This is a genomic window from Kitasatospora sp. NEAU-CNBT7 (assembly GCF_057220535.1).
Genome location: NZ_JBXQQB010000007.1, coordinates 115,343 through 171,089 on the forward strand (window position 1 = coordinate 115,343; position 55,747 = coordinate 171,089).

Sequence of the window (55,747 nt, forward strand, 5' to 3'; positions counted from 1 at the left end):
GGGCTTCCTGGTCGTACTGCGGGAGGCGCTCGGCGTGGCCGAGGGGGTCTCGGTCTCCGCCTCGGTGGCGCTCTCGGTGGGCGTCGGGGTGTCGGAGGCCGACGGGCTCGCGCCGGACGGCATCAGGCCGCTGGGCAGCACGTAGTCGTCGACCGAGTGGCCGGGGCCGCCGGAGCCGCCGCCCTGCTCGTCCGGTCCGGCGAGGCTCAGGCCGATCGCGGTGCCGAGCACGCCGAGCGCGAGGACCGCGGCCGATGCGCCGAGCACCGTGCGCCGCAGGTCGCGTCCGGTCCTGGGCGCCGTCCGGAAGCGGAACGGCGCCTGGGCGATGGCCCGGATCACCGGGCGGCGGCCGCCGGGCGACCCCTCGTCCTCGTCCTCGTCGTGCTCCGCCGCCAGGCTGGCCCGCAGCAGTTCGATCATCCGCCGGGCCGCCGCCCCGCCGCGCGGCTCGCCCAGGGCGGCGCGCAGGGCGACGGCCGCGTCCAGTTCGGCCGAGGCCCGCTGGGTGGTGCCCAGGCACAGCGCGAGCGCGCCGAGTTCCTGGTGGAACCAGGCCTCCTCGCCGGTCGCGCCGAGGCTGCGCGCGGCCTCCAGTCCCAGCTGCAGCGACCGCTCCCACGCACCCCAGCGCAGCGACATCGCCAGGGCCGGCGCGGCCGACCTGGCGAGCTGCAGGACGGCCTCGGGGCGGCCGGCGTCCCGGTCGGCGAGCAGTGCGCCGAGCACCACCTCGGCCTCGGCGGCGATCTGCCCGGTGCCCACCGAGCCGTGCGCGACCCACCAGGAGAAGTGCTCGGCGGCGCCGTACCCGATCTCGCCGGTCTCCCAGTGGGCGGCCAGGCTGTCCAGGACGCCCGCCGCCAGCCGGAGGTGGCCGCCGGCCGGGACGGCGAGTCCGGCGTCGACCAGTTCCTGCAGTGCGCTCTCGCCGTGGCCGACGTCGATCAGGGCGGGGAGGTGGGAGGCGGTGGGGCATTCGCCGCCGAGCGCCAGGGCGAGCCGGAGCACCTCGCGGGCGGCGTCGCCGAGCCCGTCGGCGAGGCGCAGCGCGGGTGCCGCGGTCTCCGCCACGGTCGGCAGCGGGACGGAGCGCCGCAGTTCGGCCTCCAGTTCGGCCGGGTCCTCGGGCTCCTCGATCTCCTCGACCGTCCCGAAGACGCTGCGGCGGTCCTCGCGGGCGGCGACCAGGGCGTCGACCGCGATGTCGCGCTGGCGCAGCAGTGCGGCCGCCTGGACGAAGCGCAGCGGCAGTCCCTCCGACTCGAACCACAGGTCGACCGCCCAGGCCCGTTCGGACTCGTCCAGCTGACGGCCCGCCAGCCGGACCACCAGGTTGAGGCAGGCGCCCCGCGACAGGCCGCCCACCGGGTGGTCCTGCAGTCGCGAGCCGGCCGGCAGCGGCCGCCCGCCCGAGGCCGCGGCCACCAGGAACGCGCAGTCGGGTGCCAGCTCCAGCAGCTGTTCCAGCTCCGCCTCGCCGAGTTCGACGTCGTCGATGGTGACCACCGCGCCCACCGCGCCGAGCCGTTCGGCGAGTTCCGGCCGGTCGGGGCGGACGCCGGGGGCGTGGTGGGTGGCGGCGAACAGGTCCTGCACCAGGTCGGCGTAGGTCCGCCGGTGGCCGCTGAGCCGGACCACCCCGTCGGGTGCCAGCGCGTCGGCCGCGTCCGCGACGGCGGCCAGCAGGGCGCTGCGGCCGGAGCCGGGCTGGCCGGTCAGCCGGACCGAGCGGCCCTCCGCCAGCAGGCCGAGCAGCTGGGCGGTGTCGGCCTCCCGGTCGAGCACCGGCAGGTCCGCGAGGCCGGTGCCGAGTGCCAGCGGGCCGACCGCGACCTCGGGGCCGAGCGCGGGGCCGTGGTGGGCCGGTCCGCGGGTGCGCCGGGGCTCGGGCCGCCAGCCGTCCGGGCAGGCGGTGACCTCGGAGCCGTCGGCGCCGCCCACGGTCAGCATCAGGTCGCCGGGGAACACCTCGCGGGTGCGGGGGCGCGGCCCGTCCTGCCGGAAATCGCCGGTTGGCTGTCCCACGTCCATGCTCCGCCCATGATCGACCGTCCGGCGCTGAACCCCCGGCGCCGCCGTACGGCCACGGGCCGGCTCCGCGTGGCCGTGGCTTCTGGCGCAGACTTTCCCACACCGGCTCCCCGGAGCACAGACCCGGTCCCGGTTTCCGGGCCGCCCCGGAAGGGCCGTGCACGACCGAAGCAGGTACCGGCGGGTAGGGCGCACGGACGGGCCGACCGGGGAAGGAAGTTGGCGGCGCGGAGCACGGGCGGCCGGACCGCACCGGACCGCACCGGGCCGGGAGGCGGGCGGGTCAGCCGGCCGGGGCCGCCAGCGGCGGGGCCGCGGCGCCGAGCGCCGGGACGGTGGCGCCGTAGGCGTCCGGGAGGGCGCCCTCGACGGCGAGGATGCGGTGCAGGCGGGTGGCGACCAGCAGCCGCTGCAGCTGCGCGGGGACGTCCCGCAGGACGAGGCGGCGGCCGAGCCGGCCGGCCCGGCGGTGGGTGCCCATGATGACGCCGAGACCGGTGGCGTCCCAGAACTCCAGGCGGCCGAGGTCCAGCACCAGGTCGCCCTGCCCGCCGTCGACGGCGGAGTGCAGGTGGGCCCGCGCGTCGGCGGCACTGCGGACGTCGAGCCGGCCTTCGATGGCCAGGCCGCGGTGGTCACCGGTGATGCGCACGCTCTCCTCCTCCGCCGTGCCGATGCGCCGTGTCGATGCGCCGTGTCGCTCCAGGGTGCCGATCCCGGGTACAGGTCCGGGATCCGCGCGGGTGCCGCCAGGGGTACGGGGCCGGGCCGGGCCGGCAGGCGCCGCGCCGGTCTCCCCCTCATCTGACGGTGAACCAACTCCGCAGGTTGCTCCCACCCGGCGGGATGGCGGTCAACTTCACCCGTCCGAGGGAATATACGCAGGAAGTCCCCATACTCATGCGCGATTCCCGCCCAAATCACCCGTCTGCGGCGCGGGCGTGAGCAAACTCACCCGGGTGGTGGGCCCGCTCACGGCGATCCGCCCACCACCCGGGTGACGCACTCCTAGGACTCGTAGCCGTAGAAGCCGCGGCCGCTCTTGCGGCCGAGGTCCCCGGCGGTCACCATCCGGGCCATGATCTCCGGGGCGGCGAACTTCTCGTCCTGGGTCTCGGCGTAGATGTTGTGCGCCGCGTGCAGCAGGATGTCGACACCGGTCAGGTCGGCGGTCTGCAGCGGGCCCATCGGGTGGCCGAAGCCCAGCCGGCAGGCGGTGTCGATGTCCTCGGCGCTGGCCACGCCCGACTCGTACAGCTTCGCCGCCTCCACCACCAGCGCGGTGATCAGCCGGGTGGTGACGAAGCCGGCCACGTCGCGGTTGACCACCACGACCTCCTTGCCGACGCCCTCGGCGTACGCCCGCACCCGGGCCAGCGTCTCGTCGCTGGTCTTGTAGCCGCGCACCAGCTCCACCAGGCGCATCAGCGGCACCGGCGAGAAGAAGTGCACGCCGACCACGCTCTCCGGGCGGGAGGTGGCGGCGGCGATCCGGGTGATCGGGATGGCGGAGGTGTTGGAGGCCAGCACCGCGCCCTCCTTGGCGATCTTGTCGAGCTCGCGGAAGACGCTCTCCTTGACCTCCAGCTGCTCGAACACCGCCTCGACCACGATGTCCGCCCCGGCGACCGCACCGAGGTCGGTGGTGGTGGTGATCCGGCCCAGCGCCGCCTCGGCGTCCTCCGCCGACATCCGGCCCTTCGCCACGAACTTCTCGTACGAGGCGCGGATCCCGGCGAGGCCCCGCTGCAGCGCCTCGTCCGTGACGTCGCGCAGCACCACCGGGTGGCCGGCCTGCGCCGACACCTGGGCGATGCCCGCGCCCATCAGGCCGGCACCGATCACGGCGATCTGCTGGGTGGCTGCGTTGCTCATGGCTGGGTCTCCCGAGTGACGATGTTCGCCCGTCGGACCCACCGGGAGCCGCGGGGCCGAGGCCCGTGCTCCGGCGGTTCCAGGGCGGTGCCTGAAGGCGGCTCAGGGCAGGGGTCTCCCCCCCCCCCCCCCGGAGCCGCGCCGCTCACGGCCCGGACTCTAACGCCCCGGCGGGCTCCGTGGTGAGATTGAGGAGTGTGATCTGTGCCGGACCGACGGGAGGTTGGCGCGTTGACCGCTGTGCATCCGCTGCTGGCACTGCTGCTCAGCCTGGTGGTGGTCGCCGTCCTGGTGCTGCTGCTGCGCTGGACGTACCGGCGCGGCGGTTCGCTGGTGGCCCGCCCCCCGCACCCCGGCAACCCCGACGAGTACGGCCTGCTGGTCACCGTCGCCGCACCCGCCGACCCCGCCGAGGCGGCCCGGCTCGGCGGCCTGCTGACCGCCGCCGGCGTGCGGCACACCCTCGTGCAGACCACCGCCGGGCCCCGGCTGATGGTCTGGGCGGGTGACGCCGAACGGGCGAGATCCGCACTGGACCGCAGCTGACGGTCACTCGGACGGCAGCACGCCCAGCTCCTGGGCGAGGATCGCGGCCTGCACCCGGCTGCGCAGCCCGAGCTTGGCGAGGATCCGGCTGACATGGGTCTTGGTGGTCGCCTCGGCCATCTCCAGCCGGGCCGCGATCTCCCCGTTGGACAGCCCGGCACCGAGACAGCCCAGCACCTCGCGTTCGCGCGGCGTCAGCGAGGACAGCGCCGCCCACCCGTCGGCGGCCGCCGGCCCGCCCGCCGGGCCAGGACGGGCGAAGGTCCTGATCAGCCGCCGGGTGACGGAGGGCGCCAGCATGCCGTCCCCGCGCGCCACCGCCCGGACCCCCTCCACCAGGTCGTCCGCCTCGACGTCCTTGAGCAGGAAGCCCGCGGCCCCGGCCCGCAGGGCGCCCCACACGTACTCGTCCAGGTCGAAGGTGGTCAGCACCAGCACCTGGGCCGACCCGGCGGCGACCACCTGCCGGGTCGCCGAGACCCCGTCCAGCCGGGGCATCTGGACGTCCATCAGCACCACGTCCGGGCGCAGCCCGGCGGCCAGCCGGACGGCCTCCTCCCCGTCGGCCGCCTCCCCGACCACCTCGATCCCCGGCTCCGCGCGCAGGATCATCACCAGCGCGGCCCGGACCGCCGCCTGGTCCTCCGCCACCAGCACCCGGACCACCGTCATCGGGTCCCTCCCCTCTCCCCGGCCTCCCCGGCCCCCGCACCGTCCCCGCCGGCCGCGGCTCCCGCGGCAGCACTGCCCGCACCCGCCACCACCCCTGGTCCGGCCCCGCCTCCAGGACCCCGCCGAGCAGCTGCGCCCGCTCCCCCATGCCGACCAGCCCGGCCCGCGCCCCGAGCGGCGCCCGGCCCTCGCCGGGCCGGTACGGGCTCTCCGTGACGATCTCCAACTCCTGCGCCCGGTAGCCGATCCGCAGCCGTACCGTACCCGCCGCCGCGTGCTTGAGCGCGTTGGTCAGCGACTCCTGGACGATCCGGTAGGCCGCCAGCTCCACCGGCGCCGCCAGCTCGCCGCGCTCACCGCTCTCCTCGGCCTCGAAGGCCAGCCCGGCACCCCGCCCGGCCGCCCTGGCCTGGGCGAGCAGGGCATCCACGGCGTCCAGCCTGGGCGCCGCGTACGACTCCTCCGGGTGCTCCTCGCGCAGCAGTCCGATCATCCGGCGCATCTCCGCCAGGCCCTGGACGCTGTTCTGCCGGATCACCGCCAGCGCCTCCACCAGCGGCTCGTCCTCGGCCCTGGACTGCCGGCGGGCCAGCGACTGCGCGCCGGTCGCGTGGATGGCGATGGCCGAGAGGTGGTTGGCGATCACGTCGTGCAGCTCACGGGCCATCCGGGCGCGCTCCGCGGTCACCGCGCTGCGGCGGTCCAGCTCGGCCAGCAGCGCGGTCTGCTCGGCCCGCAGCCGGGCGCTCTCGGTCTGCTCCCGCTGGCGCCGCATCAGGTCCCCGGTCCACACCGGGGCGATGAACACCAGCCCGCACAGGCCCACCACCAGCAGCGCGTCCGAGACCTCCCCGTAGGTCGCCGTCAGGCCGCTGAGCACCACCGTGGTCGCCGCGCCGGTCAGGTGCAGCACCCGGGACATCCGGGGCGGCCCGTACAGGGTGGCCGCGTACAGCAGGTCGGTGTACATCACCACGGTGGCCAGCACCGACCCGGCGACCAGGTTCACCGCCAGGACCGGCCCGCCCAGCGACACCGCCCAGATCGGCCGGGTCCGCCGCAGCAGCTCCAGCGCCGCCATCGCCACCAGCGGCAGCACCAGCAGCCAGGGCGGCACCTGCCCGCGGTTGTCGTACGCGCCGAAGCCGATCAGCAGCAGGCCGGCGGCCAGGCCCGCGACGGCGACCGCCTGGTCCTGCCGGCGGGGGGAGAGTCTCACACCGGCCATCCCATCATCCGCCAGGCCCGGCCGGCACCGACCGCACGGACGAGACGCCGTACATCGAAGGTCGCACCCGGTGCGGCACCCCGCGACGATGACCCGGCGACGGCCGCCGGGGCAGGCTGGAGCCATGTTCCCGATCATCGTCGCCGGTGAGATCGGCTTCTGGGTGCTGCTCGTCCTGGCGCTGGCCGCCCGCTACCTGCTGCGGTGGCGGACGGCGAGCACCGTGCTGCTGATCGGCCTGCCGCTGACCGACCTGGTGATCCTCGCGGCGACCGTCCACGACCTGCGCTCCGGCGCGGTCGCCGACTGGTCCCACGGCCTGGCCGCCGCCTACGCGGGCTTCTCGGTCGGCTACGGCCACGCGCTGGTGCGCCGGGCCGACGCCCACGCCGCACACCGCTTCGCGGGCGGCGAGCGGCCGGCGAAGCCGCCGAAGTACGGCCGCGAGCGGGCCGCCCACGAGTGGCGGATCTTCGGCCGGACACTGGTGGCCGCCGTCGTCACGGTGGCCCTGATCGCCGGCGTCCAGTGGCTGACCGGGGACGCCGCCCGGACCGCCGGCCTCGACCAGTGGTACCTGCGGATGGCTGCCGTCACCGGCATCAGCCTGCTGATCGCCGCCAGCTACACGCTCTTCCCGAAGCGGGAGCGGCACTGACGGTCCGGGGGCCGGGGGTCCGGCGGTCCGGCGGGTCAGTGCATCTAGCGGTTCTCCCCGGGGACCCACAGCACGTCACCGCGCTCCTTGTTGGCCACCCGGGCCAGGATGAACAGCAGGTCGGAGAGGCGGTTCAGGTACTTGGCGGTGAGCGGGTTGACGGTCTCCCCGTGCAGCTCGATCGCCGCCCAGGTGGCCCGCTCGGCCCGCCGCACCACGGTGCACGCCAGGTGCAGGTACGCGGCGCCGGGGGTGCCGCCGGGGAGGATGAAGCTGCGCAGCTTCTCCACCTGCTCCAGGTAGTGGTCGCAGTCCCCCTCCAGGCGGTCCACGTAGCTCTGCAGCACCCGCAGCGGCGGGTACTTCGGGTCCTCCACCACCGGGGTCGCCAGGTCCGCGCCGACGTCGAAGAGGTCGTTCTGAACCCGCGTCAGCACCGCCACCACGTCCTCGGACAGCGCCCCCGCGGCGAGCGCCACCCCCAGAGCGGCATTGGCCTCGTTGGTGTCCGCGTACGCGATCAGCCGGGGGTCGGTCTTGGTGGTGCGGCTCATGTCCCCGAGAGCCGTCGTGCCGTCGTCACCGGTGCGGGTGTAGATCCGCGTCAGATTCACCATGGCGGCCAGCCTAGTCAGGCCCCGCGCGGCCCACCCGTGATTGCGACGCCGATCACAAAGCCCTTGGCCGGGCCCTCGGGGATCGTGACCTCCGTGCCGTACGGCATCCGCACCTCGGCCTCGTAGGTGGCCTTCTCCGGATCGGGCGCGGTCAGCACCGTGACGTGCCCAGGGCCGTCCAGCTCGTCGATCACCAGGTAGACGGGAATGCCCGCCCGTGCGTAGGCCCGCCGCTTGCGCACCAGATCCCGGGTACGGGACTCGTGCCCCGGCGAGACGACCTCGGCGACCAGCAGAACGCGCTCGGCCACCGCCCCCAGCCCCTCGGGGTCCAGGACCTCGGTGAGGTCTTCCGGTGCGATCAGGACGTCCGGGATCCAGACCTTCCGCCCGAAGATGACGTTCGTGTCCTGGTGGGCCGCCTGGTCACCGCCGGCCAGAAACGTGTCCAGTGCGCGCCGCAGCCTGTTGGCAGCCAACGAGTGGCTGCCGCGTCCGGTAGGTGACACCTCGATGAACCCCTCTACGATCTCCGCCCGATAGCCCTCGGGGAGTTCGAGAGACCTCCACGCCTGCCAGAGCACCTCGTCCAGGTCCGGAACAAGGCCGAAGTCAAGATCGGGCTCGTGCGCCATAGCGGTCATTGAGAGCACACCTCCTCCGTACAGTGTGAGCGGGCCGAGTGCCGTGGCACAACCAACGCTCCGACGCTAGGGCGCCGACAGGTCGTACGGAAAGGGATCCCAGGGAAGCCACCGGGAAGGGTTAACCCCCGCTACGCGACTCCCCCACCCTCCGGGCGGGAGGTGCCCCCAATCTCCGTCGCTACGCGACGTTGACCCTCTGCCCCGGGGGGGCCGCCTCGAGCCAGGCGAGGAAGCCGGTGAGGGCGTCGTCGCTCATGGCGAGTTCCAGCGGGGCGCCGTTGTGCAGGCAGCGCAGGACGACCGAGCCGGACAGCAGGGCGAGTTCCTCCTGGCCCTCCGGGTAGCGGCGGCCCAGCACCTCGATCTCGGTCCGGGGCAGCACCCGCCGCGGGCGGGGCGCGTAGGAGAACACCCGGAACCACTCGATGGAGTCGCCGCTGTACCGGCCGATACCAAAAACCCACCCCTTGCCGTCGGTCACCGGGACCGGGGCGGAGGTGGGCTGTCCGTTCTCGTCGAGATCGGGCCGCGTGGAGGCGTCGGCGGGCATTTTCAGCCGGAAGCTGCAGTCGAACGTGCCGCCGACCCGCTGGATCACCCGGCGGCGTACCGCGAAGGCGACCAGGCCGGCCACTCCGAGGGCCACCACCGTCGCACACACCACAAGGGCGAGGACCATGCTCACCGACCTCCTCGCTACCTGCGTCCCCGTTGCGGTCGTATCAACGACCGCCCTGTCCTACCAACTGATACGACAGTCCCGGGGTCACGCAATCGCGTCCCCGGGACCGTCGGTTCGACTTCCGCTCAGGCGGCCTTGAGACCGCGGGCCGCCACCAGGCGGACCTCGGCCCGGCGCTCGGCGTGCGCGTCGAGCTCGCTCTGGGCGCTCTCCAGCGCGCGCTGGGCACGGGCGACGTCGATCTCGTCCGCCAGCTCGGCCACCTCGGCGAGGATGGAGAGCTTGTTGTCGGCGAAGGAGATGAAGCCACCGTGGACGGCGGCGACGACGGTGCCGTCGTTCACCGTGCGGATGGTGACCGGACCGGTCTCCAGCACGCTCAGCACCGGGGTGTGGCCCGGCATGATGCCGGTGTCACCGGAGGCCGTACGGGCGACAACGATGGTGGCCGCACCGGACCACACCTTGCGGTCGGCTGCGACCAGCTCGACGTGCAGCTCAGCCAACGTGGGCTCCTAGGCTCTCGCCGGGGAATCGGAACAGCCCGATTACCCGGCAGTTTCGGTAAGAATAACGGGCCCGCGCCCCCGGCATGAAACCAAGGGCCCGGAGATGACCGGGATCACAGCCGCCGTGTGCCGTGAGGGGTGGCCCCCGGGAGCCCGGGGACCACCCCTCACGTACGGTCGGCCATCATGCCGGCCGGTTACAGCTGGTTACTTCTTCGCCAGGTCGGCGGCGTTCTTCTCGAGGTCCTCGATGCCACCGCACATGAAGAAGGCCTGCTCCGGGACGGAGTCGTACTTGCCGTCCGCGATCGCGTTGAAGGCCTCGATGGTCTCCGACAGCGGCACGGTCGAACCCTCGACGCCGGTGAACTGCTTGGCGACGTAGGTGTTCTGCGACAGGAAGCGCTCGATACGACGGGCCCGGTGGACCGTGATCTTGTCGTCCTCGGACAGCTCGTCGATACCGAGGATCGCGATGATGTCCTGGAGGTCCTTGTACTTCTGCAGGATCCCCTTGATGCGCACCGCGGTGTCGTAGTGGTCCTGCGCGATGTAGCGCGGGTCCAGGATGCGGGACGTGGAGTCCAGCGGGTCGACGGCCGGGTAGATGCCCTTCTCCGAGATCGGACGGGAGAGAACCGTCGTCGCGTCGAGGTGGGCGAAGGTGGTGGCCGGGGCCGGGTCGGTCAGGTCGTCCGCGGGGACGTAGATCGCCTGCATCGAGGTGATCGAGTGACCGCGGGTCGAGGTGATGCGCTCCTGGAGGAGGCCCATCTCGTCGGCCAGGTTCGGCTGGTAACCCACCGCGGAGGGCATCCGGCCGAGCAGGGTCGACACCTCGGAACCGGCCTGGGTGAACCGGAAGATGTTGTCGATGAAGAGCAGAACGTCCTGCTGCTCCACGTCACGGAAGTACTCCGCCATGGTCAGCGCGGACAGCGCGACCCGCAGACGGGTGCCCGGCGGCTCGTCCATCTGGCCGAAGACCAGCGCGGTCTTGTCCAGAACGCCCGAGTCGACCATCTCGTGGATGAGGTCGTTGCCCTCACGGGTGCGCTCGCCGACACCGGCGAACACCGACACACCACCGAAGTTCTCGGCGACGCGGTAGATCATCTCCTGGATCAGAACGGTCTTGCCGACACCGGCACCACCGAACAGACCGATCTTGCCACCCTGGACGTACGGGGTGAGGAGGTCGATGACCTTGATGCCGGTCTCGAACATCTCGGTCTTGGACTCGAGGTCCTTGAACTCCGGGGCCTTGCGGTGGATCGGCCAGCGGACCTCGACCTGGGACTCGAACTCGGCCTTGTCGACGTTCAGCACCTCACCGAGGGCGTTGAAGACCTTGCCCTTGGTGATCTGGCCGACCGGCACGGAGATGGCCGCACCGGTGTCGGAGACCTGCGCGCCACGGACCAGGCCGTCGGTCGGCTGCATCGAGATGCCGCGGACCAGGCCGTCGCCGAGGTGCTGGGCGACCTCGAGGGTCAGGGTCTTCTTGCCCGAGCCGTCGGGGTTGTCCACCTCGACGTGCAGGGCGTTGAACATGTCCGGAATCGCGTCGACGGGGAACTCCACGTCGACGACCGGGCCGATGACCCGCGCGACGCGGCCCGTCGCCGTGGTCGGCTCAACAGTGGTGGTCATTCTCATTCGCTCCCCGCGCTAGCGTCGGCCAGCGCGTTGGCGCCACCGACGATCTCGCTGATTTCCTGGGTGATCTCGGCCTGACGGGCCGAGTTGGCAAGCCGCGTGAGCGACTTGATGAGCTCGCCCGCGTTGTCGGTCGCGCTCTTCATCGCACGCCGGCGGGCGGCGTGCTCCGAGGCGGCCGACTGCAGCAGCGCGTTGTAGATCCGGCTCTCGACGTACCGCGGCAGCAGCGCGTCCAGGACGCCCTCCGCCGACGGCTCGAAGTCGTACAGCGGAAAGATCTCCGACTTGGCCGGCTGGTCGTCGCTGAGCTTGACCTCGTCGAGCTTGAGCGGCAGCAGCCGCGCGTCGACCGGGGTCTGGGTCAGCATCGACTCGAACTTGGTGGACACCAGGTGGAGCTCGTCCACGCCGCCCGTCTCGGCCGTGAAGGCCTCGATCAGGTCGACCGCCACGGCCTTCGCGTCGCCGTAGGTCGGCTTGTCGGAGAAGCCCGTCCACGACCCCGCGACCGTGAGGTCGCGGAAGTTGTAGTACGAGACACCCTTACGGCCGACGATGTAGGTCACCACGTCCTTGCCCTCGGCACGCAGCCGCGCGGAGAGCGCGAGCGCCTGCTTGATGGCGTTGGTCGAGTAGCCGCCGGCCAGACCGCGGTCCGCCGTGATCAGCAGCACCGCAGCGGTCTTGGCCTGCGGGTTCTCGGTGGTGAGCGGGTGCTTGGCGTTGGACCGGGTGGCCACCGCCGTCACCGCCCGGGTGAGCTCATCGGCGTACGGAGTGGAGGCGGCCACCGCGCGCTGCGCCTTGACGATGCGCGACGCGGAGATCATCTCCATCGCCTTGGTGATCTTCTTCGTCGCGGTGACAGAGCGGATCCGGCGCTTGTAGACCCGAAGCTGTGCTCCCATGGGTCGTTACGTCCTTTCCCTCGTTACCGGACTCAGGCCTGCTCGGACAGGAGCTTGCCGTCAGCCGTGGTGAAGCCCTGCTTGAAGGCGTTGATCGCCTCGGTCAGCGCGTCGATCGTGCCGTCCTCGAGCTTCGAGGTCTCGACGATGCCCGCCAGCAGGTCCTTCTTCTCGATCCGCAGGTGGTCCAGGAACTCGCGCTCGAAGCGGCGGATGTCCGCGACCGGGACGTCGTCCAGCTTGCCGGTGGTGCCGGCCCAGATGGAGACGACCTGCTCCTCGACCGGGAACGGCTGGTACTGGCCCTGCTTGAGCAGCTCGACCATGCGCGCACCGCGCTCCAGCTGGGCCTTGGAGGCCGGGTCCAGGTCGGAACCGAAGGCGGCGAACGCCTCCAGCTCGCGGTACTGGGCCAGGTCCAGGCGCAGGCGGCCGGCGACCGACTTCATGGCCTTGATCTGGGCCGAGCCACCGACGCGGGAGACCGAGATACCGACGTTCACGGCCGGGCGGATGCCGGCGTTGAACAGGTCGGACTCCAGGAAGCACTGGCCGTCGGTGATGGAGATGACGTTGGTCGGGATGTACGCCGAGACGTCGTTGGCCTTGGTCTCGATGATCGGCAGACCGGTCATCGAGCCCGCGCCCAGCTCGTCGGAGAGCTTCGCGCAGCGCTCCAGCAGGCGGGAGTGCAGGTAGAAGACGTCACCCGGGTAGGCCTCGCGGCCCGGCGGGCGGCGCAGCAGCAGCGAGACGGAGCGGTAGGCCTCGGCCTGCTTCGACAGGTCGTCGAAGATGATGAGGACGTGCTTGCCGTCGTACATCCACTCCTGGCCGATGGCCGAGCCGGTGTACGGGGCGAGGTACTTGAAGCCGGCCGGGTCGGAGGCGGGAGCAGCCACGATGGTGGTGTACTCCAGCGCGCCGGCGTCCTCCAGGGCGCCGCGCACGGACGCGATGGTGGAGCCCTTCTGGCCGACGGCGACGTAGATGCAGCGGACCTGCTTCTTCGGGTCGCCGGAGCGCCAGTTGTCGCGCTGGTTGATGATCGTGTCGATCGCCACCGCGGTCTTGCCGGTCTGGCGGTCGCCGATGATCAGCTGACGCTGGCCGCGGCCGATCGGGGTCATCGCGTCGATGGCCTTGATGCCGGTCTGCATCGGCTCGTGCACCGACTTGCGGACCATGACGCCCGGGGCCTGCAGCTCCAGGGCGCGGCGGCCGCTGGAGGCGATGTCACCCAGACCGTCGATCGGGTTGCCCAGCGGGTCCACGACGCGGCCGAGGTAGCCCTCGCCGACCGGCACGGAGAGGACCTCGCCGGTGCGGTGCACCGTCTGGCCCTCCTCGATGCCCGAGAACTCACCGAGGACGACGACACCGATCTCGCGGGTGTCGAGGTTCAGCGCGAGGCCGAGGGTGCCGTCCTCGAACTTCAGCAGCTCGTTGGCCATGACCGAGGGCAGGCCCTCGACCTTGGCAATACCGTCCATGGCCTCGGTGACCGTGCCGACCTCTTCACGCGAGGCCGCGTCCGGCTGGTACGACTGGACAAAGTCGGCCAGCGCGTCCCGGATCTCCTCCGGACGGATCGTAAGCTCCGCCATCAGGCTTCCCTGCTCTCCTAGTTTGCGATCCTCGGCCCGCCATTGAGGGCCGCAAGTACTCGACTCTCGGCCGGGTCAGGTGAACCGGCCGTACGTTTTGCCGGCCCACCCTGAGTGGAACCGACGCCCGACCGAGGGTCGGATGATGCTTGGTGTGATCAGCCTTCGAGGACCTGGCGAGCGCCTTCGAGGCGGCTCGACACGGTGCCGTCGATGATCTCGTCACCGATCTGCACCCGGACTCCGCCGCGGACCTCGGGGTCGACGGCGATGTTCAGGTGCACCTGGCGGCCGTACAGCCCGGCCAGGGCAGCGGCGAGCCGCTCCTTCTGGACGTCCGACAGCGGGACCGCGGCGGTGACCAGGGCCACCACCCGTCCGCGACGGGCCGCGGCGAGCTTGGAGTAGGACTCCAGGCCCTGCTCAAGGCTACGTCCACGCGGGTTGGTGACCAGGGCGGTGACCAGGCGGACGGTGCCCGCGTTGGCCTTGCCGCCGAGCAGCTTCTTGATCAGCTCCGCCTTGGCGGCGGTGCCGGCCTTCGGCTCGGTCAGCGCGGAGCGCAGCTCGTGCGAGCCGCTCACCACCCGGCCGAACCGGAACAGCTCGTCCTCGACGTCGTCCAGCGCACCGGCCTTGTCGGCGGCGGTGATCTCGGCGAGTGCCGAGAGCTCCTCCACCGAGTCGACCAGGTCGCGGGCGCCCGACCAGCGGGAGCGGACCAGGCCGGAGACCAGGTCGACGGTCTCGCCGGAGACCTGCCCGGACAGCAGCGAGGAGACCAGCTGGGCCTTGTCCTGGCCGGACCGCGAGGGGTCGGTCAGGACGCGGCGCAGCGAGACCTCGCGGTCCAGCAGGGCGGTGACGGCGGTGAGCTCCTCGGCGAGCTTGGCCGAGTCCACCGAGGTGTTGTCGGTCAGGCTCTGCAGGTTCTCCCGGCCGGCGGCCAGGGCCTCGCGGCTGGCGCCGATCACTTGGCGCCCGCCGAGGAAGCGGCCTTGCTCTCCAGGTCGTCCAGGAAGCGGTCGATGACACCGCTCTGGCGGGCGCTGTCCTCCAGGGACTCGCCGACGATGCGGGAGGCCAGCTGGGAGGCGAGCGAACCGACGTCCTGACGCAGGGCGGCAGTCGCCTGCTTCTTGTCGGCCTCGATCTGGGCGTGACCGGCAGCGACGATGGCCTCGCGCTGACGCTGGCCCTCGGCGCGCATCTCGGTGATCAGGGCAGCGCCCTGCTCGCGGGCGTGCTCGGTGATCCGAGCGGCCTCGTGACGCGCCTCGGCGAGCTCGGCGCGGTACTGCTCCAGCAGGGCCTGGGCCTCGGCCTGCGCGGCCTCTGCGCGCTCCATGCCGCCCTCGATGGCGTCACGGCGCTCCGACAGCACCTTCTCGATGCTGGGGAGGAGCTTCTTGCCGAGGAGACCGAAGACGATGAAGAAGCAGAGCAGGCCGATGATGACCTCGGGCCACGCGGGGAGGAGCGGGTTCATCTGCTCCTCCGCCGCGAGGGCGAAACCGGGGTTCATATCAGAACCTTTCGTCGAAAAGGGCTACCGGTGTGCCGGACTTACTTGCCGTAGACGAACGGCATGACGATGCCGATGAGCGCGAGCGCCTCGGTCAGCGCGAAGCCGATGAACATGTTGGAGCGGATCAGGCCGGCAGCCTCGGGCTGGCGGGCCATGGCCTGCACACCGTTGCCGAAGATCAGACCGACACCGATGCCGGGGCCGATCGCGGCGAGGCCGTAGCCGATGGAAGCGACGGAACCGGAAACCTCAGCGAGAGCGGACATCTCTGCTAATCCTTTGCGGGATGGAGAACCGGTGGTGGTTGGCCACCGGGAGTTCAGGGGGTGCAGCCGTCGGGCTGCGGGGCTCAGTGCGCCTCTTCGAGGGCACCGGCGATGTAGCTGCTGGCCAGCATCACGAAGATGTAGGCCTGCAGGAACTGGACCAGCAGCTCGAAGGCGGTGAGGGCGACGGCGACCACGAAGGAGACCGAGCCGTAGAGCGCGCCGATGCTCGGGCTGAGCAGGTACCAGGAGGCGACCGAGAACACCACGATCAGCAGGTGGCCGGCGAACATGTTCGCGAAGGCTCGCACCGCGAGGGTGAAGGGACGCACGAAGATGTTGGAGAAGAACTCGATCGGCACCAGGATGAACATGACCCAGCCGGGGATGCCGGACGGCCAGCAGAGGTTCTTCAGACCGCCGACGAAGCCGTGCTTCTTGAAGGTCAGCGTCATGTAGGTGATCCACACGATCGCCGCGAGCCCGACCGGGAAGGCGATCTTCGACATCACCGGGAACTGGGCGAACGGGATGATGGACATGATGTTCATGATCCACACGAAGAAGAACATCGAGACCAGCATCGGGACGTACTTCTCGCCCTTTTTGCCGATGGTCTCCAGCACGATGCTGCGCTTGACGAAGTCGTAGCCGATCTCGCCGACCAGCTGCAGCTTGCCGGGGAGCAGCTTCGGCTTCGCGAAGGCCGCCCAGAAGAAGCCGACGACCAGCAGCGCGCAGATGATCGACAGCAGCATCGGCTTGTTGAAGTCGATGCCGCCGACGGTGAAGATCGGCTTGAAGTCGAACTCGTTCAGGCCGGGGGCGGGGAAGCCGCAGCCGGAGTTCAGGTGGCACCCGGCCTCAGAGGCAAGCTGCCTTACGTCAGCACCCACCACAGACTCCTTCGTCATGACGCATGGTTACGGCAACCTCGGTGTGTCGGCGTGGCCTGCGGCCACGGAGCGGCACTGGAACTTGATGGAAATCTCGCTGACCCCAGGCGGCCTCGTTCACAGCCGCGGAATCTTCGAAGACCAGTCGGAATCGGGGGGCGATGCGTCCGAGCGGTATGCGTTCACCGCTTGGAGGGACCAGGCCGCATCCCGTACTCCGTTGTTGCGACGGACGATAGCAGCCCGTCAGCAGGGCATAAACACCGCCCCCCTCGCGCGGGGGACAGCCGGCGCTCGTCACTGTTGACGCTCCGACGAGGAGTCCTTGCGCTCGGAAGCGTCGGGGTCGACGTAGAAGATCTTGGCCTTCATCGCACCGCGCACCTGGAAGCCCGTCCAGATCAGAGCGCAGCCGAGCAGCGTGAAACCGAAGACTTTGGTGTCGAAGAGTGAGGTGTGTTTGAACACTGCGAGAACAATGCCCACCAGCAGGATCTGCGTGGTGTACACCGCCAGCGCGGCGGGCATGAGGAGCTGCGCGTTGTTCCTGGTGAGCCGGTCGAGTGCGACCTGGCCGAAGCTGAAGAACGCCATCACCAGCAGCGTTGCGAAGACCGCGCCGAGCAGACCCTTGGTCCCCACGACTGCGGTGGAGATCGCGGCGGCGATCAATCCGGCGACCGCAGTGGGGATTGCGGCGCCGCGGATGATCCGGGCGTCGTGGGACGGCATGTCGGCAGCTCCGGCGGCATGTCGGTGTGGCGGGGACGGGCACGGGGGTGCGGCGGTGGCGCCGCGCCGAGAACCCCGACCGCGGGGCAACCGCTCGACGGTCGACCCGTCGAGGGAGACCGACCGGGGACGGAAGTCCTCCACCTGTCAGGTCTTTCGGCGTGTTCTCGGTACTCGTGAACGGTATCACAAACTATTTGATGAGAGCTTTACCATGAACGTGTGGCACCTGTCACACTGGCGGCCCAATCCTGCGGCCATATGGGCCAGGGGACTTGACGGATGATCAGCCCGGACGGACCGCCGTCCGGCCCCTGTCGGGCCAGACCCGCCGGACCCGCCGGATCAGCCGCGCCGCTCCGCGTGCGAGCCGACCGCGGTGGCCCCGGTGCCGAGCCGGCCCAGCAGCGCCTTGTCGTCGGCGGAGAGCTCCGACATGGCCGGCGCGGCCTGCTCCGCGGCCTTCCCCGCGGCCACCCCGGCGGGGGCCGGGGCGGCGGCCGCAGCGGCCGGGGCGGCGGCAGCGGCCGCCTCCTGCGGGCCCTTGCGGTAGCGCGGCGGGACGAAGGCCTGGACGGCGCGCGGCGCGTGCGGGCGGAAGCGCGGCATCAGCAGCACCACCAGGCCGACCAGGCAGAGCCCGGCCAGCGCCAGCACCACGGTCCGGCCGGTGTTGGTGACCGAGAAGGCCACCGTGCCGAAGGCGATCAGCGCGGCCCAGAAGTACATGATCAGCACGGCCCGGCTGTGCGAGTGGCCGACCTCGAGCAGGCGGTGGTGCAGGTGCTGCTTGTCCGCCGCGAACGGCGACTTCCCGGCCCAGGTGCGGCGCACCACGGCCAGCAGCAGGTCGGCCAGCGGCAGCGCGATCACGGTCAGCGGCAGCAGCAGCGGGATGTAGGTCGGCACCAGGGCGTGCACGGTGGCGGTCTGCGAACCGGTCTGGTCGGTGACCAGGTCCGGGTCGACCCGGCCGGTGATGGAGATCGCCGCGACCGCGAGCATCAGGCCCAGCATCATCGAGCCGGAGTCGCCCATGAAGATCCGCGCGGGGTGCAGGTTGTGCGGCAGGAAGCCCAGGCACATCCCGATCAGCACCGCGCTGAACAGCACCGCGGGGGCCGCGTCGTTGATCCCGTACCCGTACCAGAGCCGGTAGGAGTACAGGAAGAAGGCGCCCGCAGCGATGCAGACCATGCCGGCGGCCAGGCCGTCCAGGCCGTCGATGAAGTTCACCGCGTTGACCATGACGACCACCAGCGTGACCGAAATGATCATGCCCTGGGTGGGGGTGACGGCCACCGGGCCGACACCGGGCACCGGGATGGAGATCACCGTGATGCCCTGCCAGACCATCACACCGGCGGCGATCATCTGACCGCCCAGCTTCACCAGCGCGTCGACGCCCCACTTGTCGTCCAGCACGCCCAGCACCCACATGATCCCGGCGCCGGACAGCAGCGCCTTCACGTCGGCGCTCTGGATGAAGAGCCGGCCCAGGTGGGTCAGCTGGGAGGCGACCAGCAGGCCCGCGCACAGGCCGCCGAACATCGCGATGCCGCCCAGGCGGGGGGTCGGCTCCCGGTGCACGTCCCTGGCCCGGACCGGCGGCATGGCGCCCGCCAGGATGGCGAACTTCCGCACCGGGCTGGTCAGCAGGTAGGTCACGGCCGCCGTGACGAACAGCACCAGCAGATACTCACGCACCACTGGCCTCCTGGTTCACGATCCGACGGTCGAGTACGGAGCGTACTGCGCCGCGCGGCCGGGGCGGGCTGGTTCGGGGTTCGAGGTGCGTCGCCACGGTGCACACCTTATTGAGTCGGACGCTCCGGACGTGCATCGCGGTTCGCCCTGGCGGCCACCCGGCTCCCCCGCAACGCTACCGGCGGCCCGCGAAGGCCCGCGCCAGCGCCTGCACCCGGCCCCTGATCCGGGCGTCCGCGCCGGAGTCGAGCACCTGGGCGATCAGGGTGCCGACCTCGGCCAGTTCCGTCTCCCCCATGCCCTGGGCCGCCACCGTACCGGTGCCCAGCCGGATGCCCGAGGCCTCGGAGGGGGGCGCGGGGTCGAACGGCAGAGCGCACTTCCCGAGCATCAGGCCGGCGCCCGCGCAGCGCCGCTCGGCCTCGGCGCCGGACAGGCCGAAGCCGCTGATGTCGACGGTCACCAGGTGGGTGTCGGTCCCCCCGGTCAGCGGCCGGGCGCCGCCGGCCGCGAGCGCACCGGCCAGGGCGCGGGCGCCGGCCACCGCCCGCCCGATGTACGCGGCGTACTGCGGGGTACCGGCCTCCAGCAGCGCCACCGCCTTGCCGGCCACCTCGTTCATCGCCGCCCCGCCCTGGGTGAACGGGAAGACCGCCCGGTCGATCCGGTCGGCCAGCTCCGCGGTGCACAGCAGCAGCCCGCCGCGCGGCCCGCGCAGCAGCTTGTGGGTGGCGGCGACGGTGACGTCCGCGTACGGCACCGGGGAGGGCGCGGCGCCCGCGGCGACCAGGCCGATGGTCTGCGCGGCGGAGGCGACCAGGTAGGCGCCCACCTCGTCGGCGATCTCCCGGAAGGCCGCCCAGTCAAGGTGCCGGGGGTGCGAGATGCCGCCGGCGATGATCGCCTTCGGCCGGTGCGCCCTCGCCAGGTCGCGCACCTGGTCGAGGTCGACCGTCCCGTCGCCCGCGCGGACGCCGTAGCCGACGAAGTCGAACCAGCGGCCGGAGAAGTTGGCCCGCGAGCCGCAGCTCAGGTGGCCGCCGTGCTGCAGCGACATCGACAGCACCGCGTCGCCGGGCCGCAGCAGCGCCGCGTAGGCCGCCAGCATCGCCGAAGTGGCGGACCGGGGCTGGACGTTGGCGTGCGGGGCGCCGAACAGGGCGCGGGCCCGGTCGACCGCCAGCAGCTCGACCGTGTCGGCCGGCGCGCAGCCGGTGTGGTGGCGGTGGCCCGGGTAGCCCTCGGCGTACTTGTCGATCAGCGGGCCGCCGAGCGCGGCCAGCACCGCGGGGCTGGTGAGGTTCTCGCCGGCCAGCAGCTGGAGGGAGTCGGCCCGCCGTTCGCCCTCGGCCGCGAGCAGGTCGGCGACCAGCGGATCGGCCTGTCGCAGGGCGGCGGAGGCCGTCCAGGAGGCGGGGGTCTCGGTGGAGCCGTGCACGGTGTCGGTGACGGTCATGGCAGCGCTCCGGGGCAGCGGCGGGCGAGGTGCTTCCAGCGTAGGACGGCACCGCCGTCCGGGCCCGCCCGCGCGCGCCGGGGTACACCCGTCAGGGCGGGGGCACCTCCTGAGCACCCGACAGACACACTTCGATCACAGCACCCCCCGGAGTCCTCCCCATCCGGGGCGCGTCGGACCGCCGCGGGCAGCCCGGGAGCCCGATCAGTGGCCGGCCGGCACCCCGGTCAGCGCCGTCACCACCGGGTCGAGGGCGTCGAATATCTCCTCGCCGCAGTTGCGGAACATGCCGATCGGCGCCCCGTACGGATCGTCGACCTCGTCGAACTCCGGTGAGGACGCCAGCAGCCAGCCGCGCAGCGCGGCCGCCGAACGGACCAGCGCCCGGGCCCGGTCGGTGAGCCGGGAACCGTCGTCGGCGTACGGCAGCGTGCCCGGGTCCACCCGGCGCACCAGCCGGGTGAACTCCTTGAGCGTGAACGTCCGCAGCCCGGCCGAGTGCCCCATCGAGATCACCTGCGCCCGGTGGTCGAGCGTCGCGGTGAGCACCAGATCGGCCTCGATGACGTGTTCGTCCAGCAGCTCGCGCCCGGCGAAGCCGGCCGTGTCGGCGCCGTACTCACCGAGCACGGTGGCGGCGTGCGCCTCCATCGGCGCGCCCTCGTGGCCCCAGGTCCCGGCGCTCTCCACCACGATCCGCCCGGCGGTGGCCGGGGCGAGCCTGGTGTCGAGTTCGAGCCGGGTCAGCCGCTCGGCGATCGGCGAGCGGCAGACGTTACCGGTGCAGACGAAGAGGATCCGGAAGGTGTCGAGCGGACGGGGCACCACGGCCAGGGCGGAGGGTATGCCGGGGTCGGCGCCGTGCAGCGAGGCGGCGGCCGTCAACTGCCGGCCTCCAGGTCCGGAACGACCTCCCTCAGCTGCTCGACGCTGATCGCGCCCGCCCGCAGCACCACCGGGACCTTGCCGGTGACGTCGACGATGGTGGAGGCCGTCGCGTGGTCGGCCTGCCCGCCGTCCAGGTAGACCGAGATCGCGTCGCCCAGCTGGCCCTCGGCCTCGTCGCAGGTGGCCGGCGACGGGCCGCCCGTGCGGTTGGCGCTGGAGACCGCGAGCGGGCCGGTGGCGTTCAGCAGCTCGATCGCGACCGGGTGCAGCGGCATCCGGACCGCGACGGTGCCCCGGGTGTCCCCGAGGTCCCAGCGCAGCGAGGGCTGGTGCTTGGCGACCAGGGTCAGCCCGCCCGGCCAGAACGCGTCGACCAGCTCCCAGGCCTGCTCGGAGAAGTCCGTGACCAGCCCGTGCAGGGTGGTCGGCGAGCCGACCAGCACCGGCGAGGGCATGTTCCGCCCGCGCCCCTTGGCGGCGAGCAGCGCCGCCACGGCCTCCGGGGAGAACGCGTCCGCGCCGACCCCGTAGAGGGTGTCGGTCGGCAGCACCACGAGCTCGCCGCGGCGGATCGCGGAGGCGGCCTCACGCAGACCGGTGGCGCGGTCCCCGGCATCGGCGCAGTCGTAACGGCGGCTCATCGGTACGGTCCCCTTCCGAGATGGCTCAAGCTGATCTGCTGTGCGGGCGGCCCCGCGGCGACGCCGGGCCCGTTCACGACGACGCCCTGCGGGCGGCGGTACTGCGCACGGTGTCGTACGGCGCTGACTTCCTCACAACGACGCCCAGCGGGCGGTCGTACTGCGCCGGACTCTTCACAACGACGCCCTTCGGGCGGTTGTACTGCGCCGACTTCTTCACAACGACGCCCTTCGGGCTGTTGTGAAGCGCGGCCGGTGGTTCAGGTCGCGGTGGTCGGCGGCGTCGGTCCAGCCGCTCTCCTCCTTGAAGATCCACGGCACCTGCCCGCCCTGGGTGTCGGCGTGCTCGATCACCACCGCGCCGCCCGGCCGCAGCAGCCGGGCCGCGACGCGTTCGATGCCGCGGATGGTGTCCAGGCCGTCCTCGCCGGAGAACAGCGACATCTGCGGGTCGTGGTCGCGGGCCTCGGGTGCCACGTACTCCCACTCGGTGAGCGGGATGTACGGCGGGTTGCTGATCACCAGGTCGAAGCGGCCGTCCCAGGCGCGCTCCGACTCGAAGGCGCGGGTGGCGTCGCCCGCGTGCAGGGTGATCCGGGCCCGGTCCGGGCTGGCCGCGATGTTGCGCCGGGTGTACTGCAGGGCGCCCTCGTCGAGCTCGAAGGCGTGCACGGTGGAGCGCGGCAGTTCCTGGGCCAGCGCCAGCGCGATGGCGCCGGATCCGCTGCACAGGTCGACCACCAGCGGCTCGGCGACGTCCATGTCGCGCACCGCGTCTATCGCCCACTCGACCACGGTCTCGGTCTCCGGCCGGGGCACGAACACCCCGGGGCCGACCTCCAGCTCCAGGTAGCGGAAGAACGCCCGCCCGGTGATGTGCTGCAACGGTTCACGCGCCTCGCGCCGGGACACCGCCTCCCAGTAGCGCGCGTCGAAGTCGCCGTCGGGGACGGTGTGCAGCTGGCTGCGCTTGACGCCGTGGATGTACGCCGCCAGCTCCTCCGCGTCGAAGCGCGGCGACGGCACGCCGGCCGCGGCCAGCCGCTGGGTGGCCTGGGCCACCTCGGCGAGCAGCAGGTTCATCCGTACACACCCCTGGTCTGTGGGCTCGGGCTTCGGTGCTCAGTTCTCCTGCGCGGCAGCCAGTTTGGCCGCCGCGTCGGCGTCCACGCAGGACTGGATGATCGCGTTCAGGTCGCCGTCCAGGACCTGGTCCAGGTTGTACGACTTGAAGCCGGTCCGGTGGTCGGAGATGCGGTTCTCGGGGAAGTTGTAGGTCCGGATCCGCTCCGAGCGGTCCACCGTGCGGACCTGGCTGCGGCGCGCGTCGGAGGCCTCCTGCTCGGCGGCCTCCTGGGCGGCGGCGAGCAGCCGCGAGCGCAGGATGCGCATGGCCTGCTCCCTGTTCTGCAGCTGGCTCTTCTCGTTCTGGCAGGACGCCACGATACCGGTCGGCAGGTGAGTGATCCGGACCGCCGAGTCGGTGGTGTTCACCGACTGGCCGCCGGGGCCGGACGAGCGGTAGACGTCGATCCGCAGGTCGTTGGCGTGGATCTCGACCTCGACCTCCTCGGCCTCGGGGGTGACCAGCACGCCCGCCGCGGAGGTGTGGATGCGGCCCTGCGACTCGGTGGCCGGCACCCGCTGCACGCGGTGCACGCCGCCCTCGTACTTCAGCCGGGCCCAGACGCCCTGGCCGGGCTCGGTGGTGCCGCGGGTCTTCACGGCGACCGAGACGTCCTTGTAGCCGCCGAGGTCGGACTCGTTGGCGTCGATCAGCTCGGTCTTCCAGCCCAGCCGCTCGGCGTAGCGCAGGTACATCCGCAGCAGGTCGCCGGCGAACAGCGCGGACTCCTCGCCGCCCTCGCCGGCCTTGACCTCCAGGATGACGTCCTTGTCGTCATTGGGGTCGCGCGGCACCAGCAGCAGCCGCAGCTCCTCGGTCAGCTCGTCCCGGCGGGCCTCGGAGGACTTCACCTCGGCGATGAAGTCGGGGTCCTCGGCGGCCAGCTCGCGGGCGGCCTCGATGTCCTCGCCGGCCGCGCGCCAGGCACGGTAGGCGGCGGTGATCGGGGTGAGCTCGGCGTAGCGCTTGGCGAGCTTGCGGGCGTTGGCCTGGTCGGCGTGGACCGACGGATCGGCCAGCCGCGTCTCGAGGTCGGCGTGCTCGGTCAGGAGCTCTTCGACTGCCTCGAACATGGGGTGGGCCTACTTCCCGTGAGAGCTGGTGGGGCTGGGTGGCGAGGGGTGCGGGGAGACGCGAACGGCGCCGGCCCCAGCGTCCCCACCGTACGACGGGGACGCCGGAGACCGGCGCCGTGGAAGCGCTAGGCCTGGGGGGCGCTGTGCTTCTTGCCGAAGCGGGCCTCGAAGCGGGCCACGCGGCCACCGGTGTCGAGGATCTTCTGCTTGCCCGTGTAGAACGGGTGGCACTGCGAGCAGACCTCGGCGCGGATCTCGCCGCTGGTCTCGGTCGAGCGGGTGGTGAACTCGGCGCCGCAGGTGCAGGTCACCTTGGTGACCACGTACTCGGGGTGAACGTTGGGCTTCAAGGGGTTCTCCTAGGTTTCGGGAGGGCACCGGGTCGGCAGCGGGAGCTGCACGTGAACCGGGACCGACGGACCAGTGTGCCAGCACTGACCGCATCTTCCCAAACCGGGTACATTTCCCGGTTATTCCGCGGCTACCCGCCGGCCCGCCGCGCCGCGGTGCCCGCCCCCGCCCCCGGGGATCCCGCCGCGGGGGCGGCGGAGGCGCTGGCCGTCGCCCTGGCCGTCGCCCTGGCCGAGGGGCCCGCGGTGGGGCTCTGGGCCGGGTCGGCGGGCTGTCCGGCGGTCACGGCGGCGGGCACCGGCTGGTCGGCCCTGAGCGCGGCCCACAGCTGGTCCGCCAGCGGGCGGGCGGGTACCACGCGGTTGGCGTCCGAGGGTGCGGTGACGACCGGCAGCGTGACCATCGCCATCTGGTCCGGGCCGATCGACTTGAGGGTGTCGGCGAGTCCGACCAGCGAGTTGACCGAGCCCAGGTCGGAGTCGGTGGTGACGCTCTTGGTGAGCTTGTCGGCGGTGGCCCAGAGCTTGGCGGGGTTGGTGGTCAGCCCGACCTTGCCGACCTGGCTCATGATCGACCTGACCATCTGCTGCTGCAGCTCGATCCGGCCGAGGTCGCTGCCGTCGCCCACCCCGTGCCGGGTGCGGACGAAGGCGAGCGCCTGGTCGCCGTCCAGGTGGTGGGTGCCGGCCGGCAGCCTGAGACCGCTGTCCTGGTCGGTTATCGGGACGGCGGTGGTGACGGTGACGCCGCCGATGGTGTCGATCAGCTCGGCGAACCCGGCGAAGTCGATCTGCACGTAGTGGTCCATCCGCAGCCCGGTCAGCTGCTCGGTGGTCTTCACGGCGCAGGCGGGGCCGCCGACCTCGAAGGCGGTGTTGTACATCGCGCTGCGGGCGGCCGGGACGCTCTTGCCGTCCGGCGCGGTACAGGCCGGGCGGGCCACCAGGGTGTCCCTGGGGATGCTCACCACGCTGGCGTGGCTGTGGTCCTGGCTGACGTGCACCACCATCGCGGTGTCGGAGCGGGCCGTGCCGTCGGTGGCGCCGCCGGCCAGGGCCCCGTTGGCGCCGCCGCGCGAGTCCGAACCGAGCACCAGCAGGTTGAACGAGCCGTCGGTGGCGGCCGGCGGCCGGGCCTCGCCCAGCTGGCCGTCGATGTCGACGCTGGTGATGTTGCCGTTGAGCCGCAGGTACGCGTAGCCGGCCGCACCGGCGGTCAGCAGGACCAGGGCGCTCGCCGCGATGATCAGGTTGCGCCTCAGCCGCCGCCGTGGGCGCTTCCCGGCCGCGGGCGTCCCCTCGGGCGGCTCGGCGTCCGGCGCCGCGGCGGGGGGCCGCTGCGGGTCGTCCTCCTGCGCTCCGGCCATCTCGCCTCCCTCGTCACCCGGCGCGACCGTGGCCGCGTGAGCATCGTGCGCCCGACCCTTTCATCCGGTATGACCGTTATTTTGAGGATAAGCGCGCAGCGGGCCGCCAGCCGCCCCACCCCGCTTGACCCCGGACATGACAAGAGCCCCGGACCGCAGCGCGGTCCGGGGCCCTGTCGGCCGATCCTGCGTCAGTCGCCCGAACCGGGGGTGGTCTTGGCGATCTGCATCAGGAACTCGGCGTTGCTCTTGGTCTGCTTCATCTTGTCCAGGAGCAGCTCGATGGCCTGCTGCGAGTCGAGCGCGTGCAGCACCCGGCGGAGCTTCCAGGTGATCGCCAGCTCGTCGTTGCCGAGCAGGATCTCCTCCTTGCGGGTGCTGGACGCGTCGACGTCCACCGCGGGGAAGATCCGCTTGTCGGAGAGCTTGCGGTCGAGCTTGAGCTCCATGTTGCCGGTGCCCTTGAACTCCTCGAAGACGACCTCGTCGGCCCGGGAGCCGGTCTCCACCAGCGCGGTGGCGAGGATGGTCAGCGAGCCGCCGTTCTCGATGTTGCGCGCGGCACCGAAGAACTTCTTCGGCGGGTACAGCGCGGTCGAGTCGACACCACCGGACAGGATGCGGCCGGAGGCCGGCGCCGCCAGGTTGTAGGCGCGGCCCAGGCGGGTGATCGAGTCCAGCAGGATCACCACGTCGTGGCCCAGCTCCACCAGGCGCTTGGCACGCTCGATGGCCAGCTCCGCGACCACGGTGTGGTCCTCGGCCGGGCGGTCGAAGGTCGAGGAGATGACCTCGCCCTTCACCGACCGCTGCATGTCGGTGACCTCTTCCGGACGCTCGTCGACCAGGACGACCATCAGGTGGCACTCGGGGTTGTTGTGGGTGATCGCGTTGGCGATGGCCTGCATGATCATCGTCTTGCCGGTCTTCGGCGGGGCGACGATCAGACCGCGCTGGCCCTTACCGATCGGCGACACGAGGTCGATGATGCGGGTGGTCAGCACGCCCGGGTCGGTCTCCAGGCGCAGCCGCTCCTGCGGGTACAGCGGGGTGAGCTTGCCGAACTCGGGACGGCCGCGGCCGCTGTCCGGGTCCATGCCGTTGACGGAGTCCAGCCGCACCAGGGCGTTGAACTTCTCGCGGCGCTCGCCGTCGCGGGGCTGGCGCACCGCGCCGGTGATGGCGTCTCCCTTGCGCAGGCCGTGCTTGCGCACCTGGGCCAGCGAGACGTAGACGTCGTTGGAGCCCGGCAGGTAGCCCGAGGTCCGCACGAACGCGTAGTTGTCGAGGATGTCCAGGATGCCCGCGACCGGGATCAGGACGTCGTCGTCGCCGACCACCGGCTCCGGGGCACCGGTGCCCTCGAAGCCCTCGCGGCGGCGGCCGCGGCGGTCACGGTAGCGGCCACGGCGGCCGCGGCGGCCGTCGCCGAACTCGTCGTCGTCGTACCCGCCCGCCTGCTGCTGGCCGGCCGGCTGGCCCTGGCGCTGCGGCTGGCCGGCGTCCTGTGCGCCGCCCTGCTGCTGGCCGCCCTGGCGCTCGCCGCGCTCGGGCCGCTCGCGCTCGCGGCGGTTGCGGCGGTCACGGCGCGACTCGCGGGAGTCGCCGTCCTGGGCCTCGCCGCCCTCGGCGCGCTCGGCGCCGCCCTCGCGGCGGTCCCGGCGGTCCCGCCGGTCGCGGCGCTCGGTGCGGGCCTCGCCCTCGAAGCCGCGCTGCTCGGCGGTCCGGGTCTCGGCCTTGGCCTCGGCGACCACGGCGCCGGCCTGCTCGGCGGCGGCCTCGGCGACCGGGGCGCCGGCGGCCGAGGTGGCCCGGCGACGGGTGCGCTCGGTGCGGGCCGGCGCGGCGGTCTCGGCGGCGGCCTGGACCGGGATCTCGATCTGCGGCTGGGCCTCGGCGGCCGCGGCGGCGGCGCGGGTGCGGCGGGCCGGCTTCTCCTCGGCCGGGGCGGCCGGGGCGGCGCTCTCCTCGGCCGCGGGGGCGGCCTTGGCGGCGCGCTTGGCGGCCGGGGCCTGGGCCGGGGCGGCGGCGCCGGCGAGCAGCGGGTCACCGCCGCTCTTGTCCTTGATGGCCTCGATCAGCTGGCTCTTGCGCATGCGTCCGGTACCGCTGATTCCAAGAGTCGAGGCGAGCTTCTGAAGCTCGGCCAGGACCAGGCCGTCCAGGCCCGCGGCAGCGCTACGACGGCGCCGTGCCGGAGCCGCGGGGGCGGCGGCTGCGTCCGACGCGTCGGCGTCCGGGCGCGCGCCCATCAGATCGGTGGTGTCGCTCACTAAGGGTCCTTCCCTGGAGCGGACGTCGGCCTGTCTGGCTCGGCGACCGGTTGTGCTGTCCTGACCAACGTCTGTTCGCGCTGGTCCGAGGCGGGATTCCCCCGAAAGGCTGATCCGATCGGGAGAATTGCGAAGTGCGGTGCACTGTGGTGCGAAGTGGCGCGGATGGCCGGTACTCGTGCCGGCACCGCTGCGCCTGTGAAACCCGGGCCCCCGTCGCGTTCCGGTACCCAGGGCTCCGCCCGTCCGGGCCTCAGTCTGGAGGCTGCGGGTGGGAGTCAGGTGCCGTCACGGCTTCGGGATGCGCCCCAGTCGCGCAGGCAGGCTGCGTACGCGATGTGGTGGACTCCCGGAGAATCGTGGTCCCGCGCTTCCGCAGCTCACCCGGTACGGCTGTCGGGCCGTGCGGGCGGGATGTCGGGATCGGGACGCGTCGCACCGCGCCCCGGAGGGCACCTGGTGCAGCAATGAGGTTAACACTACCGACCCCCTGACACATTCCCCAGCCCCGTCCTCGTCAATCGTGTCCGTCCTGCCAATCCGTGCGCGGACGTTCCCGCTGCTCAGCCCGGCGTGCGCCCCGCGCACCGCTACATGTCGAGGGGCAGGACGCAGGCTCCGGCGCGGTCGAGCTCCAGCCGGTGCGCGGCGAAGCCGGGCGCGAAGGCGAGCACCTTCTCGGCCCCCGCCTCGTCGGTCAGCGCCAGGACGGTCGGGCCGGCCCCGGAGATGACGGCCGGGACGCCCTCGTTGCGCAGGGCGGCCACCAGCGCGGCGCTGTCCGGCATCGCGGAGGCCCGGTAGTCCTGGTGCAGGCGGTCCTCGGTGGCGGTCAGCAGCAGCTCGGGGCGGCGGGTGAGCGCCTCGACCAGCAGCGCGGCGCGGCCCGCGTTGACGGCGGCGTCGGCCAGCGGCACGGTCTTCGGCAGCAGACCGCGCGCGGTCTCGGTGAGCACCTCGGTGGAGGGGACGAAGACGACCGGGACGACCTGCGCGGACGGCTCCAGCACGATGGTCCTGGCGCCGTCGTCGTCGGTCCAGGCGACGGTGAAGTTGCCGCGCAGACAGGCGGCGACGTTGTCGGGGTGGCCCTCGATCTCGGAGGCGAGCGCGAGCAGCGCGTCGTCGTCGAGCAGGCCGGCGCCGCCGATGGTGACGGCGCGCGCGGCGACCAGGCCGGCGCAGATGGCGGCCGAGGAGGAACCGAGGCCGCGGCCGTGCGGTATCCGGTTGGCGCAGACCACTTCGAGGCCGCGCGGCTGGCCGCCGAGGCGGTCGAAGGCGGCACGCATCGAGCGGACCACCAGGTGGCGCTCGTCCCGGGCCAGGTTCTCCGCGCCCTCGCCGGCGATGTCGACGGTCAGCCCGGAGTCGGCGACCCGGACCACCACGTCGTCGTAGAGACCGAGGGCGAGTCCGAAGGCGTCGAAGCCCGGGCCGAGGTTGGCGCTGGTCGCGGGAACCCGGACCCTGACGGCGGCAGCGCGGAACGCGGGACCGGCCATGTGGTTGGTGTCTCCTGGGGAGTGGGACGGCCCGGTTGCGTACGGGCCAGTGGTACGGCGGCGGGGGCCCGGCCGGAAGGCTCCGGCGGAGCGGGCGACCGCAGGCCGAAGGCGCGGCCCGCCGGGAACCAGACTATCGAAGACAGGTTCCACAGCGGTACACCCCGCTCCCGTTCGATCCGCCGTGTTGCCGGTTGTGGCCGGAAACCGTGCGGAAAACGGCATGGAAAAAGACAGCGAACCGACACCGGACGTGTCATCCGGACAAGGCCGGTGGGCCGCCCCCGGGCGGGGACGGCCCACCGTTGACGCCCGGTCAGCACGGCCGGGCAGCGGGGGCTCCGGCCGGTCAGTCCAGCAGGCCCAGGCGCAGCGCCGCCGCCTCCGGGTCGATCGGGACGATCTGCGGCTGCGGGGCGCCGGCCACCGCCCAGTCCGGGTCCTTCAGGCCGTTGCCGGTGACGGTGCAGACGATCCGCTGGCCCGGGTCGACCAGGCCGGCCTCGGCCTTGGCCAGCAGGCCGGCCACCGAGGCGGCCGAGGCGGGCTCCACGAAGACACCCTCCTGCGACGCCAACAGCCGGTAGGCGGACAGGATCTGACGGTCGGTCACCTTGTCGATGAGGCCGCCCGACTCGTCCCGCGCGGCGAGCGCGAAGTCCCAGGAGGCGGGGTTGCCGATCCGGATCGCGGTGGCGATGGTCTGCGGCTTGAGCACCGGGGCGCCGTCGACGATCGGCGCCGAGCCGGAGGCCTGGAAGCCCCACATCCGCGGGGTGCGGGCGGCCAGGCCGTCCGCGGCGTACTCGCGGTAGCCCTTCCAGTAGGCGGTGATGTTGCCCGCGTTGCCGACCGGCAGGACGTGGATGTCGGGGGCGTCGCCGAGCATGTCGACGATCTCGAAGGCGGCGGTCTTCTGGCCCTCGATCCGGACCGGGTTCACCGAGTTCACCAGCGCGACCGGGTACTTCTCGGACAGCTCACGCGCGAGGGTGAGGCAGTCGTCGAAGTTCCCGTCCACCTGGAGGATCTTCGCGCCGTGCACCAGCGCCTGGCCCATCTTGCCGAGCGCGATCTTGCCCTGCGGCACCAGCACGGCGGAGACCATCCCGGCCCGCACCGCGTACGCCGCGGCCGAGGCGGAGGTGTTGCCGGTGGAGGCGCAGATGACGGCCTGGGCGCCGTCCTCCTTGGCCTTGGAGATGGCCATCGTCATGCCGCGGTCCTTGAAGGACCCGGTCGGGTTGGCGCCCTCGACCTTGAGGTAGACCTCGCAGCCGGTGCGCTCGGAGAGCACCTGGGCGGGGACGAGCGGCGTACCGCCCTCCAGCAGGGTGACCACGGGGGTGTCGGCGCTGACCGGCAGCCGGTCGCGGTACTCCTCGATGAGGCCGCGCCACTGGTGGGTGTGGCCACTGGCTCTGTCGATGACGGCGTTCATGGCTGTTCCTACTCCCCTTCGACCCGCATGATGCTGGCCACGTCGCGCACGCTGTCCAGCGCGCGCAGCTTGTCGACCGTCGCCGACAGCGCGGCGTCGGTGGCGCGGTGGGTGACCACCACGAGCGAGGCGTCGCCGTCCCGGCCCTGCTGGCGCACGGTGTCGATGGACACCCCGTGCTCGGCGAAGGTGGAGGCGACCTGGGCGAGCACGCCCGCCCGGTCGTCCACGTCGAGGCTGACGTGGTAGCGGGTGACGACCTCGTCCATCGGCTTGGCGGGCAGCCGGGTGTACACCGAGTCGCCGGGGCCGGTGGCGCCGTTCAGCCGGTTGCGGCAGACCGCGACCAGGTCGCCGAGGACCGCGGAGGCGGTCGGTGCGCCGCCGGCGCCCGGGCCGTAGAACATCAGCCGGCCGGCCGCCTCGGCCTCCACGAAGACCGCGTTGTACGCCTCGCGGACCGAGGCCAGCGGGTGGCTGAGCGGGATCATCGCGGGGTGCACCCGGGCGGTGACGGAGCCGCCGTCGGCGGCCCGCTCGCAGATCGCGAGGAGTTTGACCACGCAGCCCATCTGCTTGGCGGAGGCGATGTCCGCGGCGGTGACCTCGGTCAGGCCCTCGCGGTACACGTCCGCGGCGGTGACCTTGGTGTGGAAGGCGATGCCGGCCAGGATCGCGGCCTTGGCGGCGGCGTCGAAACCCTCCACGTCGGCGGTCGGGTCGGCCTCGGCGTATCCCAGCGCGGTGGCCTCCTCCAGCGCCTCGGAGTACCCGGCGCCGGTGGTGTCCATCTTGTCGAGGATGAAGTTGGTGGTGCCGTTGACGATGCCCAGCACCCGGTTGACCTTGTCGCCGGCCAGCGACTCGCGCAGCGGGCGGATCAGCGGGATCGCGCCGGCCACCGCGGCCTCGTAGTACAGGTCGACCCCGGCCCTGGCGGCCGCCTCGTGCAGTTCGGCGCCGTCCTGGGCGAGCAGCGCCTTGTTGGCGGAGACCACCGAGGCGCCCTTGCCGATGGCCGCGAGGATGAGGTGCTTGGACGGTTCGATGCCGCCCACCACCTCGATCACCACGTCGATGTCGCCCCGGGTGACCAGGGCCTCGGCATCGGTGGTGAGCAGGTGCTCGGGGACGCCCGGGCGGGCCCGGCCGGTCCGGCGGACGGCGATGCCCACGAGCTCCACGGGCGCGCCGATCCGCGCGGCGAGGTCGTCGGCCGTCGTCGTCATGATGCGCGCCACCTCGGAGCCCACCACACCACAGCCCAGCAACGCCACCTTCAGCGGGCGCGTACGCATCATCCGACTCCGCTCTGCATTCTCGGTCTCCGACGGCGTTCGGTCGACGTCCGTCGGTCTTGGGTCACTACCAGTCTCGGGGACTTTCCGCACAGATCTACGGTCGTTCCATGATCTGAGACAAGGATTTCGTCATCCGATATCCAGGCGCAGCAGATCCTCTTCCGTCTCGCGCCGGACGATCACCCGGGCCCGGCCGTCCAGGACGGCCACCACGGGAGGCTTCAGGGCGTGGTTGTAATTGCTCGCCATCGAGCGGCAGTACGCGCCGGTGGCCGGGACCGCCAGCAGGTCGCCGGGGGCCAGGTCGGACGGCAGGAAGGCGTCCTTGACCACGATGTCGCCGGACTCGCAGTGCTTGCCCACCACGCGGGACAGCATCGGGCCGGCGTCGCTGGTGCGGGAGGCCAGCGCGACCGAGTACTCGGCGTCGTAGAGGGCGGTGCGGATGTTGTCCGACATCCCGCCGTCCACGCTGACGTAGGTGCGCAGGCCCGCCAGCGGCTTCACGGTGCCCACCTCGTACAGGGTGAAGGCGGTCGGGCCGACGATCGCCCGGCCGGGCTCCACCGACAGCCGCGGCACGGCCAGCCGGGCGCCCTCGCACTCGCGGCCGACGATGGCGCGCAGCGCGGCGGCGATCGCGGCCGGCTCGCTCGGGTCGTCGTCGCTGGTGTAGGCGATGCCGAGGCCGCCGCCGAGGTCGATCTCGGGGAGTTCGACGCCGTGCTCGTCGCGGACCGCGGCGAGCAGGCCGACCACCCGGTGCGCGGCGACCTCGAAGCCGGCGGTGTCGAAGATCTGCGAGCCGATGTGCGAGTGGATGCCGCGCAGTTCCAGCGCGGGGTGGGCGAGCACCCGGCGGACGGCCTCCAGGGCGGCGCCGCCGGCCAGTGACAGGCCGAACTTCTGGTCCTCGTGGGCGGTCGCGATGAACTCGTGGGTGTGCGCCTCGACGCCGACGGTGACCCGGATCAGCACCGGCTGCCGGACGCCTTGGCGCTCGGCGGCGGCGGCCAGCAGCTCGATCTCCTGGTACGAGTCCAGGACGACGTGTCCGACCCCGGCCTTGACCGCCTGGTCCAGTTCGGCGGCCGACTTGTTGTTGCCGTGCAGCGCGATCCGCTCCCCGGGCATCCCGGCCGCCAGCGCCACCGCGAGCTCGCCGGAACTGCAGACGTCCAGGCGCAGCCCCTCCTCGTGCAGCCAGCGGACCACCGCCTTGGACAGGAACGCCTTGCCCGCGTAGTACACGTCGGCGTCCTCGCCGAAGGCGTCCCGCCAGGCGCGGGCGCGGGCCCGGAAGTCCGCCTCGTCCAGGATGTACGCCGGGGTGCCGAACTCGGCGGCGAGCGCGCGCACGTCCAGGCCGCCGACGGTGACCGCGCCGCGGGCGTCGCGGGCGACGGTGGCGGACCAGACCTTGGGGTCGAGCGCGTTGAGGTCGCTCGGCGGGGCCTGGTAGTGGCCCTCGGTCAGCACATCGCCGTGGCGGGGGCCTGCGGGGTGGGCGGAGCGGCTCATCTGGGGCCTCTTCCTGCGCTGTGCCGGGGTCGGGTGGGGCGGGGGGTTGCTTCGGGGCCTTGCGCGAAGGGGCGGCGACCGTCCTGACGGACCGTCACCGCCCCCGTTGGCGCCGGGAGTTGCTGCCCGCTACATCCGCTCGGGGGCGGATACGCCGAGCAGCGTGAGGCCGTTGGCGATGACCGTGCGCGTCGCGTCGGCCAGCCAGAGGCGGGCGTGCGTGAGGTCGGTGACCTCCTCGTCGCCCTTCGGCAGGATCTGGCAGTGGTCGTAGAACCGGTGGTACTTGGCCGCCAGTTTCTCCAGGTACGTCGCCACCCGGTGCGGCTCCCGCAGCTCGCCGGCCGAGGCCAGTACGCGCGGGAACTCGCCGAGGTGGCCGAGCAGGTCGGACTCCCACTCGGTGGCGAGCAGCTCGGGCTTGAAGTCCTCGGCGGCGCACCTGGCGATGCCGAGCTCGTTCGCCTTGCGCTGGACGCCGCACATCCGGGTGTGCGCGTACTGGACGTAGAAGACCGGGTTCTCGTTGGTCTGGCTGGTCAGCACGTTGATGTCGAGCGTGATGGTGGAGTCCGTGGAGGACCGCGCCAGGGTGTACCGGGCGGCGTCGACGCCGATCCAGTCGACCACGTCGTCGATGGTGATGATGTTGCCGGCCCGCTTCGACATCCGGACCTCTTCGCCGTCCCGGATCATCTTCACGAACTGGCCGATCTTCACCTCGATGTTCCGGTTCATGTCGTCGCCCGCGCAGGCGGCGATGGCCTTGAGCCGGTTGACGTAGCCGTGGTGGTCGGCGCCGAGCATGTAGACCGAGACCTCGCTGCCGCGGTCCCGCTTGCTCAGGTAGTAGGCGGCGTCGGCGGCGAAGTAGGTGGTCTCGCCGTCGGCCTTGATCAGGACCCGGTCCTTGTCGTCGCCGAAGTCGGTGGTGCGCAGCCAGATCGCGCCGTCCCGGTCGAAGACGTGGCCCTGCTCGCGCAGCCGCTCGATCGCCTGCTCGACGGCGCCCGAGTCGTGCAGCGTCTTCTCCGAGAACCACACGTCGAAGTGGGTGCCGAACTCGTCCATCGAGCGCTTGATCTCGGCGACCATGAGCTCCAGGCCCTTGGTCCGGAAGACCTGCAGCTGCTCGTCCTCGGGCAGGTCGAGCACGCCGGGGACGCCGTCCACGATGGCCTTGGCGATGTCGACGATGTACTCGCCGACGTAGCCGTCCTCCGGGACCGGCCGGCCGTTGGCGGCGGCCTGCAGCGAGATGGCGAACTTGCCGATCTGCACGCCGGCGTCGTTCAGGTAGTACTCGGTGGTGACGTCGGCGCCGGTGGCCCGCAGCACCCGGGCCAGCGAGTCGCCGACGGCCGCCCAGCGGACGCCGCCGATGTGAATCGGGCCGGTCGGGTTGGCCGACACGAACTCCAGGTTGATCTTCAGACCCTTGAGCGCCTCGTTGCGGCCGTACGCCTCGCCGGCCTCGACGATGGTGCGGGCCAGCTCGCCCTGGGTCGCGGCGTCCAGGGTGATGTTCATGAAGCCGGGCCCGGCGATGTCGACCTTGGCGACCCCGGGCAGGTCTCGCAGGCGCGCGGCGACCAGTTCGGCGACGGCTCGCGGCGGCCGGCCGGCCGGCTTCGCGAGCTGGAGGGCCACGTTGGTGGCGTAGTCGCCGTGGTCCCTGTTCTTGGGTCGCTCGACCGTCACGTGCTCGGGCACGGCGACGGTCAGGTCGCCCGCCTCAACGACGGCGCTCACTGCGGCCAGGACTGCCTGGGAAAGCTCTGCGGGTGTCACGACGCCAAGGGTAGGCGAGAGAGGGGAGGGGCCCGCCACCCGGTTTGCCCGCTGAGACGTCGGAGATCGTCGGGGATCAGGGGTAACTCGTACCCGGCGAGCCGTGTTCGCCGAGAGCGGAATCGGTCCGGGTGGGCGTGCCGACACCGAATCCGTACGCGAAACCGCCGGCCCGGCCGGCCGCGCCGAGCGCGCGCAGCCGGTGCACCAGTTCCAGCAGGTCCGCCGGGTCGAACGGCTTGGCCAGGTAGCCGTCCACCCCGACCGCCTCGCCGCGGCGCAGGTCGGCCGGGGTGCAGGCACTGACTATGGCGATCGGCAGCCGGGCGGTCTCGGGCGCGGCCCGCAGCCGGGCCGCGGTCCGCAGTCCGTCGAGCCGGGGCATCACCACGTCGAGGGTCACCACGTCCGGCGCCACCCGGCGGACGACCTCCAGGCACTCGGCGCCGTCGGCGGCCGTCACCACCTCGAAGCCGTCCAGCTCCAGGTTGACTCTGATCAGTTGGCGGATCACCTCGCTGTCATCCACCACGAGGACCCGCCCGGACGTTCCCGGCACATCACCGAGGGTAGCCGCGCCTCCACCCCCCCGTCCGGGCTTTGCCGAGAGCCGCCGCGCGGGGGCGTCCCGGGCCTGCCGCCGACCCGCTGCGGAAACCCGTGCACGGACCACGCTGCGGGCCTGGTAATGTTCTCCACGTCGCAAGAACACCGCGGCACACAGCAGGCCCCCGTAGCTCAGGGGATAGAGCACCGCCCTCCGGAGGCGGGTGCGCAGGTTCGAATCCTGCCGGGGGCACTTCGCAAGAAGTGCAACAAAGGCCCAGGTCAGCGGAGTCAATCCGCCAACCTGGGCCTTCGTCATGTGCGGTGCCGGGAACGGCCCGTGCCAGTTACGCGCCAGAAGGTTCCTGATCCTCAGCGGCCACCGGCGGGGGCTCGGGCTTTCTGGCGCGCTTCCGCCCCTTCCCCTGAGCCTTCCGGATCGCCGACTCCATGCCGCCGGCGATGAGCCGGTCCCGTTCCCCGCGCATGTGCTGGTACCTGAGCGCCGCGTCCATGGTCGAGTGGCCCATACGGTGCATCAGTTCCCGCGTGCTGGCGCCCGTGTCGGCCGCCAGGGTGTTCCCGGTGTGGCGAAGATCATGGAATCGGATGCTGTCGGCCCCGGACTCCGCCTTCGCCCGGCTCCAGTCGATCCCCGACCGGCCGAGCGCCGTTGTCCACACGTTGTGGAAATTACTTCGCCTCAGCTTCCCACCCCGGGGGCCGACGAAGACCAGGCCGGAAGGACCGTCCTCGCCGAACCAGCGCAGGTGCTCGGCCAGCTCGGCCGCGACGGAGCCGGGGAAGGCCACCGGGCGCACACCGGCCTCGCTCTTGGGCTTCTTGATCTTGAGAGTCCCGGTCTGGAGTTCGGCCTGAGCCCGGCGGACCCGCACGATGCCCTTCTCCAGGTCGATGTCACGCCGCTGGAGAGCAGCGAACTCACCGAACCGGAGCGTCGAGAAGGCCGCCATCAGCACCAGGGCCCGGTACCGCGGGTCGATCGCCTCGGCGACCGCGTAGACCTCCTGCACGGTGAGCACAGGGCGCTCCGCCGAGTCCTCGTCCGCCGCCCCCTTGATCCGGCAGGGATTCCGGGTGATCAGGCCGTCGTCCACGGCCGTGTAGAGGATCGCCCGGAGAACCCGGTACGACTTCGCCACCGTCGCCGAGCCCACCTCACCGTCCACCAGGCCGGTCCGCCACGACCGCACCCGCGCGGGGGTGATCGCCGCTACCGGCCCGGAGCCGAACGCGGGCTTGATGTAGAGCCGTAGGACTCCCTCGTAGCGCTCCAGGGTCCGGTCAGCCAGGCCCCGTTCCTTGAGCCAGGCATCGGCGAACTCGCCGAAGTTGACCTGCCCGGCGTCCGGGTCGACCCACTTGCCCCGTTTGATGTCGGCTTCGAGGAGCGTCAACGCCACCTCGGCGTCGGTCTTGGTCGGGTAGGTCTCCTCGCCGGGGCGGAGGAGTCCGGTCTCCGGGTCCGGGTACCGGATCTGCCACCGGCCGGAGCGGAGCTGCCGGACCGAACCGAAGCGGCGGCGGTTGCCCTTGCTGTTGGCCATCAGGCGGCCCTCCGGAGGTGGCCGCGGCGGATGGTGACCGGCTGGACCGTTCGGGCCGCGATGAACTCGGCGAGGACGGAGGCCCGGATCCGGATGTGGCGCCCGACCTTGACGAAGGCGATGCGGCGCTCGGCGACGAGCCGGCGGGGGAACCGCTCGGTGGTGCCGAGGAGGTCGGCGACCTGGGCGATGGTGAGGAGCGGGTCGGGCGGGGTCATGCTGCCTTCCTTTCGGGTGTGGTGATCGTTCCGGGCGTGCCCTCGGCGTTGGCGAGGGCTTGGTCGAGGGCTTGGCGCCAGCGGACGCGTTCGGCGACGGCGCGGAGGAGGCGGGTGGCGAGGGGTGTGGCGTCGGGGTCGCCGGGGCGGACGAGGGCCCAGAGGTAGCGGGTGGGGTCGGGGCGGGTGGTGGTGTCGCCCAGGACGTCGAGGACCCAGGCGCGGCGTTCGGCGCGGTGGTCGGTGAGGGTCTTGCCGGACCACTTGCGGGAGACGAGGACGCGGCGGCCGCCGTAGCCGAGGTGTTCGCGCTTGTGGGCGCGGGCGCGGCAGTTGCCGGCGTGGAGTCCGGGGTGGGCGCCGCGTGGCTGGATGCCGTAGAGGAGCCAGTTGGCGCAGGTCGGCGAGCAGGGTTCCCAGCGGAGTTCGGCGGCGAGGCGGTCGATGTGGTCGGCCTCGGTGGCGGTGGTGGCGCTGTGGCACTCGGCGACGGACTTGGTCAGGTACTTGGTGAGGTAGCGGATGCAGCGGCCGGCCTGGTCGGAGCCGACGAGGACGCCTTGGGCGTCGAGTTGGGGGCCGAAGCGGACGACGTGCAGCGGTTCGGCGTCCTGGTCCTGGTCGAGGTCGTCGAGGGCTTCCTCCCAGGTCGGGAGCGGTGTGCCGGTGGCCGGGTCGTTGAAGGCGCCGAGGTCCGGTGCCCACCTGGGGGCGCGGTCGGGGGTGTAGCGGGGCAGGTCGGCGGTCGGCCACCAGACCTGGTGGTAGGTGGCGGCGACGACCTGCCGCAGTTCGGTGCGCGAGATGGTGCCGCGCAGGGCGAGGTGCAGGTGCGGGGCGAGGCGGCGTTGCGGTTCGACGACGGCGAAGTACTGGACGTCGAAGCCGACGAAGCGGCGGAGGTTCTGGACGAACCGGTCGATCAGCTTGGGGAAGTGGAGCGCGTCCCGGGCGGAGCGGCGGTAGTCGTAGCTCGCCGGGTCGACCGGGGTGCCGTCGGCGCGGACCTTGCCGTACGAGGGCAGGGTGAGGGTGAGGAAGAGGGAGGGCCGGAAGGTCTTGCCGTCCGGGGTGGCGTAGGCCTTGCCGAGGGTGCGGGCCTCGACCGGGCGGCGCGGGAGGTCGGGGGTGTCCTGGCGGCGGCGGGTGGAGCGCACGCGCCGGGCGACGGTGGCCGGTTCGAGGGTGCCGCGGACGCCGGAGTCGGCGAGCTGTTCGTCGACCTCGGCGAGGACCGCGGCTAGGCCCTCGGTGTCCGGGTCGCCGGCCTCGGTGTGGGCCTTGGTCAGGTCGGCCCGGAGTTCGGTGAGGAAGAGCTGTTCGTCTGTGGCCGGGTCGGCGTCGAGGGCCGGTTCCTCGGTGAGGTGCCAGCCCTCGCGGCACTGGACGGCGCGCAGGCGGCGCTTGCGTTCGGCGCAGGTCGGGCACTGGCTGGCGCGGGTGGAGCCGCAGGGGATGTCGACGATCTCGGTCTGGCCGGTGAGGACGTCGGTGCGGCGGACGGCCACCGGGCGGACGCAGACGCCGTGTTCCTCGGCGACGGTGCGGAGCACGTCCCGGGCCAGTGGCATCCTGGCCCGTTCGGCGCGGGTGGTGCCGGTCATCGGGGCGCGTCCGAGTAGCAGAAGGCGTACAGGGCTTCCATGAGGCGGACGAGGTCGCGTCCGGCGCTGATCGGCGGGAATCCGGCGTCCTCGATCAGGCGGGCGACGTCGAAGATCAGGCGGCGGGTGAAGCGCGGGTCCTCGCCGGCCTCCGGCTCGGGGACGGGGTAGTTGGCCGCGCTGGGGAGGCCGTCGTCGGTCATGGCGGGTACCTCCGGTCGTGGGGTGGTTCAGGGGTGGACGGCGGCGAAGGACTTGGCCAGCCAGGCGAGCAGGGAGCGGATCAGGGCGGCGGCGCCGGTGTCGGCGAGGAGGAAGCCGAAGGCGCCGCAGAGGAGCAGGTCGGTGGCCTTGAGGGCCTTGTGCCGGAGCAGGACGGCGATCAGGGCGCCGAGGAGCAGGACGAGGGAGCCGGAGAGGATCACGGCCGGTCACCACCTTACGGAATGCTGTCGAGGGGGCTAGACACTGCGTAAATTGAGCGATCGGGGTCGTACTGCGCGACGAGCGCGCTGATCTCGGAGTCGGGAACATAGGCGGCGCGGACGCGGACCGGTTCCGGGTTGCCCTCGTTGCGGACGTAGCCGACGCCGGCCCCGGTGTGCGGGTCGGGCGAGATCAGGTCCGCGTACGCGCCGCGCTCACGGGCGCCGGAGCCGAGGACCATGTCGACCTGCGCTGCTTCGTCCATCCGCAGGGCGACGCGGTCGGGGAAGAGGTTGCGCAGGTTCATCACCTCCTTGCGCGGGTCCTGGAGGGCGCCGACGAGGCAGAAGCCGACCGAGCGGCCCTGGCTGGTCAGGGTGGCGATGGCCGCCTCGGCGCGACGCCGGAGGTCCCGGTCGGACTGATAGGCGGTGAGGAAGGCGAGTTCGTCGACCAGGAGCACGACGAACGGTGAGTCCGGGGTCGGGATGTGCGAGCGGACGAGGCCGGCGAAGGACCGGGCCCGTTCCTGCATCCGCTCGACGGCGTCCTCCAGGAGGTCGACCATGCGTTCCGGGTCGCAGGCGTACTTGGCGAAGAGGCCGACCCCGAAGGACAGTTCCATCCGCTTGGGGTCCAGCGCCCAGATCTGCACCAGCCCGGCCGCGACGGCGGGCAGCAGCCCCCGGACGACACCCCACAGGATCGAGCCCTTGCCGGCACCGGTGACCCCGGCCACCAGGACGTGCGTACCGTGCAGCCGTAACCGCCACGGGGAGCCGTCCTCGCGGGTGCCGATCTCTACCGACGCCCACCCGGCCGCCGCGCCCACCGGTTCGGACGGAGCGCCACCTCCTCCGCCAACTCGGCCACCAGGAGCGCCGCTTGCCGCGAGAGCCGAAGGGCGGCGACCAGGACCCGGAAGCTCCAGCGCCGAAGCTGCCCAGGCCGACGCGGCAGCCGTGCGAGTCCGGCGAGCAAGCGTCCGGAGGTGAAATCGGGCCCGGCGGGCGAGCGTCGCGAGCCGGTCCCACCAGGCGCGTAGCCGCTTCGCGAGGGGCGGACGGGTGAGGGTCGGTGCGGCGCGGCCGGTGGTGAAGGGTTCGGCGAGCGGGTCGACCGTCCAGGCCCGCAGCACCACGACACCGCGGCGCGGACTGGTGACCTCGACCCGGTGGACGCGCCAGGCGTGGGCGATGCCCTGCGCGTGCTGCGCGACCTGGTCCGGCACTTGGCCGGGCAGCAGGCCGATCAGGACGTCCAGCCCGCCCGGGTGGCGGCGGATGCGCGCTATCCGCGGCCAGACGTACTCGTACGGGGCGTCGAAGCGCGGCAGGGGCGCCTGCTGCCACAGCCCGAGGGCGTAGCTCAAGTCCGGCCAGCCACACCGGATCCGCGAGCGCAGCGACTTCGCCCGGTACACCAGCGCGGCGACCGGGCCGGCCACGCAGAGGGTTAGGACCAGGGCACCGCCGAGGGGGCCCAGGTGGGCGAGGGCGGTCGAGTAGGCGAGCCAGGCGGCGGCCAGCAGCAGGACGGCGGTCTTGAAGCGAGGGTGGATCGGCTTGGACATGGGGGTGGTTCACCTCTTTCTCGTTGCGGAGGGGGTGGGCACCGGCCCGGCGTACGGCCGTAGTGGCGGTCGGACGCCGGGCCCGGGTGGTGGGTCAGGCCGCGGACTTGGCCGCCGGGCGGGCAGCGGCGGGTGCGCGGAGGCCGGAGGCGCGGAACGAGTAGGCGACCCGGCCGCCGTTGTTCACGTACGCGGTGACGGTCAGGCCGTCGAACTCGACCGGGCGGAAGGGCAGTCCGGGCGCCGCGTCCGGCAGGACGGGCAGGACTGGGGCGGCGACCTTCACCCGGGCCGAGGTGTCGCGGGCCTCGGGGTCGGGGTCGACGACGGAGACCACCCAGAGCGGGTGACCGGTCGTCTTGTCTCGCGCCTGCACCTTGGCGCCGCTCTTGCTTGCCTCGAAGTCGGCGACCGGTTCGACGGAGACGGCGAAGGCACCGGCGGGGAAGACGTCCTCGAAGCGGACGGGGATCGCGCCACGGATGGCCATGAGAGCACTCCTTGTACACCCCCCTAGACAGTCGAGGATCGACTGTCCCCGAGACAGCTGTCGAGGGGGGTAGACAAGACGGTAAGCCGCAGGGGTGGTGAGTGTCTAGGGGTATATGCAAAGATCTTGACGGAGCGTCAGTCGACCGCCTGGGTTGCACTTCGGACTGATCCCGAGCCGGTGATGCGCAGGCGCGGGAAGGTGGCGTCAGTCGCGAGCGCTGTTCAGTAGCAGGCCCGAAGTCTCAGCCAAGTGACGCGGCGAACCTGCCCGCCTTTGCGTCGTCCGCCGAGACGGTCAGCTTCCCTCGGTGCGAGACCTCCACCTGGTAGAAGTTCGACGTCTCGGGCACGTGGCCGACATGTACGGGAAACTCGCACGCCGTGCCCTTGCGGATGCCGCCGCCAAGCTCTCCCTCTGCCACGACCTTGCCGCTGGCGTCGTACACCGTGACAGACGTCCCTTCCAGGATGTCGTCATAGCCACTTCGACCGGCGCAGCCGTCGGAGCCGACAAGACGATTGGACCCGGAGAGGGTCATCCTGCCGAGCAGGGTGAAGCCCGAGCTGTCCCTCTTCGTTCCGGCGGTCGGGCTTGCAGCAACCTTGCCGTCGGCCCCGGCTGCCGCCCAGGCGAGACCGACACCTCCAGCGCCGATGACGACGCCCGCCACCCCCGTCACCAGAGGCAACGTCCAGCGGCTCTTTGTCTTCGGCTCTTGGGGGACAAGGGGTGGGGACTCGGGGGCCGGCGGGATAGGTGGCAGATCCTCGGCATCAGACATGCCCGGCAGCCTCGCAGTCCTGGAGTAGCCCAGGTGCGCGAGTCTCCGAACCGTGACCTGCCTGGGCCTATTCGCCCAACTCGCCTTGATCAGGCGGAAGATCGATCGTATAGGTCAGTCGAGTACGGTCGGCGCCGAGCACGATGTCAGCTGTCTCGACCACGAGTTCGCCGGCCCAGTGGGTCCGCTCGATCGCAAGTACGGTTGCCCCGAGCTGGATCCCGAGCGGGCCGGACTCTGCTTCCAGGACCGGCCGGGCCGTGACCTCCTCGGTCACGCGGGTGACCGTGATGCCGATGTGCGCCATCCGCTCGACCACGCCGCGGCCGGCCAGCGGACCGAGCTCCGGGAGGACGACGACGCTGCCCTCGGTCACCGCCAGCGGCTCCCAGCTGGTGGACAGCTGGACAGGAGCGCCGTCCGCCAGGAACACGTACTGCGACTGGATCACGGGCGCGCCCTCGGCGATGCCCAGCCGGACGGCCAGCGCGCTGGTCGCGTAGGTCTTCTGCGAGTCGTTGGTCCAGGACGGCTCGACGCCCCGTTGCCGGCTCTCGGCTGCGAACGGGCTCCCGGCGGCCCGGTAGCGGCCCCGCGCGATCCGGGCCGGCACCGGCCGAGGACGGACGTAGGTGCCGGAGCCCGGTCGCCCCTCGGTCAACCCTTCCGCGGCCAGCACCCGGAGTGCCTGGCGGACCGGCTGCTCGGACAGGCCGTGATCGCGGCACAAGTCCGCGATGCTCGGCATCCGCGATCCAGGCTCACGCGTACCCGCCAGGATCTCGGCGCGCAGCGCGTCGGCGACCCGCAGGTAAGCCGGTCGATCCAACTCCCCCATTGCGGACCTCTTCTCACGTTTCGTCACAACAGCTTGACAACCTCGAACCCGAGCTTTCAAGCTCGGATTCGAGCTTCACTCAATGTAGTTGGCCGGACGCGTCGCGAGGCGAAGGGGATACAGCCATGACTTGGATCGTCCAGTTCCCGGGAGTGCCGGAGGCGGTCGGGTGCGCGCGGAAGCTGGTCCGCGACGCGCTCCACCGCCTTCCGCAGGTCGACGACGCCGAGCTGATCGTCTCCGAGCTGGTTACCAACGCCATCCTGCACAGCCGGTCCGGGGCCGGCGGCGTGCTCTGGGTGGAGATCCGGCGGCGGCGCGGCGTCATCCGCATCGCCGTCACGGACGAGGGGACTGCAGGGCCCGAGCCGTCCTACCGAAGCGCCGAGGAGGTCGACGACTTCGGCCGGGGATTGGCGATCATGGCCGGACTCGCCGACAGCTGGGGAGCCAGCAGCGACGTCGATGACTCCCAGACGGTCTGGGCCGAGCTAGCATCCCCCGCAGAGGCGACGCCTCGCATCCACACGAAGAAGTCCTCTTCACGGGGTGTATAGCCCCCTAGACAGTGACGGCTACGAACCGGCCGCCAGGAGAACCGCGATGACTGACCGCCCCCAGCACGCCAGGCTGCACCTGCGTTTGCTGATCTTGTCTATCCCCCTAGACTCTGCGCTGACAGGGCCGGACACAGGAGGAGACGTGGCGGGAGAGACGCAGCGGATCGCCGCCATCAAGGACCCGTTCGCGCTGTTGCGGGCGGCCACGGTGCGGCTGGCCGAGGCTCAGCAGGAGGTCACCGAGCTGTCGAGGCTCCGCCAGCGGGTGATCTCCGAGCTGCACGACCAGGGCATGTCGTACGCCCAGATCGCCGCCGAGGCCGGACTGACCCGCGGCCGGATTCACCAGCTCAAGCAGTCCGCCCCGGCCCCCGAGGGCGCGTTCCTCGGGAACGCCCGGCTGATCATCGCCACCCCGCTCAAGCAAGAGGCCGGCAACTCCCGTCCGGTACTCGCCGCCGAGGACTTCTCCGCAGCCCAGCGCCTCGGCGACCTCGCCCGCTCCTACAAGCTGGACCCCAGCTTCGAGCACGTGCCCATCGGCGGGGAGATCGACCTCAACCGTGAGGACATGATCGTCATCTGCGGCCCCCGGCTGTCCAGCCACGTCGCCGACGTCCTTGCGCAGGACCCGTCGATCAGCTTCGAGCGCGCCGAGGACGGCCCGTGGACGCTCCGTGACCACGAGACCGGCATCTCGTACCGCGCAGGCATGGACTCCACCCCGAAGACCAACTCGGACGTCGCCTACTTCGGCCGGCTCCCGCGCCCGGACGGCCAAGGCCTGATCATGGTCCTCACCGGGATCCACCCGCAGGGCAGCCTCGGCGTCGTCCACCTGATCGTCAACGACCTCGCCGACCTCTACCGCCAGGTCGGGACCGAGCGGTTCTCCGTTCTGGTGAACGTGGACTACGACCCGGCGAACAACGAGCCCGTCAACGTCCGGCTGCTGTCGCCGTTCTACCGTCACCAGGCAGACTGAGACCGTGCATCTGGAGATCGCCACCGAGCCCGCCCATCCGCAGCGTCCCAACGAGGACTTCACCGCCGCGAGCCCGACCGCCATCGTCCTCCTCGACGGCGCCGGCACCCCGGCCGGATCCGAGAGCGGCTGCAGCCACGGAGTCGCCTGGTACGTCTCCCGACTCGGCGTCAGCCTGCTCGGAGCCGTCACCAACCAGCCGGACCGCGCGCTCACCGACTGCCTCGCCGACGCCATCGCGCAGACCGCCGCAGTACACGCCGACACCTGCGACCTGACCCACCCCGGCACCCCGTCGGCCACGGTCGTCGCGGTGCGACTGGCGGACGAAGCCGTCGAGTACCTGGTCCTGGCCGACTCGACCCTCGTGCTGGAACACGCTGACGACCGGGGCCCGGTGGCGGTCACCGACGACCGAGAGGCCCTGGTCGGTGCGGCCCTGCGCGGTGCCATGGACGCAGAGACCGCGGGCACTGCCGAACACGCCACCGCCCTGCGCGACTACGTCGAAGCCATGCGGGCCCACCGCAACCAGCCCGAGGGCTTCTGGGTCGCAGCAGCCGACCCCGCAGCCGCGTACGCCTCACTCACCGGCAGTGTTCCCCGCGCCGACCTCACCGGGGTGACCCTGCTCAGTGACGGCGCGTCCCGCTTGGTCGACCGCTTCGAACTCGCCGACTGGGCTGAGGCGCTGAGGCTGATCCGCGAGCAGGGCCCCGCCGCGCTGATCCGCGAGGTCAGAGCCGCCGAGCTGAGCGACACCGAAGGCCGGCGATGGCCCCGCGGCAAGACCCACGACGACACCGCAGTCGTCCGCGTCACGCTGTAACCCGCGAGCCCCGAAGCCATATCGAAGTCACTGCCGAATTCCGCTTTACCAGGTCAAGGGCGCGCGCGAGCGCGCGCCGCTGCCCCGCCCGCGGAGGCCGACGCCGGGCGTGCGGGCTGGCGCCCGGTCCCGGCGTGACCGCCAGAACGGGGCCGCGTTTCCGGGTGCCTGGCTGAGGCCATCGGTAGGGCCGCCGAGCCCGCTGTTACGTGTTTCCCTACTTCCGCAGCGTTGGCCGCGCCAGCGGACGAACGGCAGAAGAGCGTTGATCCCAGAACAGCACCGGGGCTGGGGGCGGGCGGCTCCACGGTTTTACCCACCTGCCCGGACCGGGACCCGCACCGAGCAGGACCGGGGGGCCACTCGGCCAAATTGCGGTCAGGCCCAAAGAGCCCTGACCGAGTCGCAGCAGCTTACGGCCCCCCGATCATGCTCGGACCCAGACCAGACAGGACACCGGCCAAAACCGCTCCGCCACCCGCGGGACATCGTGCGGCCCGCGATGAGCTTGCGCCTTGGGGATTTTCATGTACCCTGCGTCACAAGGGCAAGACACGTACGCCCGCGCCGCTGCCATCGCGCCTATGCCGCAACGATGGCGCAGACGGCCAAGGTCTCTCGGGGCCCGTGCTGCTTAGCTCAACTCGCTTGGTGACGTCCACGATCCGGCGGGATGCATAGGACCCGCACGTGAGGAGCAGACGTGCCCAAGAATCAGAGCACTGCGCAGAAGAAAGCCCGCGCCCTGGCGAGGTCGGCGGCGAACATTCCATATTCTGTCGCGCTCACGAGGTTCACCTGCGGGCAAGACTACGTGCCACCCGGTCCCGTTGCGCTCTTCGCCGGGCTCGGGCTAGCCGAACAGCTCAAGCACCACGGCCCCTTCGCCGGGCTCGGGCTAGCCGAACAGCTCAAGCACCACGGCCCCTTCGCCGGGCTCGGGCTAGCCGAACAGCTCAAGCACCACGGCCCCTTCGCCGGGCTCGGGCTAGCCGAACAGCTCAAGCACCACGGCCCCTTCGCCGGGCTCGGGCTAGCCGAACGACTCAAGCACCACGTCGCCATCGAGGAACCGCTCGCCGAGATTGCCGTGCAAGGCATGCGCGTCCGGACATACAAAGATCCCGAGTGAGCGGCCTGCGCTCTTGGGCAAACGTGCCACAGGCATGCCAGATCGAGCGGCACGCCACGGTAAGCCGGGAGTGCCAGCATGCCAGGTAGCCGACTTCGGTCGAGATAGCGCCTGCGCAGGTCGTTCGGGCTGAGTACCTGCCACCCTCCGGAGGCGGGTGCGCAGGTTCGAATCCTGCCGGGGGCACTTCGCAAGAAGTGCTTGATCGAGGCCCAGCCCAGCGGATCATCCGCGAGGCTGGGCCTTCGTCATGTCCGGGGCCCGGTACGGGTGGTGGTGCCGGGCGCGGCCGCGGCCGGGGGCGGTGGCAGGATGCGGCCATGACCTCGGTACCGGGTGAATCCCCTGTCGCCACCGTCCGGATGACCGTACGGGCCGACGGTGTGCCGCTCGCGTTCGGCTGGGACGACCGGGCCCGGATCCATGTGCGCAACCTCGGGGGCGAGGTCGTCGTCGAGGCGGACGCCGCGGGGCTGCGGACGCTCGCCGCCCATCTGCTGGCGCTGGCGGCGGACGGCACTCCCGACGGCAGCCACCTGCATCTGGAAGCCGGACACGGACTGGTCGCGGGTTCGGTCGGCCTGGTGCTGGAGCGGGACGACGAGGCGTAGACCGGGCGCGGGGTTGCGCCCGCAGGACCGCCGTCGTTGTCCGTCCGACCGGACGTCACGGCCCGTTCCCGGGAACGGCGGGACGCGCGGGGATGATGGCGGCGGGACGCTCCCACCGGAGGAGCGCCGCGGGAGGAGTGCCGTGCAGATCAGCTACGTGTGCGAGCCCGGTGCCGTCGGGCCGGGCGGCGGGGCGAACGAGGACGTGGTGGTGGCGTCGGGGCGGTTCGTCGTGGTGCTGGACGGGGCCACGGCCAGTGGGCTGCCGACCGGGTGCGTGCACGATGTCCGGTGGCTGGCCGGGCGGTTGGCGTGGGCGCTGGCGGGAGTGCTGACCGAGGAACCGGGGCTGGACCTGCGGGAGGTGCTGCGGGAGGGGATCGTCCGGACCCGCGGGCTGCACCCCGGCTGCGACCTGGCGAACCCGGAGAGCCCGTCCGCCACGGTCGCGCTGGTGCGCGAGCACGGCGGCCGGCTGGACTGCCTGACCCTGGCGGACTCCCCCGTGGTGGTGGAGACCCACGACGGCGCGCTGACCACGGTGGTCGACGGCCGGCTCGACCGGCTGCCGCCGATGGACCGGGAGACGGCGGGCCGGCTGCGCAACACCGACGCGGGGTTCTGGGTCGCGGGCACCCGGCCCGAGGCGGCCGACCGGGCGGTGACGGCCGGCTTCCGGACGGCCGAGGTACGCAGCTTCGCACTGCTCAGCGACGGTGTCTCCCGCCTGGTCGAGCGCTTCGGGTGGACCTGGGGGCAGTTGCTGCGGACGCTGGAGAAGCAGGGCCCGGCCCACCTGGTCCGGTCGGTCCGGGAGGCCGAACTCGCGATGGCCGAGGGGAGTTTCCGCGGCAAGCGGCACGACGACGCGACCGTGGTGTTCGGTCTGCCGGTGGCCGGCTGATCCCCGCCCGGCCAAAGACGGGCGCTTCGGGGCCGTGTTCGGCCCGGCCGGGGCCGGGTTCTACCGGGCCGGAGCCGGGTTCCGGGTTCCGGGTTCTACTGGGCCGGGGTCGAGTTCTGCGGGGCCGGGGCCGGGGTCTGCGGCGGCGGGGAGGGGGCGGCGGGCATGGAGGCCTTGACCGCCTCGGTGTAGAGGTCGCCGATGGTGCGGCCGAAGGTGGCGCTGTAGGAGGTGTCGGCGGTGTCGCCGCCCTGCTGGTAGCCGCCGATCACGCCGATCACCTGGCCGCTGGCGGTGTCGATCCACGGCCCGCCGCTGGTGCCGCCGGGGAACGACGGGCAGTCGACGCGGCGCTGGTGGGTGTCCTCGCGCTCGGTGGCGTTGGTGCACAGCAGCGGCTCCTCGCCGCCGTCGGGGTAGCCGTAGAGGCGGACCTTGGCGGTGGCTCCGGCGTCGAGGCCGAGCGGGTTGCCGCCGACCACGTCCTCGATCTGCCGGCCGCCCTGGGGAGCGATCTGGAGGATGGCGAAGTCCTCGTCCTCGTCCTCGTCCTGGTTCCAGCCGTCGGTGGTGAACACCTTGGTCACCTGCCAACTGCCGTACGGCGCCTTGCCGTCGCGGTATCCGGGGACGAAGCGCAGGCCGTCCGCGTCGGCCACGCAGTGCGCGGCGGTGAGGACCAGGTTCTTGGTGATGCTGTGGATGACGCTGGCCGAGCAGGAGTGGTGGCCGGCCGCGATCGATCCGGTGAAGAGTGCGCCGACCCGGTCGGCCTCGGTGCCGGCCTGGGCGGTGCCGGTACTGCCGTCGCCGCGGTAGAGGGTGGCCTGCTCGCCCTGGTGCTCGGAGCCCGCGGACGGGCCGGTGCCGGCCCGGGGGGCCGAATCGGACGAGTCGGTGGCGGCCTCGCCGGAGGCCTCGGCGCCGGACGACGGGTCGGCGGACGCGGTCGGCGCGGTGGACGCGTCGTCGGCGGGCCCGGCGGCCGGGGTGGCCACGGCGGTCACGGTGGCGGCCGGGGCGGGGCGCCGGCTGGCGGCGGTGACCTGGGAGGCCAGGGTGTTGCCGCCGACGACGGCGCCCGCGAGTCCGAGCGCCAGCAGGGAGGTGACGGCGACCGGGCGGCGCACGCGCCGGCGAACCTCGTCCTGACGGCCCATCAAGGTCCCCACTCCCGCCCGTCGCGCCTGCGCGCTGTCGGCTCTCCGGCGACGCGCCCCGGGCGGCGCGTACAGTCAAAAATATGGGCGGTCGGCCTGGGAGGAGTGTGATCCGCCCCTGTGAGAGTAGTGAGAATTCGTACCCGGACACGGTAGTGCCCCGCCCGGGGCGTGATCCGGGCGGGGCGGCGGCGGGGAGGACGGGGGTCCGGCACGGTCCGCGGTGCGGTTCGGGGCCGCTGCGTGGCGGCCGTCAGGCCAGGACCTGGGCGGTGGCCTCGGCGTCCTTGCCGGTGGCCTCGCCGGGGGCCGGGCGGTGGTCGATCAGGAAGAAGGCGATCACCGCCGCGCCGATCAGGATGCCCATCGCCACCGCGGTGGCGACCGCGTAGCCGTGCACCGCGCCCTGGGACTGGACCAGCGGGTCGGCCGCGTTGCGGGTGGCCAGGTAGGTGGTGGTGACGCTGGCCGCGATGGTGTTCAGCAGTGCGACCCCGATCGAGCCGCCGACCTGCTGGGCGGAGTTGATGGTGGCGGAGGCCGCGCCGGCCTCGTTGGGGGCGACGCCCAGGGTGGCCAGGCTCATGGACGGCATGAACACCAGGCCCATGCCGAGGCCGAGCAGCAGTTCGGCGGGCAGCACCAGGCCGGCGTACGGACTGTCGACCTTCATCTGGGTCAGCCAGGCCATGCCGGCGGCGGCCAGCAGCAGTCCGGGGACGATCAGGTTGCGGGACGGGATCCGGGTCATCAGCCGGGCCGCGATGCCGGTCGAGCTGATGATGATCGCGCCGACCATCGGCAGGAACGCGACGCCCGCCAGGACCGGCGAGTACCCCTTCACCACCTGCAGGTAGTAGGTCAGGAACAGGAACAGGCCGAACATCCCGACCACCGCGAGCCCGACCGCGAGGGCGGCGCCGCCTCGGTTGCGGTCGCCGACGATGTGGGTCGGCAGCAACGCGTTGGGGGTCCGGCGCTCGACCAGGGCGAAGACCGCGAGCAGGGCGACGCCGCCGAGCAGGCAGGTCAGCACCAGCCAGTCGCCCCAGCCGCGCGACTCGGCCTCGGAGGTGCCGTAGACGATCGCCAGCAGACCGCCGCAGCCGAGGAACGCGCCCGGCAGGTCCAGCCTGACCCGGTGACCCTTGTCGATGTGGTCGCGCTTGAGCAGGTAGAAGGCGGCGAAGGCGGCGCCGATCGCGATCGGCACGTTGACGAACAGGCACCAGCGCCAGGTCAGGTACTCGGTGAGCAGGCCGCCGACCAGCAGGCCGATGCCGGCTCCGGCACCGGCGATGGCGCCGAAGACGCCGAAGGCGGTGGCGCGTTCCCTGGGGTCGGAGAAGGTGTTCGACAGCAGGGACAGCGCGGAGGGCGCGAGGATCGCGCCGAAGGCGCCCTGCAGCGCGCGGGCGGCGAACAGCATGGTGGGGTCGACCGCGAAGCCGCCGATCGCGGACGCCACCGCGAAGCCGAGCAGACCGATGGTGAAGGTCCGTTTGCGGCCGAAGAGGTCGCCGAGCCGGCCGCCGAGCAGCAGCAGACCGCCGAAGGCGAGGGTGTAGGCGGTGATCACCCATTGGCGGTCGCCGTCGGATATGCCCAGGTCCTTCTGCGCCGAAGGAAGCGCGATGTTCACGATGGTCGCGTCGAGGACGATCATCAGCTGGGCGATCGCGATCACTGCCAGCGCCCACCAACGGCGCGGATCCGCCGCCTGGACGTCTGGGGTGGGCTGAGATGACACCGTGGGCCGCCTTCCGGAGGGGAACTGGGCTGGGGCGCACGCAAACGCTCTCTCCAGAAAAGCCCTCGGGGCGGCGATCGGCAAGGAGATTCAGACGTAAATGATGGAGTTTGTATAGTTTTGGGACCAAAGTCCGATATTGACCGGTCCGGGAATATCCGCGGCGGGCGTCGGTGCGGCGGTGGGGGCGTCCCGGTCCGGGCCGCCCCCACCGCCCGCGCTCACAGCGCCCCGAGCTCCGCGACCAGGTCGTCCAGGCCCAGCGAGCCCTGCGACAGCGCGGCCATGTGCCAGGCCTTGGGGTCGAACTCCTCGCCGCGCGCCTCGGCGGCGGCCCGCGCGGCGGCCCGGCCCTGCAGCCAGGCCCGCTCGCCGAGCTTGTAGCCGATCGCCTGGCCGGGCAGGCCCAGGTAGCGGATCAGCTCGCTGTCCAGGAACTCGGCGGACAGGCCGCAGTAGCGGCCGAAGAACTCCCGGGCGTCGTCCGGCAGGACCGGCTCGCCGGGCTTGAACGGGGAGTCCTCGGGGAAGTCCAGGCCGACGTGCATGCCGATGTCGACGATGACCCGCAGCGCCCGCATCATCTGGGCGTTGAGGTAGCCCAGCCGGTGCCCGGGGTCGGTCAGGTAGCCGAGCTCGTCCATCAGGCGCTCGGCGTACAGCGCCCAGCCCTCGACGTTGGCGCTGACGCCGCCCAGGGTGACCTGGTAGGTGGAGAGCCGGTCGGCCACGTAGGTCCACTGGGCCAGCTGCAGGTGGTGGCCGGGCACGCCCTCGTGGTACCAGGTGGAGACCAGGTCCCAGACCGGGAACGACTCCCGGCCCAGGGTCGGCAGCCAGGTCCGGCCGGGGCGGGAGAAGTCCAGCGAGGGCTGGGTGTAGTACGGGGCGGCGGCACTGCCGGCCGGGGCCAGCTTCGACTCGACCTTGAGCAGCGGCTCGGCGAGGTCGAAGTGGGTGCCCTGGAGGTCGTTGATGGCCTGGTCCATCAGGCCCTGGAGGTACTCGCGGGCGGCGTCGGCGCCCTTGATGGCCGGGCCGTCGGTCTCCAGCCACTTCATGGCTTCCATCGGGGTGGAGCCCGGGCGGACCTTCTCGGCCTCCACCCGCATCTGCGCCTCGAGGTCGTGGAACTGGCCCCAGGCCCAGCGGTACGCCTCGTCCAGGTCCAGGTCGGCGCCGGTCCAGTAGCGCACCCAGCGGGCGTAGCGCTCGCGGCCGACCGGGTCGGGGGTACCGGCCGCACCCGGCCCGTACACCCCGCTCAGCCAGTCGCGGAAGTCGGCCAGCGCGGCGGTGGCCTCGACGGCCGCGCCGGACAGCTGGTCGGCGAGCGGGGCGGGCGCGTCCTGGACGAAGGTGCCGAACCAGCCGCCGGGGACCTCCCCGGCCACCCACTCGTCGATCTGCCCGATCACGGTGGTGACCTGACGCGGACCGGCGTACAGGCCGCGGGCGGCGCCCTCGGCCAGCGAGGCGCGGTACTGCTCCACCGCGGTGGGCACCTTGGCCAGGCGGCGGGCGATCAGCTGCCAGTCGTGCTCGGTCTCGGTGGGCATCAGGGTGAAGGCCTCGCGCACGTTGTGCAGCGGCGAGCCCAGGTTGCGCAGCGAGCGCAGGTGCTCGTCGGCGTCGTGCACGGCGAGCTCGGCGGTCAGCCGCTCGCGCAGCAGCTTGGCGCAGCGCTGCTCGGCCTCGTCCAGGCCGCCCCGGGCGGCGCCGGCGCTCTCGGCGGCGTCGAGTTCGGCGAGGGTGCGGCGGGCGAGGCCGGCGACGGCGTCGCTGCCGGCCGGGGAGAGGTCGGGGAGCCGGTCGTCCTCCGGGTTGAGGCCGAGGTAGATCGCGGTCAGCGGATCGAGCTCGGCGAGGGCGTGCACGTAGGCGTCGGCGACACGGCGCGGGGTGGGGCCGTCTTCGGATTCGGTGATCAGTTCATCAGCCATCCGGCCATCTTTTCGTAGCCGGTCGCGATTTCAAGACCTTCTCGGTCTGGGCTTTCGGCACCCCGGCGCGGTACGCGCGGTGCTGACGGACCGTCCGGTGTGGTGGTTTCGGCCGATGCGTCACGGTCCGGGCGTCACGGCCGATGGGTCACAGCCGATGGGTCACGGTCCGGGTGTCGCGGTCCGGGCCGGGCCTCGGTCGGCGGACGGGCGGCGCGGGCGGCGCCGCCGGGACCGCCACGAGCGCCAGGACCGGGCCGGGTCCCAGGTGGGTCGGCCGGTGGTGAAGCCGCGGAAGCCCAGGCCGATCAGGACCGCGCAGAAGTGCCCGAGGTCGGTGAAGGTGTGCGAGACGATCAGCGGCACCAGGTAGACGGTCAGCAGCACGCCGCCGTACAGCAGCCGCCAGCGGCCGGCGAAGCGGTAGGTGAGCACGCCCTGGACGCCGGCCAGCGCGTACGACACCCCGACGTCGACGGTGTCGGCCAGGTTCGCCGGCAGTCGCCCCGAGGCGACGCCCCAGGCGACCACCCCTTCGCTGATCAGGGTGGCCAGGACGTGGGCGGTGAGCGCGACGGTGAGCCAGCGGGCGGTCCCCAGCCACCGCTCGGCGGGGACGTGGAACAGGTGGAAGAGCACGAAGTAGAGCAGGAAGTCGCCCTGCTCGGTCCAGACCGCGCTGGCCAGCAGGGCGTGCACCGGGCGGCTGCCGAGCTGTTCCAGGTTGGTGCTGCGCTTGGTCAGGAACCAGTCCAGGTACCGCGGGTCCATCCGGCTGACGATCAGGCTGGTGATCCCCAGCAGGAGCAGCCAGACGTAGGTGCCGGGCGCCGCCCGGATCCACCGCCACAGGGCCGCGGGCGCCGCCCGGACGGCCGGCCCGAGGGACGCCCGGCGGGCCTGGTACCGCTCCCGGGCGCTGCGCCGCATCCCGCCGCTCCTCCTCGCTCCGCCGCCCCGCCCGTCTGTCACATGATGCGATGATTTGTCCTGATTCTGACCGACGACCCGCCGACCCGCGCAGCGGCCCGGCGCCGCCGCCGTACCGTTCCCGGACCCGGCGGACCCCCTCCGGAAACGGGCACCGGCCACTACGCTGACCGCCATGGCAGCGCGCTCAGCACCCCCCACGGCCACGGCCGGACCGGCCGACCCGCCCGCCCCCGGCAGCGGCCCGGCCGGGGCGGCGGACGGCGCGCCGGACCGGCCCCGGCGCTCCGGGTACCGGCGGCTGCCGGTCCAGCAGCGCCGGGAGCAGCTGATCGCGGTCGCCCTGGAGCTGTTCGGCTCGCGGCCGCCGGAGGAGGTGACCCTGGACGACGTCGCCGAGGCCGCCGGGGCCTCCCGGCCGCTGGTCTACCGGTACTTCGCGGGCGGGAAGCAGCAGCTGTACGAGGCGGCGCTGCGGACCGCCGCCGAGGAGCTGACCGGCCGGTTCAAGGTGCCCGCCCGGGGGACGCCGACCGAGCAGCTGGCGGCGGTGCTGGACCGCTACTTCGACTTCGTCGCCGAGCACGACGCCGGGTACGGCGCGCTGCTGCGCGGGGGCTCGGTGGTGGAGACGGCGCGCACCTCGGCGATCGTGGACGAGGTGCGGCGGGCCGCGCTGCGGCGCACCCTGCGGCACCTGGGGGTGCGCGAGGCCGGGCCCCGGCTGACGCTGCTGGTGCGCTCGTGGATCTCGGTGGTGGAGGCCTCGGCGCTGAGCTGGCTGGACGAGGGGCGGCAGATCCCGCCGGACTCGCTGCGGGACTGGTTGGTCGACCAGTTCGTGGCGATGAGCGCGGCGACGGCGGGCCACGATCCGCAGACGGCCGGGATGCTGGCCGGGCTGCTGGAGCTGGAGGCGCCGGACGGGCCGGCGCGGGCGATGGCCGAGCGGGTGCGGGCGCTGGCGGACGGCGTCCGCGGCGGGGGGACGACCGGCGGGTGACGGCCGGCGGGTGACGGCCGGCGGGGACGCAGGATGGCCGGCGGGGTGGACCCGGACCCCGTGCCTGGGTCGGGTCGGTCACCTGCCGGCGGGCGGCCGGACCGCTCGGGCCGGCGGCCGGCTCAGGCCTTGCCGAGCACCTGCCGCTGCCGGCCGAGCCGTTCGACCTCCAGCTCCACCACGTCGGACGGGCGCAGGAACGGGGTGCCCGGGTGGCCCAGCGTCACGCCCGCGGGGGTGCCGGTGATGATCACGTCGCCCGGCTCCAGCACCATGAAGTGGCTCAGGTAGCGGACGATCTCCAGCACCGGGAAGACCATCTCTGCGGTGCTGCCGTCCTGCCGGAGCCGGCCGTTGACCCAGAGCTTCAGGCTCAGCGCCTG

At 72.3% G+C, this 55,747-nt stretch carries 55 protein-coding genes, 1 tRNA gene and 1 pseudogene (2 of these 57 cut by a window edge); 11 read left to right on the forward strand and 46 right to left on the reverse strand.

Translation table 11 applies throughout. The features are described 5' to 3' along the window. The 3 genes from AC2TEW_RS12140 to AC2TEW_RS12150 all read right to left on the reverse strand — a co-directional run. A protein-coding gene (locus AC2TEW_RS12140; RefSeq protein WP_484623374.1) for an ATP-binding protein crosses the window boundary here: on the reverse strand, window positions 1–2,028 show its 5' portion. Its footprint begins 159 nt before the window's first position; only the first 2,028 of its 2,187 coding nucleotides appear in the window; the start codon lies at window positions 2,026–2,028; its stop codon lies off the left edge, out of view. Window positions 2,029–2,317: 289 nt separating this feature from the next. Beyond that, complete coding sequence (locus AC2TEW_RS12145) at window positions 2,318–2,686, reverse strand: STAS domain-containing protein (protein ID WP_484623375.1); 369 nt, start codon at window positions 2,684–2,686, stop codon at window positions 2,318–2,320. Between the two features lie 356 nt (window positions 2,687–3,042). Further along, on the reverse strand, window positions 3,043–3,909 hold the full coding sequence (locus AC2TEW_RS12150; RefSeq protein ID WP_484623376.1) for a 3-hydroxyacyl-CoA dehydrogenase family protein: 867 nt from the start codon (window positions 3,907–3,909) through the stop codon (window positions 3,043–3,045). A gap of 231 nt (window positions 3,910–4,140) precedes the next feature. Here AC2TEW_RS12150 and AC2TEW_RS12155 point away from each other — a divergent pair, with 231 nt between their 5' ends. Further along, window positions 4,141–4,455 carry a hypothetical protein gene (locus tag AC2TEW_RS12155; RefSeq protein ID WP_484623377.1) on the forward strand — a complete coding sequence of 105 codons (315 nt, stop codon included), beginning with the start codon at window positions 4,141–4,143 and terminating at the stop codon, window positions 4,453–4,455. A gap of 3 nt (window positions 4,456–4,458) precedes the next feature. On the opposite strand, the gene AC2TEW_RS12160 is transcribed toward AC2TEW_RS12155, so the two are convergent. Together AC2TEW_RS12160 and AC2TEW_RS12165 are read right to left on the reverse strand one after the other, a co-directional pair. Continuing rightward, complete coding sequence (locus AC2TEW_RS12160) at window positions 4,459–5,127, reverse strand: response regulator (RefSeq protein WP_484623378.1); 669 nt, start codon at window positions 5,125–5,127, stop codon at window positions 4,459–4,461. 529 nt (window positions 5,128–5,656) lie between these two features. After that, window positions 5,657–5,794 (reverse strand): annotated as a pseudogene (locus AC2TEW_RS12165) (histidine kinase); the annotation flags it as partial. On the opposite strand from AC2TEW_RS12165, the gene AC2TEW_RS12170 reads away from it, so the two are divergent. After that, on the forward strand, window positions 5,748–5,984 hold the full coding sequence (locus AC2TEW_RS12170) for a hypothetical protein (protein ID WP_484623379.1): 237 nt from the start codon (window positions 5,748–5,750) through the stop codon (window positions 5,982–5,984). The pseudogene AC2TEW_RS12165 and the gene AC2TEW_RS12170 overlap by 47 nt on opposite strands. 495 nt (window positions 5,985–6,479) lie before the next feature. Beyond that, the gene (locus tag AC2TEW_RS12175; RefSeq protein WP_484623380.1) at window positions 6,480–7,013 is read left to right on the forward strand and encodes a hypothetical protein; all 534 of its coding nucleotides are present in this window, start codon (window positions 6,480–6,482) and stop codon (window positions 7,011–7,013) included. A gap of 44 nt (window positions 7,014–7,057) precedes the next feature. Here the strand turns inward: AC2TEW_RS12175 and AC2TEW_RS12180 are convergent, their stop codons facing one another. The 27 genes from AC2TEW_RS12180 to AC2TEW_RS12310 all read right to left on the reverse strand — a co-directional run bounded on the left by AC2TEW_RS12180 (window position 7,058) and on the right by AC2TEW_RS12310 (window position 36,069). Further along, a complete protein-coding gene (locus tag AC2TEW_RS12180) occupies window positions 7,058–7,630 on the reverse strand; it encodes a cob(I)yrinic acid a,c-diamide adenosyltransferase (protein ID WP_484623381.1) in 573 nt (190 codons plus the stop codon). A 14-nt stretch (window positions 7,631–7,644) separates the two neighbouring features. Continuing rightward, window positions 7,645–8,265, reverse strand: a complete 621-nt coding sequence (locus AC2TEW_RS12185) for a Uma2 family endonuclease (protein WP_484623382.1) — start codon at window positions 8,263–8,265, stop codon at window positions 7,645–7,647. Window positions 8,266–8,455: 190 nt separating this feature from the next. Continuing rightward, window positions 8,456–8,956, reverse strand: coding sequence for a DUF2550 domain-containing protein (locus tag AC2TEW_RS12190; RefSeq protein ID WP_033824079.1), 501 nt, complete (start codon window positions 8,954–8,956; stop codon window positions 8,456–8,458). Window positions 8,957–9,084: 128 nt separating this feature from the next. Beyond that, window positions 9,085–9,465, reverse strand: coding sequence for a F0F1 ATP synthase subunit epsilon (locus tag AC2TEW_RS12195; RefSeq protein ID WP_484623383.1), 381 nt, complete (start codon window positions 9,463–9,465; stop codon window positions 9,085–9,087). Window positions 9,466–9,675: 210 nt separating this feature from the next. Continuing rightward, window positions 9,676–11,121: a F0F1 ATP synthase subunit beta gene (gene atpD / locus AC2TEW_RS12200; RefSeq protein WP_484623384.1), complete on the reverse strand. Its 1,446-nt coding sequence runs from the start codon at window positions 11,119–11,121 to the stop codon at window positions 9,676–9,678. Between the two features lie 2 nt (window positions 11,122–11,123). Next, window positions 11,124–12,038, reverse strand: coding sequence for a F0F1 ATP synthase subunit gamma (locus tag AC2TEW_RS12205; RefSeq protein WP_484623385.1), 915 nt, complete (start codon window positions 12,036–12,038; stop codon window positions 11,124–11,126). Between the two features lie 32 nt (window positions 12,039–12,070). Further along, window positions 12,071–13,645: a F0F1 ATP synthase subunit alpha gene (gene atpA / locus AC2TEW_RS12210; RefSeq protein ID WP_033824075.1), complete on the reverse strand. Its 1,575-nt coding sequence runs from the start codon at window positions 13,643–13,645 to the stop codon at window positions 12,071–12,073. A 158-nt stretch (window positions 13,646–13,803) separates the two neighbouring features. Further along, window positions 13,804–14,619, reverse strand: coding sequence for a F0F1 ATP synthase subunit delta (locus tag AC2TEW_RS12215; protein ID WP_033824074.1), 816 nt, complete (start codon window positions 14,617–14,619; stop codon window positions 13,804–13,806). Next, on the reverse strand, window positions 14,616–15,170 hold the full coding sequence (locus tag AC2TEW_RS12220; protein WP_484623386.1) for a F0F1 ATP synthase subunit B: 555 nt from the start codon (window positions 15,168–15,170) through the stop codon (window positions 14,616–14,618). The genes AC2TEW_RS12215 and AC2TEW_RS12220 overlap by 4 nt, the downstream gene beginning before the upstream one ends. A gap of 41 nt (window positions 15,171–15,211) precedes the next feature. Further along, entirely contained in the window at window positions 15,212–15,439 is a 228-nt protein-coding gene (gene atpE / locus AC2TEW_RS12225) for an ATP synthase F0 subunit C (protein WP_030909515.1), read from the reverse strand. A gap of 83 nt (window positions 15,440–15,522) precedes the next feature. Continuing rightward, window positions 15,523–16,353 carry a F0F1 ATP synthase subunit A gene (gene atpB, locus AC2TEW_RS12230; protein ID WP_350637988.1) on the reverse strand — a complete coding sequence of 277 codons (831 nt, stop codon included), beginning with the start codon at window positions 16,351–16,353 and terminating at the stop codon, window positions 15,523–15,525. A gap of 279 nt (window positions 16,354–16,632) precedes the next feature. Further along, window positions 16,633–17,067, reverse strand: a complete 435-nt coding sequence (locus AC2TEW_RS12235; protein WP_033824071.1) for a Cg1360 family ATP-synthase-associated protein — start codon at window positions 17,065–17,067, stop codon at window positions 16,633–16,635. Window positions 17,068–17,412: 345 nt separating this feature from the next. Continuing rightward, window positions 17,413–18,774 (reverse strand): MraY family glycosyltransferase, encoded by a 1,362-nt coding sequence (locus tag AC2TEW_RS12240; RefSeq protein ID WP_484623387.1) that lies wholly within the window; start codon window positions 18,772–18,774, stop codon window positions 17,413–17,415. 175 nt (window positions 18,775–18,949) lie between these two features. Beyond that, window positions 18,950–20,230, reverse strand: a complete 1,281-nt coding sequence (gene glyA / locus AC2TEW_RS12245) for a serine hydroxymethyltransferase (protein ID WP_484623388.1) — start codon at window positions 20,228–20,230, stop codon at window positions 18,950–18,952. Window positions 20,231–20,434: 204 nt separating this feature from the next. Then, window positions 20,435–21,076, reverse strand: a complete 642-nt coding sequence (locus tag AC2TEW_RS12250; RefSeq protein ID WP_484623514.1) for an arsenate reductase/protein-tyrosine-phosphatase family protein — start codon at window positions 21,074–21,076, stop codon at window positions 20,435–20,437. A 35-nt stretch (window positions 21,077–21,111) separates the two neighbouring features. Then, window positions 21,112–21,759, reverse strand: coding sequence for an L-threonylcarbamoyladenylate synthase (locus tag AC2TEW_RS12255; protein WP_033824068.1), 648 nt, complete (start codon window positions 21,757–21,759; stop codon window positions 21,112–21,114). 216 nt (window positions 21,760–21,975) lie between these two features. Next, window positions 21,976–22,842, reverse strand: a complete 867-nt coding sequence (gene prmC, locus AC2TEW_RS12260) for a peptide chain release factor N(5)-glutamine methyltransferase (RefSeq protein WP_033824067.1) — start codon at window positions 22,840–22,842, stop codon at window positions 21,976–21,978. 39 nt (window positions 22,843–22,881) lie between these two features. Continuing rightward, window positions 22,882–23,958: a peptide chain release factor 1 gene (gene prfA / locus AC2TEW_RS12265; RefSeq protein ID WP_484623389.1), complete on the reverse strand. Its 1,077-nt coding sequence runs from the start codon at window positions 23,956–23,958 to the stop codon at window positions 22,882–22,884. Window positions 23,959–24,086: 128 nt separating this feature from the next. Next, entirely contained in the window at window positions 24,087–24,311 is a 225-nt protein-coding gene (gene rpmE, locus AC2TEW_RS12270) for a 50S ribosomal protein L31 (protein ID WP_033824065.1), read from the reverse strand. 131 nt (window positions 24,312–24,442) lie between these two features. Then, complete coding sequence (locus tag AC2TEW_RS12275; RefSeq protein ID WP_484623390.1) at window positions 24,443–25,678, reverse strand: LCP family protein; 1,236 nt, start codon at window positions 25,676–25,678, stop codon at window positions 24,443–24,445. 191 nt (window positions 25,679–25,869) lie between these two features. After that, entirely contained in the window at window positions 25,870–27,951 is a 2,082-nt protein-coding gene (gene rho, locus AC2TEW_RS12280; RefSeq protein ID WP_484623391.1) for a transcription termination factor Rho, read from the reverse strand. 590 nt (window positions 27,952–28,541) lie between these two features. Next, the gene (gene thrB / locus AC2TEW_RS12285; protein ID WP_484623392.1) at window positions 28,542–29,456 is read right to left on the reverse strand and encodes a homoserine kinase; all 915 of its coding nucleotides are present in this window, start codon (window positions 29,454–29,456) and stop codon (window positions 28,542–28,544) included. A 349-nt stretch (window positions 29,457–29,805) separates the two neighbouring features. Next, window positions 29,806–30,897: a threonine synthase gene (gene thrC, locus AC2TEW_RS12290; protein ID WP_484623393.1), complete on the reverse strand. Its 1,092-nt coding sequence runs from the start codon at window positions 30,895–30,897 to the stop codon at window positions 29,806–29,808. Between the two features lie 8 nt (window positions 30,898–30,905). Next, window positions 30,906–32,198, reverse strand: a complete 1,293-nt coding sequence (locus tag AC2TEW_RS12295) for a homoserine dehydrogenase (RefSeq protein ID WP_033822174.1) — start codon at window positions 32,196–32,198, stop codon at window positions 30,906–30,908. Between the two features lie 129 nt (window positions 32,199–32,327). After that, a complete protein-coding gene (gene lysA / locus AC2TEW_RS12300) occupies window positions 32,328–33,719 on the reverse strand; it encodes a diaminopimelate decarboxylase (protein WP_484623394.1) in 1,392 nt (463 codons plus the stop codon). A gap of 129 nt (window positions 33,720–33,848) precedes the next feature. Continuing rightward, a complete protein-coding gene (gene argS / locus AC2TEW_RS12305) occupies window positions 33,849–35,510 on the reverse strand; it encodes an arginine--tRNA ligase (protein WP_484623395.1) in 1,662 nt (553 codons plus the stop codon). Window positions 35,511–35,586: 76 nt separating this feature from the next. Next, window positions 35,587–36,069, reverse strand: coding sequence for a response regulator (locus AC2TEW_RS12310; protein WP_484623396.1), 483 nt, complete (start codon window positions 36,067–36,069; stop codon window positions 35,587–35,589). Between the two features lie 168 nt (window positions 36,070–36,237). On the opposite strand from AC2TEW_RS12310, the gene AC2TEW_RS12315 reads away from it, so the two are divergent. Then, window positions 36,238–36,309: transfer RNA gene (locus tag AC2TEW_RS12315), tRNA-Arg, on the forward strand. A gap of 94 nt (window positions 36,310–36,403) precedes the next feature. Here AC2TEW_RS12315 and AC2TEW_RS12320 read toward each other — a convergent pair. The 9 genes from AC2TEW_RS12320 to AC2TEW_RS12360 form a co-directional block, all read right to left on the reverse strand. After that, window positions 36,404–37,624 carry a tyrosine-type recombinase/integrase gene (locus AC2TEW_RS12320; protein ID WP_484623397.1) on the reverse strand — a complete coding sequence of 407 codons (1,221 nt, stop codon included), beginning with the start codon at window positions 37,622–37,624 and terminating at the stop codon, window positions 36,404–36,406. Then, window positions 37,624–37,842 carry a helix-turn-helix domain-containing protein gene (locus tag AC2TEW_RS12325; protein WP_484623398.1) on the reverse strand — a complete coding sequence of 73 codons (219 nt, stop codon included), beginning with the start codon at window positions 37,840–37,842 and terminating at the stop codon, window positions 37,624–37,626. The genes AC2TEW_RS12320 and AC2TEW_RS12325 overlap by 1 nt, the downstream gene beginning before the upstream one ends. Then, window positions 37,839–39,446, reverse strand: coding sequence for a replication initiator (locus AC2TEW_RS12330; RefSeq protein ID WP_484623399.1), 1,608 nt, complete (start codon window positions 39,444–39,446; stop codon window positions 37,839–37,841). The genes AC2TEW_RS12325 and AC2TEW_RS12330 overlap by 4 nt, the downstream gene beginning before the upstream one ends. Further along, complete coding sequence (locus AC2TEW_RS12335) at window positions 39,443–39,649, reverse strand: hypothetical protein (protein WP_484623400.1); 207 nt, start codon at window positions 39,647–39,649, stop codon at window positions 39,443–39,445. The genes AC2TEW_RS12330 and AC2TEW_RS12335 overlap by 4 nt, the downstream gene beginning before the upstream one ends. 27 nt (window positions 39,650–39,676) lie before the next feature. After that, a complete protein-coding gene (locus tag AC2TEW_RS12340) occupies window positions 39,677–39,871 on the reverse strand; it encodes a hypothetical protein (RefSeq protein ID WP_484623401.1) in 195 nt (64 codons plus the stop codon). A 14-nt stretch (window positions 39,872–39,885) separates the two neighbouring features. Further along, window positions 39,886–41,445 carry an FtsK/SpoIIIE domain-containing protein gene (locus AC2TEW_RS12345; RefSeq protein ID WP_484623402.1) on the reverse strand — a complete coding sequence of 520 codons (1,560 nt, stop codon included), beginning with the start codon at window positions 41,443–41,445 and terminating at the stop codon, window positions 39,886–39,888. A gap of 94 nt (window positions 41,446–41,539) precedes the next feature. After that, window positions 41,540–41,935, reverse strand: a complete 396-nt coding sequence (locus AC2TEW_RS12350; protein WP_033819892.1) for a hypothetical protein — start codon at window positions 41,933–41,935, stop codon at window positions 41,540–41,542. A 244-nt stretch (window positions 41,936–42,179) separates the two neighbouring features. Further along, window positions 42,180–42,719: a hypothetical protein gene (locus tag AC2TEW_RS12355; protein ID WP_484623403.1), complete on the reverse strand. Its 540-nt coding sequence runs from the start codon at window positions 42,717–42,719 to the stop codon at window positions 42,180–42,182. Window positions 42,720–42,786: 67 nt separating this feature from the next. Then, window positions 42,787–43,548 carry a GntR family transcriptional regulator gene (locus AC2TEW_RS12360; protein ID WP_484623404.1) on the reverse strand — a complete coding sequence of 254 codons (762 nt, stop codon included), beginning with the start codon at window positions 43,546–43,548 and terminating at the stop codon, window positions 42,787–42,789. A gap of 134 nt (window positions 43,549–43,682) precedes the next feature. On the opposite strand from AC2TEW_RS12360, the gene AC2TEW_RS12365 reads away from it, so the two are divergent. From AC2TEW_RS12365 to AC2TEW_RS12390, 6 genes are all read left to right on the forward strand, one after another. Then, window positions 43,683–44,114 carry an ATP-binding protein gene (locus AC2TEW_RS12365; RefSeq protein ID WP_484623405.1) on the forward strand — a complete coding sequence of 144 codons (432 nt, stop codon included), beginning with the start codon at window positions 43,683–43,685 and terminating at the stop codon, window positions 44,112–44,114. 145 nt (window positions 44,115–44,259) lie between these two features. After that, a complete protein-coding gene (locus AC2TEW_RS12370) occupies window positions 44,260–45,102 on the forward strand; it encodes a sigma-70 family RNA polymerase sigma factor (RefSeq protein ID WP_484623406.1) in 843 nt (280 codons plus the stop codon). Window positions 45,103–45,106: 4 nt separating this feature from the next. Beyond that, window positions 45,107–45,931, forward strand: coding sequence for a protein phosphatase 2C domain-containing protein (locus tag AC2TEW_RS12375; RefSeq protein ID WP_484623407.1), 825 nt, complete (start codon window positions 45,107–45,109; stop codon window positions 45,929–45,931). 703 nt (window positions 45,932–46,634) lie between these two features. Beyond that, the gene (locus AC2TEW_RS12380; RefSeq protein ID WP_484623408.1) at window positions 46,635–47,063 is read left to right on the forward strand and encodes a hypothetical protein; all 429 of its coding nucleotides are present in this window, start codon (window positions 46,635–46,637) and stop codon (window positions 47,061–47,063) included. 320 nt (window positions 47,064–47,383) lie between these two features. Next, window positions 47,384–47,674 (forward strand): Imm32 family immunity protein, encoded by a 291-nt coding sequence (locus tag AC2TEW_RS12385; RefSeq protein ID WP_484623409.1) that lies wholly within the window; start codon window positions 47,384–47,386, stop codon window positions 47,672–47,674. Window positions 47,675–47,816: 142 nt separating this feature from the next. After that, a complete protein-coding gene (locus tag AC2TEW_RS12390) occupies window positions 47,817–48,578 on the forward strand; it encodes a protein phosphatase 2C domain-containing protein (RefSeq protein WP_484623410.1) in 762 nt (253 codons plus the stop codon). 95 nt (window positions 48,579–48,673) lie between these two features. Here AC2TEW_RS12390 and AC2TEW_RS12395 read toward each other — a convergent pair whose 3' ends face one another. The 4 genes from AC2TEW_RS12395 to AC2TEW_RS12410 form a co-directional block, all read right to left on the reverse strand. Continuing rightward, window positions 48,674–49,708, reverse strand: coding sequence for a trypsin-like serine peptidase (locus tag AC2TEW_RS12395; RefSeq protein ID WP_484623411.1), 1,035 nt, complete (start codon window positions 49,706–49,708; stop codon window positions 48,674–48,676). A 283-nt stretch (window positions 49,709–49,991) separates the two neighbouring features. Further along, window positions 49,992–51,404: an MFS transporter gene (locus AC2TEW_RS12400; protein WP_484623515.1), complete on the reverse strand. Its 1,413-nt coding sequence runs from the start codon at window positions 51,402–51,404 to the stop codon at window positions 49,992–49,994. A 305-nt stretch (window positions 51,405–51,709) separates the two neighbouring features. Next, complete coding sequence (locus tag AC2TEW_RS12405) at window positions 51,710–53,431, reverse strand: DUF885 domain-containing protein (RefSeq protein ID WP_484623412.1); 1,722 nt, start codon at window positions 53,429–53,431, stop codon at window positions 51,710–51,712. A 162-nt stretch (window positions 53,432–53,593) separates the two neighbouring features. Continuing rightward, window positions 53,594–54,361, reverse strand: coding sequence for a rhomboid-like protein (locus AC2TEW_RS12410; RefSeq protein WP_484623413.1), 768 nt, complete (start codon window positions 54,359–54,361; stop codon window positions 53,594–53,596). Window positions 54,362–54,536: 175 nt separating this feature from the next. Between AC2TEW_RS12410 and AC2TEW_RS12415 the strand changes: the two genes are divergently transcribed. Then, window positions 54,537–55,364 (forward strand): TetR/AcrR family transcriptional regulator, encoded by an 828-nt coding sequence (locus AC2TEW_RS12415; RefSeq protein WP_484623414.1) that lies wholly within the window; start codon window positions 54,537–54,539, stop codon window positions 55,362–55,364. Between the two features lie 122 nt (window positions 55,365–55,486). On the opposite strand, the gene AC2TEW_RS12420 is transcribed toward AC2TEW_RS12415, so the two are convergent. Further along, on the reverse strand, window positions 55,487–55,747 hold the end of the coding sequence (locus tag AC2TEW_RS12420; protein WP_484623415.1) for a fumarylacetoacetate hydrolase family protein. It continues 591 nt past the right edge of the window; 261 of the gene's 852 nt are visible here — the last part of the coding sequence; its start codon lies off the right edge, out of view; its stop codon occupies window positions 55,487–55,489.

Bases quoted from the DNA above. Each gene is read 5' to 3' on its own strand.
- AC2TEW_RS12170 (WP_484623379.1), top strand. From the start codon at position 5,748: ATGGCCGAGAGGTGGTTGGCGATCACGTCGTGCAGCTCACGGGCCATC.
- thrC (WP_484623393.1), bottom strand. From the start codon at position 30,897: ATGAACGCCGTCATCGACAGAGCCAGTGGCCACACCCACCAGTGGCGC.
- atpD (WP_484623384.1), bottom strand. From the start codon at position 11,121: ATGACCACCACTGTTGAGCCGACCACGGCGACGGGCCGCGTCGCGCGG.
- AC2TEW_RS12185 (WP_484623382.1), bottom strand. From the start codon at position 8,265: ATGGCGCACGAGCCCGATCTTGACTTCGGCCTTGTTCCGGACCTGGAC.
- AC2TEW_RS12410 (WP_484623413.1), bottom strand. From the start codon at position 54,361: ATGCGGCGCAGCGCCCGGGAGCGGTACCAGGCCCGCCGGGCGTCCCTC.
- lysA (WP_484623394.1), bottom strand. From the start codon at position 33,719: ATGAGCCGCTCCGCCCACCCCGCAGGCCCCCGCCACGGCGATGTGCTG.
- AC2TEW_RS12205 (WP_484623385.1), bottom strand. From the start codon at position 12,038: ATGGGAGCACAGCTTCGGGTCTACAAGCGCCGGATCCGCTCTGTCACC.
- thrB (WP_484623392.1), bottom strand. From the start codon at position 29,456: ATGGCCGGTCCCGCGTTCCGCGCTGCCGCCGTCAGGGTCCGGGTTCCC.
- atpB (WP_350637988.1), bottom strand. From the start codon at position 16,353: ATGACGAAGGAGTCTGTGGTGGGTGCTGACGTAAGGCAGCTTGCCTCT.
- prfA (WP_484623389.1), bottom strand. From the start codon at position 23,958: ATGTTCGAGGCAGTCGAAGAGCTCCTGACCGAGCACGCCGACCTCGAG.
- AC2TEW_RS12175 (WP_484623380.1), top strand. From the start codon at position 6,480: ATGTTCCCGATCATCGTCGCCGGTGAGATCGGCTTCTGGGTGCTGCTC.
- AC2TEW_RS12385 (WP_484623409.1), top strand. From the start codon at position 47,384: ATGACCTCGGTACCGGGTGAATCCCCTGTCGCCACCGTCCGGATGACC.
- glyA (WP_484623388.1), bottom strand. From the start codon at position 20,230: ATGACCGTCACCGACACCGTGCACGGCTCCACCGAGACCCCCGCCTCC.
- atpE (WP_030909515.1), bottom strand. From the start codon at position 15,439: ATGTCCGCTCTCGCTGAGGTTTCCGGTTCCGTCGCTTCCATCGGCTAC.
- AC2TEW_RS12160 (WP_484623378.1), bottom strand. From the start codon at position 5,127: ATGACGGTGGTCCGGGTGCTGGTGGCGGAGGACCAGGCGGCGGTCCGG.
- AC2TEW_RS12350 (WP_033819892.1), bottom strand. From the start codon at position 41,935: ATGGCCATCCGTGGCGCGATCCCCGTCCGCTTCGAGGACGTCTTCCCC.
- AC2TEW_RS12275 (WP_484623390.1), bottom strand. From the start codon at position 25,678: ATGGCCGGAGCGCAGGAGGACGACCCGCAGCGGCCCCCCGCCGCGGCG.
- AC2TEW_RS12365 (WP_484623405.1), top strand. From the start codon at position 43,683: ATGACTTGGATCGTCCAGTTCCCGGGAGTGCCGGAGGCGGTCGGGTGC.
- AC2TEW_RS12150 (WP_484623376.1), bottom strand. From the start codon at position 3,909: ATGAGCAACGCAGCCACCCAGCAGATCGCCGTGATCGGTGCCGGCCTG.
- AC2TEW_RS12335 (WP_484623400.1), bottom strand. From the start codon at position 39,649: ATGACCGACGACGGCCTCCCCAGCGCGGCCAACTACCCCGTCCCCGAG.
- AC2TEW_RS12255 (WP_033824068.1), bottom strand. From the start codon at position 21,759: ATGAGCCGCCGTTACGACTGCGCCGATGCCGGGGACCGCGCCACCGGT.
- AC2TEW_RS12190 (WP_033824079.1), bottom strand. From the start codon at position 8,956: ATGGTCCTCGCCCTTGTGGTGTGTGCGACGGTGGTGGCCCTCGGAGTG.
- AC2TEW_RS12220 (WP_484623386.1), bottom strand. From the start codon at position 15,170: ATGAACCCCGGTTTCGCCCTCGCGGCGGAGGAGCAGATGAACCCGCTC.
- AC2TEW_RS12415 (WP_484623414.1), top strand. From the start codon at position 54,537: ATGGCAGCGCGCTCAGCACCCCCCACGGCCACGGCCGGACCGGCCGAC.
- prmC (WP_033824067.1), bottom strand. From the start codon at position 22,842: ATGAACCTGCTGCTCGCCGAGGTGGCCCAGGCCACCCAGCGGCTGGCC.
- AC2TEW_RS12345 (WP_484623402.1), bottom strand. From the start codon at position 41,445: ATGTCCAAGCCGATCCACCCTCGCTTCAAGACCGCCGTCCTGCTGCTG.
- atpA (WP_033824075.1), bottom strand. From the start codon at position 13,645: ATGGCGGAGCTTACGATCCGTCCGGAGGAGATCCGGGACGCGCTGGCC.
- AC2TEW_RS12320 (WP_484623397.1), bottom strand. From the start codon at position 37,624: ATGGCCAACAGCAAGGGCAACCGCCGCCGCTTCGGTTCGGTCCGGCAG.
- AC2TEW_RS12355 (WP_484623403.1), bottom strand. From the start codon at position 42,719: ATGTCTGATGCCGAGGATCTGCCACCTATCCCGCCGGCCCCCGAGTCC.
- AC2TEW_RS12180 (WP_484623381.1), bottom strand. From the start codon at position 7,630: ATGGTGAATCTGACGCGGATCTACACCCGCACCGGTGACGACGGCACG.
- AC2TEW_RS12405 (WP_484623412.1), bottom strand. From the start codon at position 53,431: ATGGCTGATGAACTGATCACCGAATCCGAAGACGGCCCCACCCCGCGC.
- AC2TEW_RS12295 (WP_033822174.1), bottom strand. From the start codon at position 32,198: ATGATGCGTACGCGCCCGCTGAAGGTGGCGTTGCTGGGCTGTGGTGTG.
- AC2TEW_RS12235 (WP_033824071.1), bottom strand. From the start codon at position 17,067: ATGCCGTCCCACGACGCCCGGATCATCCGCGGCGCCGCAATCCCCACT.
- AC2TEW_RS12330 (WP_484623399.1), bottom strand. From the start codon at position 39,446: ATGACCGGCACCACCCGCGCCGAACGGGCCAGGATGCCACTGGCCCGG.
- AC2TEW_RS12400 (WP_484623515.1), bottom strand. From the start codon at position 51,404: ATGATCGTCCTCGACGCGACCATCGTGAACATCGCGCTTCCTTCGGCG.
- AC2TEW_RS12325 (WP_484623398.1), bottom strand. From the start codon at position 37,842: ATGACCCCGCCCGACCCGCTCCTCACCATCGCCCAGGTCGCCGACCTC.